This window comes from Verrucosispora sp. WMMA2044 (assembly GCF_027497155.1).
Taxonomy (GTDB): Bacteria; Actinomycetota; Actinomycetes; order Mycobacteriales; family Micromonosporaceae; genus Micromonospora; species Micromonospora palythoicola.
The window spans coordinates 2,467,464-2,523,589 of the sequence record NZ_CP114913.1; the positions used below are offsets into that span (position 1 = coordinate 2,467,464).

The window sequence follows — 56,126 nt, forward strand, 5'->3', positions numbered from 1 at the left end:
TCACCCTGGAACGGATCCTGCGCACCTGCCCGCCCCCAGCGCGGCGCGACCGGGCGGCCACCCCCGGTGCGGACCCGCAGGGCGACACCCCGGCGGTCCGGTTGTCCAACCTGACCTTCCGGTACGGGCCCGGTGCCCGGCCGATTCTGGCCGACTTCTCGATGACCCTGCCCGAGGGGGAACACCTGGCGGTGGTGGGACCCAGCGGCACCGGCAAGTCCACCCTGGCCGGGCTGGTCGCCGGGCTGATCGAGCCGGAGCGCGGCACGGTCCACCTCGCCGGTCGGCCGGTGGCCGCCCTCGGTCGAACCGACCTGGCCGCGCTACGGGTGCTCGTGCCGCAGGAGGCGTACGTGTTCACCGGTTCCCTCGCCGACAACCTCCGCTACCTGAGTCCGGACGCCGACGACACGGCCGTCGAGACCGCGCTGGCCCGGCTCGGTGCCGACGCTCTCGCGCGGCGGCTGGGCGGCCTCGCCGCCACGGTCGACCCGACCACGCTCTCCGCCGGTGAGCGACAACTGGTCGCCGCCGTACGCGCCTATCTGGCCCCCGCCCCGCTTGTCATCCTGGACGAGGCGACCTGTCACCTGGACCCGACCCTGGAGGCCACCGTCGAGTCGGCCTTCGCCCGGCGTCCGGGCACCCTGGTCGTCATCGCCCACCGGATCAGTTCCGCCGTCCGTGCCCGACGGGTGCTGGTGTTCGACGAGGACGGACCGCTGGACGGCAGCCATCAGGAACTGCTGGTCCGCTCGCCCGGCTACCGCGATCTGGTCGGGCACTGGGACGGTGTCTCGGCGGCCGGCGGCGCCGACCGGGTCGCCGCTCCCCGCGGCTGACCTTCGACGCGGGGAGCGTGCGGGGTCGGTCAGATCCAGCCGGCGTCGCGGGCCACCTGGACCGCCTCGACTCTGGTGCGCCCGCCCGTCTTCCGGATGATCCGGCCGAGATGGTTACGGACGGTGCCAGGGGCGAGACCGAGCGAACCGGCCACCTCGGCGACCGGCGCGCCGCCGGCCGTCAGGTCGAGGATCTGCGCCTCACGCGGGGTGAGTGGGTTGTCCCGGTGCAGCGCCGCCAGCACCAGATCCGCGTCGACCACCGGCTCGCCACGGGACAGCCGGCGGATCCCGTCGACCACCCGGTGCGGCGGTACGTCGCTGCCGAGGACGCCGACGGTTCGGGACGGGGTGAGCGTCCGGTACAGGCTCCCGGCCCGACGCGGCTCGGCGAGCACCAGCAGTGGGCAGGAGCCGGTCGCCGGCAGCCCCTCGACGAGGTCGAGGTCGACCACCGCGACGTCCGGACGACGGGTGCGGATGGTCCAGGTGACCACGTCACCCCGAGCGACCTCCGCCACCACGCTGATGTCGTCCTCCGCGGCGAGCACGAGGGACAGGGCGCCCCGAACCAGGGCGCCATCGATAGCGAGCAGGGTACGGATCACCGCAGGCTCTCCGAACTCGTCGGCTGGATCACGGACCGTCAGCATTCAAACACGCCCTGGCCGGTTTCGCCCGTCGGGCTGGGGCCGCCGGGCGGCGGCCCCAGCCACGGTCACATCCAGCCGTCACGGCGAGCGAGCAGGACCGCCTCCATCCGGTTGCGGGCACCGGTCTTGCGCATGATCGCCGACAGGTGGTTACGCACCGTGCCGTGCGCCAGGAACAGCCGGTGGGCGATCTCCTTGAGCGGCAGCCCTTCGGCGGCCATCCGCAGCACCTCGGCCTCCCGAGGCGTCAGCGGGCCCGTGGCGGGCCGCAGCGCCGTCGCGGCGGCGGCCACGTCGATGACCCGCTCCCCCGCCGCGAGCGCCCGCACCGCCCGGACCAGCTCGTGCAGCGGCTCGTCCTTGCCGACCAACCCCTGCGCTCCGGCCGTCAACGCCTCCGTCACCAGGCCCCGGCTCCACCGGTCGCTGAGGGCCAGCACCGCTGTCGCGGGTGCCGCCCCGGTGATCTCGGTGATCACCGCCACCGGCTCGGGAACACCGGACGCCAGGTCCACAAGCACCACGTCCGGCAGGCGTCGACGCACCATCGCGGGCAGGTCACCGATGCCCGTCGCCGCGGCGACGACCTCGATGTCCTCCTCGCCCGCCAGTGCCGCGCACAACGCACTGCGCAGCAGACCCATACTTTCGCCAATCACAACGCGGATCACCACGTAGCTCCGATCTGAGGTACGCGCGGCGCAGCGGCTGCCGGTCCCCTGGACGGGACTACGCAGGTCGGCCACGCGCGAACGGACTGGGCCCGGCCCGTGGGACGTCGCACACGACGACCCCGGGCACCCGTACGACCACGCCGGGCGACCAGCCGGTGGAACACCGGCGGCGCGGGCGGGTCAGGGCGGACTCAGCCGGGTCGGGCGCTCACACCGGGGGAACGGCCCGCGTACCTGCGGGGCGCCGGAACATCGGTCCGGGCGTTGGTCGTCGGCGGCACCTGGCACCCGTCGAGGATCATCCCTCGCAGCGGTGCGGGGCCGCCATCGGCACCCGTGACACCGTCGCCAGCGGGCACATGAGGACGCTGCGGTGAGCCGGTCGGTGCCGGCGTCGACCCGGAACCAGCTCCAGAGGTGCCGGCGGAGGAGCGATGCCACCCGAGCGCCACCCCGGCCACGGGCATGGCCGGTGTCACCTCGGGCTGCGGTGTGGCCTCCGGTGCCGTGGCGGGTGGCGGGTCAGGCGCCAGCGACCGAGCCGGCGGCGGCACACCCGCGACCGGGTCGGTGGTCGACGTCCATGACGTCGGTCCACCCAGGGTGTACGGCCCGGCAGCGGAACCCGCCGGCAGGACGGGAAGCGTGCCGGTGACCGGGCCCGTGAGCCGCGTGACCGGCGTCGCCGCCGTTGCCACGCCGGTCCTGACCGCCGCGACGGCCGTGACCAGCACCGGTCGCAGAACAGCCTGCGACAGCACGACGACGGCTTCCGTCGCGGGCAGCGCCGTCAAAGCCGTCCCGGACAGCGCCGCCAGGCCCGTCGCGGGCAGGTTCGTCAGGTCACTCGCGGGCAGCGTCGTCAGGTCACTCGGGGCGCTGCCTGGGACGGGCCGAGACAGCAAGCCGGTCGCGGACCGGGTCACCTCCGGCAGGGGCGACAGCGCCGTGCCCACCTCCGCCACCGGAGGCCGGTCGCCGACGATCGGCACCGTCGACCGGCTCGGCGGCGTCACCGGCGTACGCCCGACCGGCCCGGAGCCCTTAGACGACCCGTCGCGCGGCATCCGGGCAGCCACCGCACGGCCACCCGGTGTGCGACTGGTCAGGGACCGGTCAGCCGGTGAACGGCTGACCGGTGACGGGTCGGCGGACGGACCGTCGGGCGTCGGCACATTCCCGGTTCGCACGGTCGCTGGTGGCTTCGCCGGGCGGCCGCTGCGCGCCCTGGCTCTCTCGGCCCGGCTGTCGTCATCCTGCCGACCGGCCTCCGGGGAACCGCGCGTCGAACTGCGGCCCGCGCCGGGATGCCGGACGTCCGGGCGTTCGACGAGACCGGTGACCAGTTCGTCGAGGGGCGAGGCGGGCCGGTCGCGTTCGGGCTCCCGCCGATCCGCGCCGACCGAGGGCACACCGGCGCTGTCCGCACTGGCCGGGTCGCTCGACAGGGCACCGATGAGCAACCCGACGCCCACGGCGGCGGCTCCCATGACGGCGAGCCGGGCGACGGCGACCGCTGGGCGCGCTGCCGGGGCGTCGGGCCCCCGCCGGGCAGCGGGCGGACGGCGGAACGTCGGACGACGCACAGAGCCTCTCTCTCCGAGAACGTCGACTTATCGTATTCAGCCCCTTACCCCGTCGCTGACCGTGAACAACCCGGTGACGGATTGCCGACTCTCCGGCTGACGGTGGCGCTGCCGTCCGGTAACCGGTGCGGCCACCCGGGAGTTCACCGCCGATCGCGGTCACCAGAAACGCGACAAGCCTTCCACCCGGGAAGGCTTGTCGCGTTCATCCGTCACACGTCGCGCGTCAGGTCACGTCGTCATACCGTCGGTCGATCGGAGCCGGCGCGGCGACAGGTGCGGGGGCGTCGATCGGGGCACTCGCGTCGACCCGCTGCCCCGCCTCGACCGGCTCCCTATCGAACTCCAGCGGGGAGACCTCGTCGTCGTCGATGCCGGCATAGATCTCCTTGCCGCGTCCCCGACGCTTGTCGTTGAGGAACGCGACGCCGACTGCGGCGAAGTAGAGCGCGCACAGGCACAACGCCAGCGCGCTCATGCCGAACGGATCCGGCGTGGGAGTGACCACCGCCGAGAAGGCGAAGAAGACGAACACGGCAACCCGCCACCAGCCGAGCAGCCGCTTCGCACTGGCGATGCCGACGAAGTTGAGCATCAGCACGATCAACGGAAACTCGAACGCCACCCCGAACATCAGAATCAGGTTGGTGATGAACGATATGTAGCGGGTGATGTCGAGCGTGGTGTTGATGTCATCGCCCGAGATCTCCAGCAGGAACTCCAGCCCCTTCGAGGCGACGAAGTACGCCAGCACGGCACCGGCCGCGAACAACGGTGCCGCCAGGGCGGTGAAGGCGTACGCGTACCGCCGCTCGTGCCGGTGCAGGCCCGGCGCGATGAAGGCCCACAACTGGTAGAGCCAGACCGGCGCGGCGAGGATCAGACCGACCCACAGACCGATCTTCAGGTTCAGCAGGAACAGATCCGCCGGACCGAGCTGGACGAAGTTGCACCGGCCGTCGGGCAGTTGACTGCCGGGCAGCTGACAGTAGGGCTGGGACAGCAACTCACGGACGGGGCCGGCCAGCCAGAGACCGAAGCCGAAGCCGATCAGGATGCCCAGCGACGCCTTGAACAGCCGGTTGCGTAGCTCGCGGATGTGCTCGACGAGGGTCATCGAGCCGTCGGCGGCCCGCTCGAAGTTGCTCGGTCCGCGCTTGCGGAGTCCGAAGGCCACGGTTACCGGACCCGGGGGTCAGTTCTCGCGGACGCGCTGCACCGGGTCGACCGGCGGCTGCACGGTGCCCTGGTAGGGCTGCTGCTGCGGCCCCGGCTGCTGCGGCGGGTACGGCTGGTAGCCGGCCTGCGCGTCGGCCTTGCTGGCGAGGTCGCGGTCGTCGTCGGCCAGGCTCTTCGTCTCGGCCTTGATGATCCGCAGCGAGCGGCCGAGGGACCGGGCGGCGTCGGGGAGCCGCTTCGCGCCGAAGAGCAGGATCAGCACGACCACGAGTACGGCGATGTGCCAGGGCTTGAGGGCATGCATGGAGGGCTCCAGTCGCACTGTGTCGATGAGGGTGGTTCCGCAGCCCATCGTACGTGCGACGAAGGCCATTGCCACCCGCCGGGGCGGTGGTGGTTCGTCCCGGCGGGTGAAGTCTCGGCCAACCGCGAGTGTCCCGTCAACCGTGCGGCTGGATCATTCTGCGCGAAGTCGCGACGCCGCGTGCAGCAGCACGCACCGTACGGGCAGGAACGCGCACCGCGCGGAAGGTGACGCCGGCGGAACGGGCCTCAGTCGCCGCGCCGCGCCTTGATCACGGTGAGCCGCTGCTGGGTGGTCTCAAGCCGACTCTGCAAGCCCTCCGCCCGCTGCTGGAGACTCTCCGCCGCCTCGCGCAGCGCGGTCGCCTCGTCGGCCCGACGCTGCAACGCCAGCGCCGCCCGGCGCAGCCGGGGCAGTCGCGCCAGCACCGGTCGTACCGCCAGCGCGAGCAGAACCAACGGCACCAGCACGAGCGCGAGCACGATCCACTTCAGCACGCCGGCCAGCCTACTGCCTGTCGCCGGTCGCCGCCGGGTCCGCGTCGGCCGACACCGGGTGGGCGTACGCCTCCAGGGCCGCCACCGCCGACTCGTGGATCTGCCCGGCCAGCTCGGCCGGTGCGACGACCTCGACGTCCGGGCCGAGACCCAGCACGAACCGACGGGCCCAGCCGAGATCGGTGACGCGCAGCGACACCACCCACCGCTCGCCGTCGGACTCGACCCGCTCACACGGGTAGTACTCGGTGATCCACCGTTCGCCCCGACCGATCCGCAACGTGATCAGGGGCAGGTCGGGCGAGGGCCGGAACGCCCCGTGACGCAGGTCGTGCGGTCGGGCCTGCGGGGGTACCACGGCGGGTTCGGCCAGCTCGGTCACCGCGTCGATCCGGTCGGCCCGGAACAGCCGCACCGCCTCGGCGCGGCGGCACCACGCCTCCACGTACGTCCGGCCACCGATCATCAGCACCCGCAGCGGGTCGATGACCCGCTCGGTGGTCTCGTCCCGGGCCGGCGTGTAATAGGTGATCCGCAGCGCGCGACCACCCTCCACCGCGGCCCGCAACTGTTCCACCCGCCCGGTGTCACCGGGCAGCCGCACCTCGACCGGCGCGGCGACCAGGTCACCGGCCGCGTCCTCGATCTTCGCGAGGGCCCGCTCGACCGCCTCCCGGTTCGCCACCCCGGGTGTCTCGGCGAGCATCCGCAACGCCACCACCAGCGCCAGTGCCTCGTCCGGGGTGAGCCGCAGCGGCCGGTCGATGCCCGCGTCGTAGGTGATGGTCACCCGGTCGCCGTCGAAGGCCATGTCGATCAGGTCGCCCGGGCCGTACCCGGGCAGCCCGCACACCCACAACAGCTCCAGGTCCTCGCGCAGCTGCCGCTCGGTGACACCCAGGTCACCGGCCGCCTCGGCGATCTCGATCCCGGGCCGGGCGAGCAGGTACGGCACCAGGTTCAGCAGCCGGGCCAGCCGGTCCGCCGAGGCCCGGGAACCGGCCCGTGGCGCCGCACCGCTCACCGGGACCACCCTCCGCGCACCACCGCGCGGCGCGCCAGCTCGTCCCGCGTGCTCACCGGAGCACCGCCAGCGAGTCGTGTCGGGCGGCGATCTCCTTCAGCCGCTGGATGACCGCCTCCCGCACCTCGGGTGGGTCGACCACCCGCACATCGGGCCCGTAGCCGACGAGGTGACCGGCCAGCGAGCAGGCGTCACCGTACGGCAGGACCAGCCGGTCCGCGTCGGGCCCGGCGGTGACCTCCACCGCCCAGCGGCGCAACCCGGCGGCCCGTCCCGGGGTGACCAGCACGGTCGCCCGACCGGGTCGCTCGACCGGGCCGGACCAGCGGGCCACGTGACTGATCAGGTCGACACCGGTCGGGGGCTGGTAGGCACCCGACTCGCCGGTGGCCCGCACCGGGCCCACCACCCGGGACAGTCGGAAGCAACGGGTGGCGTCGCGGTCCAGGTCGTGGCCGACCACGTACCACCGGCCCCGCCAGCAGACCACACCCCACGGTTGCAGACGACGCCGGGCAGGCGCGTCGCGGTCCGGCACCCGGTAGTCGAAGCGGACCTCCCGCCGGTCGCGGGCGGCGGCGGTCAGCGGCGCGAACGCCGGGTCGACCGTGACCATCGGCTCCAGCCCGAGGGTGGCCTGCGGATCCACGTCCACGCCGGCGGCGCGCAGCTTCGCCAGCCCGGACGAGGCGGCGGCGGCCAGGCCGGCGTGCTGCCACAGTCGAGCGGCGATGCCCACGGCGGCCGCCTCGTCGGGCTGGAGAGGGATGTCGGGCAGCGCGTACTCCCGGTGGGCGATCCGGTACCCGGGCTCCGCGTCGAAGGCGCTCGCCGTCCCGGTCTCCAGCGGTACGCCCAGTTCCCGCAGCTCGGCCTTGTCCCGCTCGAACTTGCGCTGGAAGGCCTCGTGCTCGCGGGCGTCGTCCGGATCGTGCTCGTAACCGGGCACGGTCGCGGCGATCTGCGCGGCGGTCAGGAACCGCCGCGTGGACAGCAGGCAGATCACCAGGTTGACCAGCCGTTCGGTGCGACTACGTGACACCCGGTAGACGCTAGCAGCCCTGACCCCCCGCACAGGCACCCCACGCCACCCACCCCCACCCCCAATTCCCCCTTCTCGTCGATCTTGCACGTGTGGTCGCCGGTATGCCGCTTTTGTTGTGCTCCGCAGGGACAGAAAGCGCAAGATCGACGGGGTGGGGTGAGGGTTACGGGATGGTGGGGGTTAGCGTGCGGGGGTGGTGCGGTGGCGGGCAGGTGCGGTGGTCAGGGTGCGTCGGCGGTGGGCCGGTGCGGTGGAGCTGGACGTCGAGGTGGACGGCGGCGGCGCGATGCGGGCGCTGGCCTATCCGGCGCTGGTCGGTGAGCCCGAGACCGGCGACCGGGTGCTGCTCAACGCCGGTGCGCTGCTGATGGGTCTGGGCACCGGCGGGTACGCCCTGGTCGTGGCGCTGCCGGAGCGGCTACCGCCGGATCCGCCGCAGGCGCTCGACTCCCGCGACGCGGGTCATCTGGTCAAGGCCCGCTACACCCCGTTGCAGCCGATCCTGCTCGGCGTCGACGAGGAGGCGTCACCGCACCGGGCGGCGCTGGCGGCCGCCGACGAGGTGGCCGGTCTACCGGTGGTGACCGCCGACCTGCACTCCGCGCTGCCGGCGATCCTGGCCGGAATCCGGGTCGACGCGCCGCGGGCGCGGGTGGCGTACCTGCTCACCGACGGCGGCGCGTTGCCCGCCTGGTTCTCCCGCACCCTCGCCGGGCTGCGCGACGAACTTGTCGGCACGATCAGCGTGGGGCAGGCGTTCGGGGGTGACCTGGAGGCCTCGACGCTGCACAGCGGCCTGCTCGCCGCCCGGCACGTGCTCGGCGCCGACGTGGCGGTGGTGGCGCAGGGCCCGGGCAATCTCGGCACCGGCACCCGCTGGGGATTCTCCGGCGTGGCCGTCGGCGAGGCGGTGAACGCCGTCGCCACGCTCGGTGGACGCCCGGTCGGCTCGCTGCGGATCTCCGCCGCCGACCCGCGTCCCCGGCACCGTGGCGTGTCGCACCACAGCCTCACCGCGTACGGCCGGGTGGCGCTGGCTCGCGCGGAGCTGGTGGTGCCCGACGGTCTGGACCCCGTGCTGGCCGCCGAGGTCGACGCCGCGGTGGAACCGCTGGCGCAGCGGCACACGCTGGTGCGGGTGGACACCGCCGGACTGGACGCGGCGCTGCGACGCAGTCCGGTGCCGTTGTCGACGATGGGACGCGGGCTGGACGCCGACCACGCCTACTTCCTGGCCGCAGCAGCGGCCGGCCGGCACGCCGCCCGCCTGACGGCGTAGCCACCTCCGGCACCGGCCGCCGCTTGACGAGGCGACCTGCGCGACCGCCCCGCGCGCCTCAGGCGAAGATGACCAGGGCGGCCCAGGCACCGACGATCAGGGCGAGAGCCAGGGCCAGCACCCAGGTGGGCACGGTGTACTCGCCACGGCGGTTACGCTCGATCTCGTCGCGGATCTTGTCGCGGCGGCGTTCGAGCCAGCTCTGCCGTTGCGCGCCCGGGGTGGGAGGTTCAGGAAAAATCATGGCCTGACCAGCGTACCCGGGGCCGGCCGGTCGGCGCGGCCCCGGTCGACCCCGTCACATGCTGGCGATCAGCCGCTCCACCCGCTCGTCGTACGCCCGGAACGGGTCCTTGCAGAGCACGGTCCGCTGCGCCTGGTCGTTGAGCTTCAGGTGCACCCAGTCGACGGTGAAGTCCCGCCGCTTCTCCTGGGCGTGCCGGATGAACTCGCCACGCAGCCGGGCCCGGGTGGTCTGCGGCGGTGTCTCCTTCGCCTCGAAGATCTCCGGATCGGTGGCCACCCGGTCCACCTCGCCGCGCCGCTCCAGCAACGCGTAGAGGCCCCGCCCCCGGCGCAGGTCGTGGTACGCCAGATCCATCTGCGCCACCCGGGGGTGCGACAGCGGCAGGTCGTGCTTGCGCTGGTACCGCTCGATCAGGCGCAGCTTGGTCACCCAGTCGATCTCCCGGGAGACCGGTTCCAGGTCGCCGGTCTCCACCGCCCGCAGCACCCGGCCCCACAACTCGACCACCCGCTTGGCGGTCTGGTCGCCGCCCCGGCGCTCGACGAACTCGGTGGCCTTGGCCAGATATTCCTGCTGGATCTCCAGGGCGCTGATCTCCTTGCCCGAGGCCAGCCGCACCTTCCGCCGGCCGGTGATGTCGTGCGACACCTCCCGGATCGCCCGGATCGGGTTCTCCAGGGTGAGGTCGCGCATCACCACGCCACCCTCGATCATCCGCAGCACGATGTCGGCGGTGCCGACCTTCAGCAGCGTGGTGACCTCGTTCATGTTGGAGTCGCCGACGATGACGTGCAGCCGGCGGTACCGTTCCGCGTCGGCGTGCGGCTCGTCCCGGGTGTTGATGATCGGGCGGCTGCGGGTGGTGGCCGAGGAGACCCCCTCCCAGATGTGCTCGGCCCGCTGGGACAGGCAGTAGACCGCCCCACGCGGCGTCTGCAACACCTTGCCGGCGCCGCAGATGAGCTGCCGGGTGACCAGGAACGGGATCAGCACGTCGGCCAGCCGGCCGAACTCACCGTGCCGGGACACCAGGTAGTTCTCGTGGCAGCCGTACGAGTTGCCGGCCGAGTCGGTGTTGTTCTTGAACAGGTAGATCTCGCCGGCGATGCCCTCGTCGTGCAGCCGCTTCTCCGCGTCGATGAGCAGCCCCTCCAGGATCCGCTCACCGGCCCGGTCGTGGGCCACCAGGTCGACCACCGAGTCGCACTCGGGGGTGGCGTACTCGGGGTGCGAGCCGACGTCCAGGTAGAGCCGTGCGCCGTTGCGCAGGAAGACGTTGCTCGACCGGCCCCAGGACACGACCCGGCGGAAGAGGTACCGGGCCACCTCGTCGGGGGACAGCCGCCGCTGTCCGCGGTAGGTACAGGTGACGCCGTACTCGGTCTCCAGACCGAAGATTCGCCGTTCCATGATGAGACATTAGCCGTACGGAGGCCCTGTTCGTCACTGTCGGGGCACCTGCCGACCTCAGCCGTCGGTGGAACCCGCCGCGGCGACGAGAGTCGCGACGTGCCGCCGGCAGGTGTCGTACTCCGGCAGCAGCCCGGCAGACCGGGCCTGCGCCAGCGTGGGCGCGGCGGCGTCGCGGGCGGACAGTTGCGGCACGGCGGCCGGCCAGTCGATGCCCAGTTCCTGGTCAAGCGGGTGCACCGCGTGCTCGGCCGACGGGTTGTAGGTGGTCGAGCAGAGGTAGGTGAGGGTCGCGTCGTCGGTCAACGCGCAGAACCCGTGGCCGAGCCCTTCGGCCAGGTAGACCGCCCGCCGGTCCACGTCGTCCAGGCGCACCCCCTCCCACCGGCCGAAGGTGGGCGAGCCGACCCGCAGGTCGACGATGACGTCGAGCACCGCTCCCCGAACGCAGGTGACGTATTTCGCCTGACCCGGCGGCACGTCGGCGAAGTGGATGCCGCGCACCACGTCGCGGGCCGAGACGGACAGGTTGCCCTGCGCCAGTCGCAGCGGATGCCCGACCGCCGCGGCCAACCGGTCGAAGCGGTACCACTCCAGGAACAACCCGCGCGGATCGCCGTGCTGCTGCGGGGTGATCTCCCAGGCGCCCTCGACGCTCAACGGTCGCAGCTTCACCGGACCGCCCCAGTTGCGCCGATCTCGCCGGTCGGCTCCTGCCGGTCGCCGGTGAGCAGGTCGAGCAGGTAGTCGCCGTAGCCGCTGCGGGTCAGCGGCTCGGCCAGGGCGCGCAACCGCGCGTCGTCGATCAGCCCGGCCCGCCAGGCGGCCTCCTCCACGCAGCCGATCTTCATGCCCTGCCGCTCCTCGATCACCCGAACAAACTCGGCGGCCTGCATCAGCGAGGTGAAGGTGCCGGTGTCCAGCCAGGCGGTCCCCCGGTCCAGCACGGTGACCGACAGCTCACCCCACTGCCGGTACGCCTCATTCACCGCGGTGATCTCCAGCTCGCCCCGGGCGCTGGGGGTCAGTCCCCGGGCGATCTCCACCACCCGGTTGTCGTAGAAGTACAGGCCGGGCACCGCGTACCGGGACCTGGGACGCTGCGGCTTCTCCTCGATCGACAGCACCCGCCCGGCGGCGTCGAAGTGCACCACACCGTACGCCTGCGGGTTGGCCACCGGGTACGCGAAGATCCGGCCACCGACCGGATCACCGGCCGCGGCCAGCTGCCGGCCCAGACCCACACCGTGGAAGATGTTGTCGCCGAGGATCAACGCCACCGACTCGTCGCCGATGAAGTCCGCGCCCAGCACGAACGCCTGCGCGATGCCCTCCGGCCGAGGCTGGGCGACGTACTCCAGCCGGAGCCCGAACTGGCTGCCGTCGCCGAGCAGCCGCTGGAACTGAGCCTGCTCCTCCGGCGTCGTGATCACCAGGATCTCGGACATCCCGGCCATCACCAGGGTGGAGAGCGGGTAGTAGATCATCGGTTTGTCGAAGACCGGCATCAGCTGTTTCGACACCGCCCGGGTGATCGGCCACAGCCGGGATCCGGTGCCACCGGCGAGCAGGATTCCACGCATCCGGGCGAGCCTACCGGCAACCGGACGGACCGCCGCGCGTCGCCTGCGCTGCGGATGTGGCCGTTTCGCGTAGACTTCCGGACCCGTGAGGATCCTGGTCACCGGCGGCGCCGGCTTCATCGGCTCGGAATACGTCCGGACGCTGCTCGGCGTCCCCGGCGGCAGCGCGGCGGGCGTACCGGCGGTGGAACCGGCCCAGGTCACCGTGCTCGACGCGCTGACCTACTCCGGCAACCTGGCCAACCTCACGCCGGTGGCCGACGACCACCGGCTGCGGTTCGTCCAGGGTGACATCCGTCACCCAGAGGTGGTCGACGAGGCCGTCGCCGGGCACGACGTGGTCGTGCACTTCGCCGCCGAGTCCCACGTCGACCGCTCCATCGCGGGCGCCGCACCCTTCGTCACCACGAACGTCCTCGGCACCCAGAACCTGCTCGACGCCGCGCTACGCCACGGCGTCGCCCGGTTCGTGCACGTCTCCACCGACGAGGTCTACGGCTCCATCGCCGACGGCTCCTGGACCGAGGACTGGCCGCTGGCCCCCAACTCCCCCTACTCGGCGTCGAAGGCCGGCTCCGACCTGCTCGCCCTGGCCTACCACCGCACTCACGGCCTCGACGTGGTGGTGACCCGCTGCTCCAACAACTACGGGCCCTACCAGTACCCGGAGAAGGTCGTCCCGCTGTTCGTCACCAACCTCCTCGACGGACACCCCGTCCCGCTCTACGGCGACGGCGGCAACGTACGCGACTGGCTGCACGTGCACGACCACTGCCGCGGCATCGCCCTCGTCCAGCACAAGGGTCGCGCCGGCGAGGTCTACCACATCGGCGGCGGCACCGAACTCACCAACAAGGAACTGACCGCCCGGCTGCTCGACGCCTGCGACGCCGGCTGGGACCGGGTGACCCCCGTCGCCGACCGCAAGGGACACGACCGCCGCTACTCCCTCGACATCACCAAAATCAGCAACGAGCTCGGGTACGCCCCCAGCATCACCCTCGACACCGGACTCGCCGACACCGTCAGGTGGTACCGGGACAACCGCGCCTGGTGGGAACCGCTGAAGGCGGCGAACGCATGAGGTTCCTGGTGACCGGGGCCGGCGGGATGCTCGGACGCGACCTGGTCGACGTCGTCGAAGCGCGGCCGGACCACCAGGTCACCCCCGCCACCCGCGCCGACCTGGACATCACCGACCCCGCCGCCGTGCACGCCGCCGTCGCCGGCCACGACGTGGTGATCAACACCGCCGCCTGGACCGACGTCGACGGCGCCGAGACACACGAGTCGTCCGCCACCGCCGTCAACGGTGACGCCGTCGTCCACCTCGCCACCGCCTGCGCCGCGCACGGCACCCGCCTGCTGCACCTGTCCACCGACTACGTCTTCGACGGCACCGCCACCACGCCGTACCCCGAGGACGCGCCGACCGCCCCGCTCAACGCGTACGGTCGCGGCAAACTGATCGGCGAACAGGCCGTCACCCGGCTACTGCCCGACACCGGATACGTGGTGCGGACCGCCTGGCTCTACGGCACCCACGGCCGCAACTTCGTCACCACCATGCTCGACCTGGCCGACCGCCGCGACACCCTCGACGTCGTCGACGACCAGCGCGGCCAGCCGACCTGGTCCCACGCCCTGGCCCGGCACCTGGTCGCGCTCGCCGAGGCCGCCCACGCCGGACGCGCCGCGCCCGGGATCTACCACGGCACCTGCGCCGGCGAGACCACCTGGTACGGCCTGGCCCGCGCCGTGTTCGCCCGGCACGGGCTCGACCCGGACCGGATCCGACCCACCACGAGTGCCCGATTCGTGCGACCCGCCCCCCGACCGACGTACAGTGTGCTAGGGCACGGCCGGTGGGCCGAGGCCGGGCTGCCGCCCCTGCCGGACTGGCACGCCGCCCTGGTCGACGCGTTCGCCCCCGCCGCTCCACCCTCCCCGTGGAAGGTCGTATGAAGCTCACCCTCGTCACCGGTCTGACCGGCCTGATCCTGCTGGCCACGATCGTCGAGCTGCTGCGCCGCCGGCAACTGCGCGAGAAGTACGGCATGCTCTGGCTCGGCCTGCTGTTCGTGGTGATCCCGCTGTCGCTGTTCCCCCGGCTGCTCGACGGCGTCGCGGACCTGCTCGGTGTCGCCTCCGGAGTCAGCCTGGTGCTCTTCCTCGGCATCGTCTTCCTCCTGCTGGTCTGCATCCACCTCAGCTGGGAGGTCAGCGCGCTGGAGGAGGAGACCCGCACCCTCGCCGAGGATTTCGCCCTGCTCCGCGCCGAAGTCGAGGCCGAACGGGCGGAACGGGCGGAGTGGACCCGACGACTGGACCGGACCGAGATGGTGTCCCACGATGGTTAACGGCAAGCGGCTGCTCATCATCATTCCGGCGCTCAACGAGGCCGCCTCCATCGGCGACGTCGTCGGCGAGATCCGCGGCGAACTGCCCGGCGTCGACGTGCTCGTTGTCGACGACGGCTCCACCGACCACACCGCCGCCGTCGCCGCCGCCGCCGGAGCCCGCGTCGCCCGACTGCCGTACAACCTCGGCGTCGGTGGCGCCATGCGACTCGGCTACCGCTACGCCCACGACCACGACTACGACGTCGCGGTGCAGGTCGACGCCGACGGGCAGCACGACCCCCGGTACGTACCCAAGCTCGTCGACCTGCTCGACGACTACGACCTGGTCATCGGGGCCCGGTTCGCCGGCGAGGGCGAATACACGGTACGCGGCCCGCGCCGCTGGGCGATGGGCATGCTGTCGCTGGTGCTGTCCGGCCTGGCCGGCACCACGCTCACCGACACCACAAGCGGTTTCCGGGCGGCCAACCGACGAATGATCGAGATGTTCGCCCGCTGGTACCCAGCCGAGTACCTCGGCGACACCGTCGAGACGCTCGTGCACGCCGCCCGTCGCGGCTACCGGATCCAGCAGGTGCCGGTCGCCATGCGCCGCCGGATGGCCGGCACGCCCAGCCACTCCCCCGCCAGGGCGATGATCTACCTCGGCCGGGCCGTGGCCGTGCTCACCCTCGCCCTCATCCGCCGGTGATGCGCCGCCTGCTCCGTCTCGTACCACCCGGCACCGTCGGCGTCGGCATCGGACTGGCCGTGGTCGGGCTGGCCTCCTACGTCCACCTCGCCCTGGCCGGGCACAACCTCGACGCCGCCGACTACTCCTCGCTGTCGGTGCTCTGGTCCGTCGTGTTCACCCTCGGCATCGGCGTGTTCTTCCCCGTGGAACAGGAGGTCGCCCGGCTCGTCGCGGCCCGGCGCACCCGTGGGCTGCCACCCGGACCGGTGCTGGCCCGTGGCGCCGCCGTCGCCGCCGCCGTACTCGGCCTGCTGCTCGTGCTCACCATCGGCGCCGCCGACCTGCTCACCGACCGGCTCTTCGACGGCGACCCCGCGATGGTGCCCGCCCTCGGCGGCGCACTGGCCGCGCTGGCGGTGGCGCACACCACCCGTGGGGTGCTCTCCGGCCTGCGCCGCTTCGGCTGGTACGGCACCCAACTCGGCCTCGACGGCGGGCTGCGCATCGGCCTGGTCGCCATCCTCGCCCTCACCGGCGTGAATTCACCCGTGGCCTACGCGCTGGTGTTGGTCGCGGCCCCGCTGGTCGCCGTCGCGCTGACCGCCGCACCGATCGTCCGGACGATCGGCCGCGGACCGGCGGTCCCCTGGCCACCCCTGCTCCGCGGCCTCACCCTGCTCACCGTCTCCAGCCTGCTCGCCCAGGTGGTCGTCAACATCGGCGTGATCAACGTACGGCTGCTCGACCCGACCGACGTCGCCACCGCCGGTGCACTGCTCTCCGCGCTGGTGCTGGTCCGCATACCCCTGTTCGTGTTCGGCTCGATGCAGGCCGCGCTGCTGCCCGGCCTGTCCACCGCCGCCGCCACCGGCGACGAACCGGCCTTCCGCACCCTGCTACGCCGTTCCCTGGCCGTCGTCACCGCCCTCGGGGCCCTCGGCGGCATCCTCGCCGCCCTGTTCGGCCCGTGGCTCGTGCGGGCCCTCTTCGACACCCCCGACGTCCTCGGTCACGGCGACTTCGCCTGGCTCTCGGTGGCCACCCTGGCCTACCTGTGGGCGATGGTGCTCGGCCAGGCGCTGCTGGCCCGCGACCGGCACCACGCCCAGGCCCTGGCCTGGACCGTCGGCGTCGCCGCGCTGGTCGTCGCGACCCTGCCCCCACTGCCCGTCGCGCTGCGCGTCGAACTCGGCTACACCGTCGGCTCCGTGGTGGCCGCCGCCGTCATGGTCGCCCTGCTGCGCCGCCGGCGGACGGCACCACAGGCACCACCGCCGGTCGCGGCCCCGGTGCCCGCCACCACCAGCGGAGGAGCACCATGAGACCGCCCCGCGTCACCGCCGTGATGCTCGCCTACGGTGCCGAACCCTGGCTGGTCGACGCCGCCCGGGCCGTACTGGCCAGCACCGGCGTCGACATCGAACTCGTCGTGGTCGACAACGGCTGCACCAACGACGGCATCGACGTGGTCAAGGGCCTGCCCGGCGTACGGGTCCTCCGGCCGGAGGCGAACACCGGCTACTCCGGCGGCTGCAACATCGGCGCCGCCGAGGCCACCGGCGACTGGCTGGCCTTCGTCAACTCCGACGCCATCGTGGCCCCCGACGCCCTCGCCAAGGTCGTCGCGGTGGCCGCCGAGCCCGGCGTCGGCGCCGCCATGGCCTCCATCCGGCTCGCCCACGACCCCGACCTGATCAACACCTCGGGCAATCCGCTGCACTTCACCGGCCTGTCCTGGGCCGGCGGCAACGGCGAACCCGCCAGCGCCCACGCCCGGCGCACCGTGGTGCCCTCACTCAGCGGCTGCTGCTTCGTCATCAGCCGCCACCGCTGGGCAGAACTCGACGGCTTCGCCGACGAGTACTTCGCCTACCACGAGGACACCGAACTCAGCCTGCGGCTCTGGCAGCGCGGCCTCCGGCTGGAGTACGTGCCCGACGCCGTGGTCCGGCACCACTACGAGTTCTCCCGCAACGACCTCAAGCTCTACCTGGTCGAACGCAACCGGCTGCTCACCCTGCTCACCGCGTACCAGGGCCGGACCCTGGCCCTGCTGGCACCGATGCTGCTGCTCACCGAGGTTGCCATGCTCGCCGCCGCGCTGGCCGGCGGCTGGGGGCGGCAGAAGACCCGAGGCTGGGCCTGGCTGTGGCGGCACCGCGGTTGGGTGCGCGCCCGTCGGCGACGCCTGCAGGCCGAGCGCACCGTCGCAGACGGCACCCTCGCCCACCTGATGACCGCCCGCGTCGCCCCGTCGAACGTGGCGGCCCCACCCGGGATGGGCGTCTTCAACGCGGTCGCCACGGCCTGGTGGGCACTCGTGCGGCCGTTGCTCGCCCGCCGCTGATCGGGTCCCCCCGGTGCCAGCGGACTCGGCTCACCGTCGGCCCGGTCGGGATCCGAAAGACGCGGCGCCCGACCGGTCGAAACCGCTCGGGCGCCGGCACCGCCGCAAATGACGATCAGGTGTCGGACTTGTCGCCCGGCTTGTCCTCCAGGTCCGCGGAGCCGGCCGAGGTGGTCGGCTTGTGCCCCTCCTCGGTCGGCGTGGTCGGGGTCTGCGCCCGGTCGCCCTCCGCCACCGCCTCGCCGGCCGCGTCGCCGTCCAGCAGCCCGGTCAGCGCGGCCCCGGTGATCCGTCGGAAGGTGCGACCCCTCCGGTTGCGGTCCAGGATCGCGACCTCCAACTGGTGACCGGCGATCGTGCGGGCGGCACCGCCCTCACCGCCGACAGTGCTTAGCGCCTGCACCGCCACCTTCACCGCGTCGCCGAGCGACATGTCCGGTCGGTGGTGCGACTTCAGCACCCCGGAGATCGCCTCGGCCTGGCCGCCCATCGCCATCCGCCCCGGCTCGTCGGTCACCGACCCGTCGTAGGTGCACCGGTACAGCGAGTCCTCGCCCGGCGTGGCACCGACCTCCGCCACGCAGATCTCCACCTCGAAAGGCTTGGACTGCTCGGTGAAGATGGCGCCGAGAATCTGCGCGTACGAGTTGGCCAGCGCCAGACCGGTCACGTCCCGACGGTCGTAGCTCAGACCGTTGAGGTCGGCCATCCGCACACCCGCCCGGCGCAGGTTCTCGAACTCGTTGTACCGCCCCACGGCGGCGAAACCGATCCGGTCGTAGATCTCGCTGACCTTGTGCAGCGTGCTGGAGAGATTCTCGGCAACGAAGAGCACCCCGCCGGCGTAGCTGACGACCACCGCGCTGCGTCCCCGAGCGATGCCCTTGCGGGCCAACTCGGAACGGTCGCGCATGATCTGCTCGGGCGAGGCGTAGAACTGCATGGCCACGGCGGCGGCTCTCCTTCGGCGGTACTCGGGGAAACGGGATCAGCTGCGGACGGACGGCTCAGCCGCCCGGATTCTCCATCCGGCCGGCGACGACGCTCTCCGCGATCGTCGAGGTCTCCGCGTCGGTCAGCCGGTGCGTGCCCTCCGCCGTCGCGGTCATCACCACCGGGTAGATCCGGCGGGTCAGGTCGGGCCCACCGGTCGCGGTGTCGTCGTCGGCCGCGTCGTAGAGCGCCTCCACCGCCAACCGCACCGCGTCGTCGACGGACAGCCCGGTCCGGAACCGCTTCTTCAACGCCGACCTGGCGAACAGCGAACCCGAGCCGATCGCGTCGTAGCCAGTCTCCTCGTACGGGCCGCCGGTGACGTCGAAACTGAAGATCCGGCCGGCCCGCGCCGGGTCGCTGGCCGCCAGGTCGATGCCGGCGAACAGCGGAATCACCGCCAGCCCCTGCATCGCCGCGCCCAGGTTGCCGCGGATCATCGAGGCGAGCCGGTTCGCCTTGCCGTCGAGCGAGAGCATCGCGCCCTCGATCTTCTCGTAGTGCTCCAGCTCCACCTGGAACAGCCGCATCAGCTCGATGCCGATGCCGGCGGTGCCGGCGATGCCCACGAGCGAGTACGCGTCGGCGGGGTGCACCTTCTCGATGTCCCGCTGGGCGATCAGATTGCCCATCGTGGCCCGCCGGTCGCCGGCCATCACGACACCACCGGCCGCGGCGATCGCCACGATCGTGGTCGCGTGCGGGGCCAGATCGGCGGCCATGCCCGGGGGCAGCGCCCGTCGGCCGGGCAGCATCTCGGGGGCCACCTTGCTCAGGAATGCCGTGAAGGAGGACGTCCCCGCGTTGGTGAACACATCTGGAAGACGCCCGGATGGATCAAAACCCGCTGCCACGTGGTTCCTCTCAGGTACGTGACGGCCCTGGCCAGCCTCGTCGGACTGTCACGGAACTGGCCAAGACCACCGTTGCAGTTGAAGCAGAGTATCCCGCGCACCCACCCGGTGCGATGATCGTGGTCCACATGTTCCGGATCGGGGTCACCGCAGACCGCGCAGAGGCCGCCCTGCTCGGCCAGCAACTCGTCGAACTCCCGTTGCCCGATGCCGTACCGCCGCCGCAGGTGATACTCGCGGTTGCCGCCGTAGAGCCGCTGTTTGGTCTCACTGGTACGGGTGTTATGGCAGGGCTTGCAGTAGGTGGCGTAGCCCGAGCTGTCCGCACGGTTGCGCGGAAAGTCGATCAAAGGTTTGACACTGCCACAGTCCGCGCAATAGCGGTGCCCCTCGGCCACCTCTCGAACTGGCTTCACCTCTCGGCCATGCTGGAGCTTCACGCGCTTGGCATAGCTGGCCTTTGACCTGGCATTGAAGCAAGGCTTGCAGTAACTGCCGCGACCGCTGGGGCGCTTGCTGTTCGCGCAGAACTCCTCAAGCGCCTTCCACTCTCCGCAGTCGCGGCATCGGCGTTGACCGTGCTGTTCGCCGAAAGAATTCGACATGTCCGATTTACCCTATATGTTCACTGACCTCCTTTTTGGACGTAACCTCTCACGAATTCCTCGGCGTTTTCTTCGAGGACGGAGTCGATCTCGTCGAGCAGGTCGTCGACGTCCTCGGTGATCTCGGCGTGCCGCTCGGCGACCTCAGGGTTCGCCTCGACGGTGACGTCCTCGACCTCTTCGCCCTGACGGGCCTTGCCCGACTGCGACTGACCGCCGCTGTCACGAGTGGCCATCGTTGCCTCCTCCACGATCTCCCTGCGATGAACTTACCTCGCGCGAGCGACGAAACGTCTCCCGCGCGCCGGTACCGGCGCGCGGGGGACGGACAGCTGACGGACGGGGACCGGTGGGTCAGCCGCCGGTCAGGGTCTCCAGCAGATCCTTGGCGCTGGCACAGCGGTCGAACAACTCTCCGACGTGCCGCCGGGTGCCCCGCTCCGGCTCCATCATCGGCACCCGCACCAGCGACTCCCGACCAACGTCGAAGATCACCGAGTCCCAGCTGGCGGCGACCACCTCCGAGGCGTACTGGGCCAGGCAGCGGCCCCGGAAGTACGCCCGGGTGTCCTCCGGCGGCTCCGTCATCGCCGTCCGGCTCTCCTCGTCGCTGAGCAGCGTCCTCATCGACCCACGGGAGACCAGCCGGTGGTAGAGGCCCTTCTCCGGGCGTACGTCGGAGTACTGCAGGTCGACCAGCTGGAGCTTGTGCGAACCCCAGCCGAGCTTCTCCCGCTCCCGGTAGCCCTCCAGCAGCCGCAGCTTCGCCACCCAGTCCAGCTCGTCGGCGCAGAGCATCACGTCGCGCCCCAGCCGGTCGAGCACGTTCTCCCACCGGTCCAGCACGTCGGCGGTCTGTTCGTCGACGTCGTTGCCGTAGCGGTCGTCGACGAACGCGCGCACCCGCTCCAGATAGGCCCACTGCACGTCCATCGCGGTGAGCCGACGGCCGTCGCGCAGCCGCATCAGATGCGACAGCGACGGGTCGTGACTGACCGCGCGCAGCTCGCCGACGGGGTCGGCGATGCCGAGGTCCGGGCCGAGCGCCTTCTCCTCGATCATCGTGAGGATCAACGCGGTGGTGCCCACCTTGAGATAGGTGGAGATCTCCGAGAGGTTCGCGTCGCCGATGATGACGTGCAGTCGGCGGTACTTGTCCGCGTCGGCGTGCGGTTCGTCGCGGGTGTTGATGATCGGCCGCTTCAGGGTGGTCTCGAGGCCCACCTCGACCTCGAAGAAGTCGGCGCGCTGGGAGATCTGGAAGCCGCTCTGGCCGCCGTCCTGGCCGATGCCGACACGACCGGCGCCGCAGACGATCTGCCGCGTGACGAAGAACGGCGTCAGGTACGCCACGATGTCGGCGAACGGCGTCTGCCGGCGCATGAGGTAGTTCTCGTGCGCGCCGTAGCTGGCGCCCTTGTTGTCGGTGTTGTTCTTGTAGAGGTGGATCGGTGCGGTGCCGGGGATCGTGGCGGCCCGCCGCGCCGCCTCCGCCATCACCCGCTCTCCCGCCTTGTCCCAGCGGACCACGTCGCGGGGGTTGGTCACCTCGGGGGTGGAGTACTCCGGGTGCGCGTGGTCGACGTAGAGCCGGGCGCCGTTGGTCAGGATCACGTTGGCCAGGCCGAGGTCCTCGTCGGCGAGCGCCTCGGCCGGGTCGTATGCCGCACCGGAGTAGGTGAAACCGCGGGCGTCCCGCAGCGGTGACTCCTCCTCGTAGTCCCACCGGGCCCGGCCACCGCGGTTCAGCTCCGGTCGGGCTCCGTAGGCGTTGACCACCTGCGAGGAGGTGACCATCGGGTTGGCGCCGGCCTGGCCGGGCACGGAGATGCCGTACTCGACCTCGGTGCCCATGATTCGTCTAACGCTCATCGACCTACCCGCTTCGTTTGCCTGACCGGTCCCCGTCATGTCGAGCGTAGTCGCCACTCGGGCAACCGGGGGCGTGGCGGTCGGTCGGCGTACCAGGTCGACTCTGCTGCTCGTCGATCCGGCGGAAGCCCGGGTGTACGGGTGGGGCCCGCGACGCGCGGCGTCGCGGGCCCCGGTGGCGCGTACCGGTCAGAGGTACTGACCGGTGTTGCTCGCGGTCTCGATGGAGCGTCCGGCCTCGGTGCCCTTGCCTCCGGAGACGAGCGTGCGGATGTAGACGATCCGCTCGCCCTTCTTGCCGGAGATGCGGGCCCAGTCGTCCGGGTTCGTGGTGTTGGGCAGGTCCTCGTTCTCGCGGAACTCGTCGACGCAGGCGTCGAGCAGGTGCTGCAGGCGCAGCCCCTTACGACCGGAGGTGAGGAACTCCTTGATGGCCATCTTCTTGCCCCGGTCGACGATGTTCTGGATCATCGCGCCGGAGTTGAAGTCCTTGAAGTACAGGACCTCCTTGTCACCGTTGGCGTAGGTGACCTCCAGGAAGCGGTTCTCCTCAGTCTCCGAGTACATCCGCAGCACCACCGCGTCGATCATGGCGGCGACGGTGGCCTGGGCATCGCTGCCGTGCTCGGCCAGGTCGTCGGCGTGCAGCGGCAGGCCGGGGAGGATGTACTTGGAGAAGATGTCCTTGGCCGCCTCGGCGTCCGGACGCTCGATCTTGATTTTCACGTCGAGTCGTCCCGGTCGCAGGATCGCCGGGTCGATCATGTCTTCCCGGTTGGAGGCGCCGATGACGATGACGTTCTCCAGCCCTTCGACGCCGTCGATCTCGCTGAGCAGCTGCGGCACGATGGTGTTCTCCACGTCGGAGGAGACACCGGAGCCGCGGGTGCGGAAGACCGAGTCCATCTCGTCGAAGAAGACGATGACCGGAGTGCCCTCACCGGCCTTCTCCCGGGCCCGCTGGAAGATCAGTCGGATGTGCCGCTCGGTCTCACCGACGTACTTGTTGAGCAGCTCGGGACCCTTGATGTTGAGGAAGAAGCTGGTGTGCTTCTCCTCGCCCCGCCGCTCGGCGATCTTCTTGGCGAGCGAGTTGGCGACCGCCTTGGCGATGAGCGTCTTGCCGCAGCCGGGCGGGCCGTAGAGCAGGATGCCCTTCGGCGGACGCAACTGGTGCTCCCGGAACAGGTCCGCGTGCAGGAACGGCAGCTCCACCGCGTCGCGGATCTGCTCGATCTGGGAGTGCAGGCCACCGATGTCGGTGTAGTCGACGTCGGGCACCTCCTCCAGCACGAGTTCCTCGACCTCGCTCTTGGGGATCCGCTCGTACGCGTACGCCGAGCGAGGTTCGATCATGAGCGAGTCGCCGGCCCGGATCGGACTTCCGATCAGGGTCTCGGCCAGGTGCACGATGCGTTCCTCGTCAGAGTGCGAGACCACCAGCGCCCGGTCGCCCGGCGCGCCTTCGGGACCGGCGAGGATCTCCTTGAGCATGACCACCTCGCCGACCCGCTCGTAGCCGAACGCGTCGACGATGTTGAGCGCGTCGTTGAGCAGGACCTCCTGGCCGCGTCGCAGCTCGTCGACGTCGAGCGAGGGCGAGACGGCCACGCGCAGTTTCCGTCCGCCGGTGAAGACGTCGACTGTGCCGTCGTCGTGCTTGGCCAGGAAGACGCCGTAGCCACTTGGGGGTTGAGCGAGCCGGTCGATCTCCTCCTTGAGCGTCACGATCTGCGCGCGAGCTTCCTTGAGGGTGCTCACGAGCCGTTCGTTGTTCTCGGTCAGCCGCGCCAACTGCGCCTGGGTGGCGGCCAGCCGCTCTTCGAGCTGCCGGACGTGTCGGGGGCTCTCGGTCAACTTGCGCCGCACCAGAGCGAGTTCCTCTTGAAGGAACGCGACCTGCGTGGAGAGATCGTGGGCCTCCTTCTCCCACCGTGCGGCGCGCGAGTCCGCGTCGTCGCTGCGTGCCACGTCCCACCTCCCCGGGGGGCTTGAACGTTCTGACCTAACACTAGCCGCTATGAGCCCGATTCGGTCCTCCGCAACGCGCCCGTCACCGAAGCTTGATCGCCAAGGGTGGGTCGACGGGCGGGTACGGGCATTCGGGTACCGTCGAGGGGTGGGACGGGAGAACATGGGGGGTGCACCGGTGGCCGAGGTCGCGACCGACCAGTTGCAGGTCTGGGTCGACCAGGATCTGTGCACGGGCGACGGGCTGTGCGTGCAGTACGCGCCGGAGGTCTTCGAGTTCGACGTCGACGGGTTGGCCTACGTCAAGGGGCCCGACGGTGAGCTGGTGCAGGCGCCGGGCGGCCGGGTCGACGTGCCGGAGCACCTGCGCCTCGAGGTGATCGACTCGGCGAAGGAGTGCCCGGGCGAGTGCATCCACGTCGTCCGCGGCGGCGACGGCGTCGAGGTCGCCGGCCCGGAGGCCGACGACTGACCCGCTGACCCCGGAATCACCCGGTCGGGCTACAGCAACGGGCGACCAACCACCGAGGCGACCAGCCGGGCGAACTCCTCCAACCGGGCGATCTGCCCGGCACCACCGTCGTCGAGGGTCTTACCGAAGCGCAGGGCGTCGTGGCGCGGCCCGCCGGCGGTTTCCTCGCTCGGCGGCGACTCGTCCAGCGAGGTCAGCAGCAGGTACACGTCGATGCTGTCGACCCGGATGTCGCCGTTGTCGTGGCGGAACAGCCGGCGCCGGCAGCCGACCTCGGTGACCGAGGAGACCGGCACCACCCGCAGCGAGGAGGTCATCGAGCCCGGCGGTCCCTCCCCGGGTGGCACGTCCTCGCCGTGCCAGAGCACCAGGCGGCTGCCGTCGCAGACGACGACCTCCTGCCACACCCCGTTCACCTCGTTGACGAAACGTTCCAGGGTGAAGCCGAGCACCGAGGCGCCGCGCAGTACGCCGCCGAGCGCCTCCATGGCGACGTCGGGGTCACGCAGGTAGGCGCGCGCCGCCGATTCCAGGTCGGTGTACGGCGACCAGTCGGGAAACACGGCCGGCAGGTCGCCGCCGCCGAAGCCGGGGCGACTCATCGGATCACCTCGTCCCACCCGGCACCGGCCCGGGCGTGGGCCGGATCACGCCGACGGTCCACCGCCCACTCACGCCGCCACGTCGGGCCACCGCCGAACCCGCCCCGGATCAGCCCGCTCACTCCCCGCCGCCCCTTCCGCCGTCACGGCCTGTCCGTCTCCCGCGTCACGTCGGGTGGTGTCTGCCCGCCCGGCGCGTCGTGCGCCACCACGGTCGCCTGCCGGGCCGCCTCCGCCTCGCGTAGCGCCTGGCGGCGTTGCGCGTACGCCTCGGTGCCCTTGCTGGGCTTGCGACGCCGTGGCGGGGCGGTGACTCCGGGGGCGAGCTTACGCGCGGAGACGAGGAACGCGGTGTGGGCGATCATCCGGTGGTCGGGGCGGACCGCCAGCCCCTCCGCGTGCCAGTCCCGGACCAGGGACTCCCAGGCCCGTGGCTCGGTCCAGCCGCCGCGCTCGCGCAACGCCTCCACCAGCTCGGACAGCTGGGGCGTGGTGGCCACGTAGCCGATGAACACGCCGCCGGGCAGCAGCGCGCGTTCGACCATGTCGAGGTTCTCCCAGGGGGTGAGCATGTCCAGGATGATCCGGTCGAAACCGGTCTCGCGGCACCCGGCGACGTCACCGACGTGCAGGTGCCAGGCCGGGTGCGGGCCCTGGAAGAACGACTCGACGTTGCGTCGGGCGATCTGGGCGAAGTCGTCGCGCAGCTCGTAGGAGTGCAGTTCACCGGAGGTGCCCACCGCGCGCAGCAGTGAGCAGCTCAGCGCGCCGGAGCCGGCACCGGCCTCGAGCACCTTGGCGCCGGGGAAGATGTCGCCCATGGCGACGATCTGCGCGGCGTCCTTGGGGTAGATCACCTGAGCGCCGCGTGGCATGGAGAGCACGTAGTCCGACAGCAGTGGGCGCAGCGCGAGGAACGCGGTGCCGCCACCGGAGGTGGTCACCACGCTGCCGTCGGGCAGGCCGATCAGCGCGTCGTGCGCCAGGATGCCCCGATGGGTGTGGAACTCCTTGCCCGGCTCCAGGGTCACCGTGTGCATCCGCCCCTTGGGGTCGGTCAGCTGCACCCGGTCACCGGGCTGGAACGGCCCCCGCCGCACGGCGGGCGGCTCCACCTTCTCCTCGGGGAGGTCGCTGGCCGGATGGGCGGAGTGGGTGACGGTCACGTGTTCATCTTCCGGTGAGGTTCGAGCAGTTGAGCCAGATCCGCGATGTGCAGAACGCCGACGACATCTTCGCCTGCGGTCACCACGTACTGTGCGCCCGGGTGGGCCTGCACGGTCTCCAGCACCCGTTCGCCGTCGGTGTGCACCGGGATGGCCGGCAGGTCGGCGAGGGTACGGGCGACCGCGTCCACGGCCAGCCAGGGCCGGCGGGCCTCCGGCACCGCCGCGGCGGCGACCGGGTCGACCAGAGCCACCGGCCGGCCGGCGGAGTCGGTCACCAGCAGCGCCGCCGGGTGCGGTGGCCCGGTGAGCGGGTGGGTCGGCGCGGCACGGCGCTGCGCCTCGGCCAGCGGGGTGCCGGTGGGCACGGTGTGCACCGGGCGGGCGAGGGTGGCCAGGTCGACAAGGGGAAGCCGACGGCCGATGCGGGACATCCGGATCGACTGTCCGGCACCGTGCCAGAGGGTGAGGGCGACAAGGGCCGTCAGCGGCAGCGCCAGCAGGCTCAGCACGTCTGCCGCGTAGAGCGCCGCCACCAGCAGCGCGGTGCCGACGGCCAGGATCCGCCCGGCCCAGCCGGCGACCTCGGTGGCCCGGTGCCGGTCCCGGGTCAGCGCCCAGACCACCGCGCGCAACGCCCGACCGCCGTCCAGCGGCAACCCGGGCAGGATGTTGAACAGCGCGACGATGACGTTGCTCGCCGCGAGTTGGAAGGCGAGCTGGTCGGCCACGGTGCGGTCGGGCAGGGCCAGCGTGGCGGCCACGGCGGCCGCGCCGAGCACGGCGGAGACGGCCGGTCCGGCCAGTGACACCAGCAGGTCCACCCGTGGGGAGGGTGCGTCGCGGTCCATCTCGGTGTACCCGCCGAGCAGTTCCAGGGTGATGCCGCGTACCCCGATGCCGAAGCGGCGGGCGGTGAGGGCATGGCCGAGTTCGTGGGCCAACACCGAGCCGAGCAACGCGAGGACGAACCCGGCGCCGACGAGGTAGCCGCCGAGCGGGGACAGTTGCAGTCGTTGACCGGCCAGTTCGCCGTACAGGACCGTGATCAGGAGGGCGAGCAGCAGGATCGAGGCGTTCAGGTACAGCGGCACTCCGAGAATCCGGCCCACCCGGATGCCGGGACGCTGGCCGGCCCGTGGTCGCCTGCGCTGTTCCATCGGGCTGATGCTACGCGGCGGGAGATCACGTACCGGAGCGGCGGCGGTCGGCCTGTCGTACCGGTGGCCTAACCTTCCGGGGCATGACGGCGGATCCGGTGATCACTCAGCAGGCCCCGACTCCGACGCGGCTGCCGGCGACGGTGCGGGCCTCGCTGTCGCCGTCGCGGGCGGCGGATTTCAAGACCTGCCCGCTGCTCTACCGGTTCCGCAGCATCGACCGGCTGCCGGAGCGGCCCAGCGTGGAGCAGGCTCGGGGCACGCTGGTGCACGCGGTGCTGGAGCGGTTGTTCGACCTGCCGCCGGCCGCCCGCACTCCGGCGGCCGCCGGTGACCTGGTGCCCGGCCAGTGGGAGCACCTGGTCGCCGAGCAGCCCGAGCTGGCCGGGCTGTTCGCCGATGACGACCCGTCGGCCGTGACGGAGTTCCTCCGCTCGGCGTCGGCCCTGCTCGGCGGCTACTTCGCGGTGGAGGATCCGCGCCGGCTGGAGCCGGCCGAGCGGGAGAGTCTGATCTCCGCGGTGGTCGACGACGAGCTGCTGATCCGCGGCTACCTCGACCGGCTCGACGTGGCTCCCGACGGCGCGCTGCGGGTGGTGGACTACAAGACCGGCGGCGCCCCACGGGAGGCGTTCGAGGCGCGGGCCCTGTTCCAGCTGAAGTTCTACGCCCTGGTGCTGTGGCGCACCCGTGGCGTGGTCCCCCGGGTGCTGCGCCTGCTCTACCTCAAGGACGCCGAGGTGTGCGACTACGCCCCCGACGCCGAGGAACTGGTGCGCTTCGAGCGGACGGTGGTGGCGCTGTGGCGGGCGATCGAGCAGGCCACCGCCGCCCGGGACTTCCGGCCTCGGCCGAGCCGGCTGTGCGACTGGTGCAGTCACCAGGCCCGCTGTCCCAGCTTCGGGGGGACTCCGCCGCCGTTCCCGGAGCCGACGGCGACGCCTGATCCGATGCGCGACGCCCGCTCCTCCCCCGCGCCACCCGGTGCCGACGAGTAGCCGCTCTCCTTCCCGGGGATGAGGAACGAGTCACCACACAAGACGATCTTTCGGCGGCCTGGGCGGTTAGCGTCGGGGCGTGGGTAGCGCGCTGAGGGAGTGGCTGCGTCGCAGTCCGGCGGCCGGTGACTCGCTGCTGGCCGTTGGTCTGGTGCTGGGCGAGGTCGTGTTCACCCTGCTCACTCCCCGGGAGTTCTGGCCACGACCGTTGCCGACGGCACTGGGCTGGAGTGTGTTGTGCGCGGCGCCGGTCGTGCTGCGCCGGGTGGCGCCGTGGCCAGCACTGCTGGCCGCGTTGGCCACGCTGCTGCTGCCGGTCGTCATCGAGGTGGCGCCGACCACCCAGAGCCTCACCTTCGTGGTGCTCACGTACACGATGGCGGCCTACCGTCCGGTACGTCCGGCACTGGTGGCGGCGGTGGGGCTGTGGCTTCCGGTGGCGGTGGTGAACGCACTGGTGCCGCCGGTGGGCATTCCGCAGGTCGGTTCGGCGTTCCTGATCGCGAACAACATCCTGGTGGGGATCGTGTCGTTCTCGGTCGGCCGGACGGTGCACGCGCGCCGCTCCTCCACCGAGGCGCTGCGGGAACGGGCCCGGGTCGCCGAGGCCAACCAGCGGGCGCTGGCCGAGCAGGCGGTCGCGGACGAGCGGCGCCGGATCGCGCGGGAACTGCACGACGTGGTGGCCCACCACGTGAGCGTGATGGGGGTGCTGGCGACCGGGGTGCGCCGGGTGCTGCGCCGCGACCCGGACAGCGCCGACGAGGCGATGGCCACCATCGAGGAGACCAGCCGGGCGACCCTGCGGGAGCTGCGCCGGCTGCTGGACGTGCTGCGTACCGAGGCCGAGCCGGCGGCGGAGTTGGCACCGCAGCCGGGCATCGCCGGTATCGAGGCCCTCACCGACCAGGTCCGCGAGGCCGGGTTGCCGGTGACGTTGACGGTGACCGGCACGCCGGGACAGCTGGAGGAGGGGGTGGCGCTGACCGTGTACCGGATCGTGCAGGAGGCGCTGACCAACGCGCTCAAGCATGCCGGGACGGCGACCGCGCGGGTGCGGGTGGGTTTCGGTGGCGACGCGGTGGAGGTCGAGGTCACCGACACCGGTCGGGGGCCGTCACCGGACACCGACCGGATCGGGCACGGCCTGGTCGGGATGCGGGAACGGGTCGGCCTCTACGGTGGGATCCTGCGCACCGGCGCGCGAAGCGGTGGCGGCTACCGGGTGTACGCCCGGATTCCGGTCGAACCGCTACCGGAGTCGAGCCGACGGTGAGGTGGGCCTGGTGAGCGGTGCGATCGACAGGGAGGACCAGATGGCCGATGCGACGGGACGCGCCCGACCGGTGCGGATCCTGCTCGCCGACGACCAGCCGCTGCTGCGTACGGGCTTCCGGATGGTCCTCGGCGCGGAGGCCGACCTGGACATCGTCGCGGAGGCCGGTGACGGGGTGGAGGCGGTGGAGCTGTCCCGTCGCTTGTTGCCGGACGTGGTGCTGATGGACATCAGGATGCCCCGGATGGACGGGGTGAGTGCCACCCGGGCGATCGTGGACGCCCGGTTGCCGGTGCGGGTGCTCATCCTGACCACCTTCGACCTGGACGAGTACGTGGTGGGGGCGCTGCGGGCCGGGGCGAGCGGCTTCCTGGCCAAGGACGTGCCGGCGGAGGACCTGGTCACCGCGATCCACACGGTGGCCGCCGGTGACGCGGTGGTGGCGCCGCGGATCCTCCGTCGGCTGCTGGACCGTTTCGCCGACGTACTGCCGGACCCGTCCGCGACCCCGTCGAAGGCGTTGGGCGCGCTCACCGAACGGGAGCGGGAGGTGCTCGTGCAGGTCGCCCGCGGCCTGTCGAACGCCGAGATCGCCCGGGCGCTGTCGGTGAGCGAGACCACCATCAAGACCCACGTCGGGCACGTGTTGACCAAGCTGGGACTGCGAGACCGGGTGCAGGCCGTGGTGTTGGCGTACGAGTCGGGCCTGGTCCGACCTGGCGGTTAACGCCGGCGTTGCATCGCTCACCTACCGTGACGGCCTGCGGTGGAAATCGGTTGACCCTCACGCGACGGCAACGTCCAGGATGACCGTGACCACCATCTGCTGATGGCGACAGTTGCCGGAGTCGGGGACAACCCTGACATCGGTTGGGGGGTACCCGCAGCCGGAAATCCGTTCCGGCTCCGCCCGGAGTCGGACGGATCGGCGGCGGGCAGCACAGATGATTGTTTCGCACCGGTCCAGCGGGGGCGGTGCGAGCTGACGCGACGGAGAGGTACGTGACGTGACCGCTACCACAGGCCAGTCGGCATCGGCCGCAGCCCGGGCGAGCGACGTGTGGAAGGTGTACGGCAGCGGCGAGGCACAGGTCATCGCCCTGCGGGGGGTCAGCGCGGAGTTCGAGCGCGGACGGTTCACGGCGATCATGGGCCCGTCGGGCTCAGGTAAGTCGACGTTGATGCACTGCCTGGCCGGGTTGGACTCGGTGACCAGGGGGACCGTGGAGATCGGCGAGACCACCGTCACCGGGCTCGGTGACGCGGGTCTGACGAAGCTGCGCCGCGACAAGGTCGGCTTCATCTTCCAGCAGTTCAACCTGCTGCCGACGTTGACCGCCAAGGAGAACATCCTGCTTCCGTTGTCGATCGCCGGCCGGAAGCCGGACCAGGCCTGGTTCGACGTCGTGATCGACACGGTTGGCCTGCGGGACCGGTTGGGTCACCGGCCGGCGCAGTTGTCCGGCGGCCAGCAGCAGCGGGTGGCCTGCGCCCGGGCCCTGGTGGCCCGCCCCGAGGTGATCTTCGCGGACGAGCCGACCGGCAACCTCGACTCGCGCTCCGGCGCGGAGGTGCTGAACTTCCTGCGCAACTCGGTACGCCAGCACGGGCAGACGATCGTGATGGTGACCCACGATCCGACGGCGGCCGCGTACGCCGACCGGGTGGTGTTCCTCGCCGACGGGCAGATCGTCTCGGAGTTGATCGAGCCGACCGCGGACACGGTGCTGGACACGATGAAGAAGCTGGACACCCCCGCCGAGGTGGCCGGCTGATGTTCCGGGCAACTGTGAAGAGTCTGCTGGCCCGCAAGGTCCGGCTGATCCTGTCCGGCCTGGCCGTGGTGCTCGGCGTCATGTTCGTCTCCGGCGCCTTCGTCCTCACCGACACCCTGGGCCGTTCCTTCGACTCGCTGTTCGCCGACGCGTACGCCGAGGTCGACGTCAACGTGGCCGCCAAGCCGAAGCTGGAGCTCGGCGAGCTGGAGGGCGAGCAGCTCGCCACCCCGTTCCCGGCGGCCACCGTGGAGACGGTGCGCGCGGTGGACGGGGTGGCCGAGGCGACCGGAGTGGTCGCCGCCGACGGGGCCCGGTTGATCGGCAGCAACGGCAAGGTCGTCACCTCGTTCGGGCCGCCGCAGTTGGGCGGGAACTGGACCGGCGAGAGCGACCTGGTGCGGTTGCGCGAGGGCCGGGAGCCGCAGGCCGACGACGAGATCGTGATCAACAAGGGGTTGGCGGACGCCGGTCGGGTGGCGGTCGGCGACCGGGTGGGCGTGCTCACCCTCCAGCCGCGCAAGGATTTCACGATCGTCGGCATCTTCGGTTACAGCGGTGACCGGGACTCCCTCGGCGGCGCGAACGAGGTCATGTTCACCACTCCCGTGGCGCAGCAACTGATGCTCGGCGAGTCGGACGTGTTCAGCAACGTCGTGGCCACCGCCGCCGACGGGGTCTCCGACGAGCAGCTGCGTGACGCGGTGGCCGCGGCGGTCGGCGACGGCTACGTGGTCAAGACCGGCGAGCAGCTCTCCGCCGACGCCGCCGCCGGTCTGAAGGAGGGACTGTCCTTCTTCAACCGGATCCTGCTCGGCTTCGCCGCGGTGGCCCTGCTGGTCGGGACGTTCCTGATCCTCAACACCTTCTCGATCATCGTGGCGCAGCGCACCCGGGAACTGGCGTTGCTGCGCGCGGTCGGAGCCAGCGGCAAGCAGATCATCGGCTCGGTGGTGCTGGAGGCGATCGCCGTCGGGTTGATCGCCTCGGTGTTCGGTCTGGCCGCCGGCATCGGCATCGGCGCGTTGCTGGCGTACCTGTTCGGCAACCTCGCCGGCGGGCTGGCCCTGGCCGGGGTCGGGGTGCCGGCGTCGGCGGTGATCGGCGCGTTCGGTGTCGGCCTGGTGATCACGGTGTTGGCGGCGCTGCTGCCGGCGCTGCGGGCCGCCCGGATCCCACCGATCGCGGCGATGCAGGACGTGGCGACGCCGGATCGGCCGTTGACCAAGGTGACCGTCGGCGGTGCGCTGGTCACCGCGATCGGCGCCACCCTGCTCTTCCTCGGTCTGGGCGGGCACGCCGGTGACAGCACGCTGGCCACCATCCTCGGTGGCGTGCTGTTCTCCTTCATCGGAGTGGCCCTGCTGACGCCCCTGATCAGTCGTCCGGTGGTGGCGGCGCTGGGATCGGTCTTCTCCGGCTGGGTGCCGGGCAAGCTGGGCCGGCTCAACTCCGGTCGCAACCCGCGCCGCACCGCAATCACCGCGGCCGCGCTGATGGTGGGCATCGCCCTGGTCACCGGCATCACGGTGATCCTGGACTCGGCCAAGAGCAGCATCAGCGGGCTGGCGCAGGACAGCATCAGCGCCGAGTTGGTGATCGCCGGGGCACAGTCCGGTCCGCGCCCGCCGACGTTCGACCCGGCGGTGCTGGACGAGGCGAAGGCGATCCCCGGGGTCCGCCTCGTCGACGGCGAGTACGGCGACATGGCGCTGGTCGGCGGCGAGCGCACCTGGGTCGGTGCCAGCAGCGAACCGAGCGCGCTCGTGGAGATGTTCGGCCTCACCGCGACCGCCGGGGACATCGGGCGGCTGGGACCGGGCCAGATGCTGATCAGCTCGGACGCGGCGGAGTCGCGTGGCCTGTCGGTCGGCTCGACCGTGCCGGTGCAGTTGGCCCGGGGCGACGAACGCAGCTACACGGTCACCGGCATCTACGAGAGCACCCCGCTGTTCGGCGGCGTGACGTTGCCCGCCGAGGCGGCGCGTGACTTCTCCATCCCGCAGCCCATCCAGGGTTACATCCAGCTGGAGTCGGGGGTCCGGGCGGCCGACGTGCTGCCCCGGGTGGAGGCGCTGCTGGCGGACAGCCCGGAGGTCTCGGTGGCCGACCGCGACGCGTTCATCGAACAGCAGGCCGGGCAGCTCGACGGGCTGCTGCAGATGATCCAGATCCTGCTGGCGCTGGCCATCGTGATCGCGGTGCTCGGCATCGTCAACACCCTCGCCCTGTCGGTGCTGGAGCGGACCCGGGAGCTGGGTCTGCTGCGTGCCATCGGCCTGCGCCGGTCGCAGACCATGGGGATGATCACCGTGGAGGCGGTGGTGATCTCGGTGTTCGGCGCGCTGCTCGGCGTGGTGGTCGGCGCCGGCCTGGGTGCCGCGGTGGTGGAGGCCCTGCGCGACGAGGGCATCACCAGACTGGTGCTGCCGTGGGGCCAGATGGGTGTCTTCCTCGGCCTGGCCGCGATCATCGGCGTGGTCGCGGCGGCGCTGCCGGCGATCCGGGCCGCCCGGATCAACGTGCTGGGCGCCATCGCGCACGACTGACCGGTGAGGCGGGCCCCCGGTGCGACGCGACGCGCGTTGCGCCGGGGGCCTGCTCGGTCAGCCCGGGGTGGAGGCTGGACGCAGCAGCCCCGCCAGCAGTTCCAGGTCGGCCAGCAGCAGGCTCTCCAGCTGGTGTACGCCGTCGGTGGGTGCCAGCGGTACCTCGGCGGGCACGGCCAGCACCGCGGCCCCGGCGGCGACCGCGCTGGCCACCCCGGTCGCCGAGTCCTCGATCGCCACGCACCTGTCGATGGGCACCCCGAGCAGCCGGGCGGCCGTCAGGTACGGCTCGGGATGCGGCTTGGTCGCGTCGACCTCGTCGCCGCAGACCACCACGTCGAAGCTGTCGCGGCCGAGGGTGTCCAGGGCGATCTCGACCAGGGCCCGCCCGCTGGAGGTGACCAGGGCCGTCGGGATCCGCGCCTGGCGGACCGCGCCGAGCAGCGCCAGCGCCCCGGGGCGCCACCGCAACCCGGTGCGGAACAGCTCAAGGATCCGCGCGTTGATCCATTCCGCGCTGGTCCGCGGATCCCGGTGCGGCTGCCCCAGGTCGTCGTGCAGGATCCGCATCGAGTCGGCCATGCCCGTGCCGATGATCGCGCGCCGGGCGTCGGCGGACAGGGTGCCGCCGTACTGCTGCGCCAGTTCGGCCAGAGCGACGTCCCACAACCGCTCGCTGTCGACCAGGGTGCCGTCCATGTCGAAGAGCACGGCGGCTGGACGGGTGCTGTTCACCGGATCCTCCTCGGGCTCGGTTGACCGGTGAATCCTGTCAGCCGACGGTGGTCCGGCGCTCGGCGCAGTGAACTTTCTCAACCGAGGTCGCAGGCGGTCAGGGACCGTTCGTAGCCCCGGAAGAACGCCTCCGAGCGCTGCTCGGGGGTGCCGTGGGAACCCTCGGCGAACCACGGTTGACCCGGGTCGTCGCCGACGGCGAGCAGTCCGTCGTTGAACTCGTCGAGGTCACCCTCTTCCAGGGTGAGCCGGTCGGACCGGACCGAGTCGCCGAGGAACGCCCCGGCCATGCAGTCGGCCTGTAGTTCCTGCTGGATGGTGAAGTTGTACCGGATGCCCAGCCGGGTCTGGATGCCGTGCGCGTACTCGTGCCCGAGCAGGTAGAACACGAATGCGTCGCCGATCTGCCGGAAGGCGCCGAACGACCAGTTGATGTCGTACGCGATGTAGTCGTCGATGGTGCAGTAGACCGCGTTGTTGCGGGGCACCTCCTGACCGCCGCAGGAGACCTCACCGTCACGCTGGTACGGCAGGACCTGCCTGATCGGCCGGAAGGACTGTCCCGAGGCCTCGAACTGGTCGGCCCAGTACAGCTCGGCGAGCCGCTGCGCGTCGGCCACGTCCTGGTGGAACTCTTCCACCGTGTCGGTGCCGTCGGCGCGGGTCACCTCCGCCGTCGGCTCGGCCGGTTGCGGCTGCCCGTTCGGGTCCGCGGGCCCGCCCACCGGCTCCACCATGCAGGCGGCCGCCGCCACCAGCGCCACCGCCAGGCCGGCGAGTCTGCCCCGGCGTAACCCTCGCCCACCTGCCGCCACCGCACGCCTCCCGCCTCGACGTCGCCGGTCCTGTACCCCGACGGTACGACCGTCACGCCCGTTGCCGTCAGGTACGCCTTACCGCCCCGTCCGGTTCAGTCGCGCGTGTTCCATCCGCTCTCCCGGCCGGTCGCGGAGAGACGGCCTATGGTGCGGTGGTCGGTGTCCGGTACGCACACCCGGCTCCGACGTCCCCGATGAACCGGCACCGCGATGGTGGCGGGCGGGAGAGGGAGACGCCGTGAAATACATGATCATGCTGTACGGCTCGCAGCGGGACTACGACGCGATGGCCGGGCACGGCTCCGACCGGCCGGCGATGTCGGCCGAGCAGGTGGCCGCGATGCACGCGCACATGGGCAGGGTGCACCAGGACCTCGCCGACGCCGGTGAACTGGTGGACGCCCAGGGGCTGACCGCGCCGGTGCACGCCCGTCGGGTCCAGGTGCGCGACGGCGCGACGATGGTCACCGATGGTCCGTACCCGGAGACGCAGGAGGTCCTCGCCGGGTACACGGTGGTCGAGTGCGCCAGCTTCGACCGGGCCGCCGAGATCGCCGCCATGCTGGTCAACCCGGACAACCCCGGCGAGTACGTCGACGTCCGTCCGATCGCCGAGGGCATCGACGACCTCGTCTGATGGGTGGACCGACCGTCGAGGAGCTGCTGCGCCGGCTGGCGCCGCAGGTCCTCGGCGCGCTCGTCCGCCGCTACGGGCACTTCGACACCGCCGAGGACGCCACCCAGGAGGCGCTCATCGCGGCGGCCACCGGCTGGCCCCGGGACGGTCTACCGGCGAACCCTCGGGGCTGGCTGATCACGGTGGCGTCGCGGCGGCTCACCGACCTGCTCCGGGCCGAGCAGGCGCGACGGCGGCGGGAGGACGTCGTCGGCCGGCGCGTGGTGGCCGAATGGCGGCTGGCACCGTCGGGTCATCGGAGCCCGGACTCCGACGACAGCCTGATCCTGCTGTTCCTGTGCTGCCATCCCTCGCTGTCCCCGGCCGCGCAGGTCGCGTTGACCCTGCGGGCGGTCGGCGGGTTGAGCACGGCGGAGGTGGCGCGGGCGTTCCTGGTGCCGGAGCAGACCATGATCCGGCGGATCAGCCGGGGCAAGCAGCGCATCCGCGACAGCGGCCTGCCCTTCGCGATGCCCGACCCGGCCGAGCTTCCGGGGCGGCTGGCGGCCGTGCTCCGGGTGCTCTACCTGGTCTTCAACGAGGGGTACGCGAGCACATCCGGGCCCGGGTTGCTCCGCGCCGACCTGTGCGCCGAGGCGATCCGGCTGACCCGGCTGCTGCGCCGGAGCATGCCCGACACCGCCGAGGTGACCGGTCTGCTGGCGTTGCTGCTGCTCACCGATGCCCGCGCACCGGCGCGCACCGGTCCGCACGGCGAACTGATCCCGATGGCCGAACAGGACCGCTCCCGCTGGCGTGCCGATCAGATTGCCGAGGGCACGGCGCTGGTGGTCGAGGCGCTACGCCGCGGGCCTCCCGGGCCCTACCAGGTGCAGGCCGCCATCGCCGCCCTGCACGACGAGGCGTCCGGCCCGGAGCAGACCGACTGGCCGCAGATCGCGATGCTGTACGAGGTGCTGACGACGATGGACGCCAGTCCCGTGGTCGCGCTGAACCGTGCCGTCGCGGTGGCCATGGCGGACGGCCCCGACGCGGGGCTGGCGCTTGTCGAGAAGGTGGCCGCCGACGGTCGGCTGGCCCGGGACGCGAGGCTGCCCGCCGTACGCGCACATCTGCTGGAACGCCGCGGCGACCCGGCGGCGGCCCGCGCCGAGTACCGGACGGCGGCCGCGCGGGCCACGAATCTGGCGCAGCAGCGGTACCTGAACGCTCGCGCCGACCGCCTCACCGACGGCTGAGCGAAACGTTTGGCAGTCAGCTGAAGAGCGTGTGGTAGGCGTTCAGGGCCGGCTGCCCGCCAAGATGGGCGTAGAGGACGTTGGCGTCGGCGGGGATGTCCCGGGTACGGACGAGGTCGATCAACGCCGCCATCGACTTGCCCTCGTACACCGGGTCGATGATCATGCCTTCCAGTCGGCCGGTGAGCCGGATCGCGTCCAGGGTGGACTGGATCGGGATGCCGTAGCGGTCTCCGGCCCAGCCCGGCAGCACGGTGATCTCGTCGTCGCGCAGGTCGCGCCCGAGACCGATCCGTCCGGCGGTGTCACGGGCGATCTTCTCCACCTGGGCCCGGGTCTCGTCGAGCTTGGCCGAGGCGTCGATGCCGAGCACCCGGCGGGCCCGGTCCTGGCCGGCGAAACCGGCGATCATCCCCGCCTGGGTGCTGCCGGTGACGCTGCACACGACGACGGTGTCGAAGAAGATCCCCAACTCCCGCTCCTGTTGCTGGACCTCGTAGGCCCAGTTGGCGAAGCCGAGCCCACCCAACGGGTGGTCGGACGCCCCGGCGGGGATGGCGTACGGCACGCCACCGCCGGCCCGGACCTCCTCCAGCGCCCGCTGCCAACTCTCCTTGACGCCGATGCCGAATCCGTCCGGCGCGAGGCGCACGTCGGCGCCCATGACCCGCGACAGCAGAATGTTGCCGACCTTGTCGTTGACCGGATCCGGCCAGTCCACCCAGCTCTCCTGCACCAGCACGGCCTTCAGGCCGGCCCGGGCGGCGACGGCGGCTACCTGACGGGTGTGGTTGGACTGCACGCCACCGATGCTGACCAGAGTGTCCGCGCCGCGGGCCAGGGCGTCGGCCAACAGATACTCCAGCTTGCGGGTCTTGTTGCCGCCGAAGGCCAGCCCGCTGTTGCAGTCTTCCCGCTTGGCCCAGATCCGGGCGCCGCCCAGGTGGCGACTCAGCCGGTCCAAGGGGTGGATCGGGCTCGGACCGAAGAGCAACGGGTAACGGTCGAACTCGTCGAGAGACATGCAACATATTGCACGTTGCATGATGTCGACTGTCAAGCCTTCGTCCGGTCCTCCGACAACGAGCGGCCGACTTCGACGGGTACGGCGACAGCGACGGGGGCGTGACGTCGACGACGTCACGCCCCCGGGTCACCGGTGCCGGCTCAGCAGGTGTTGAGCATGGTGGTCAGCGCCGACTTCTCCGCGCTGTTCACGGTGAGGCCGTAGTACCACTTCACCTGGATCCACGCCCGGGCGTAGGTGCAGTGGAAGGCCGCGCGCGGCGGCTTCCACGCGGCCGGGTCCTTGTCGCCCTTCGACGAGTTCACGGTGCCGGTGACCGCCCACAGTTCCGGTCCACCCAGGTCGTTGGCGTAGGTCTGGCGCCGCGCGGTGGTCCAGGCCCAGGCGCCCGACCGCCAGGCCTCGGCGAGCGGCACCACGTGGTCGATGGAGATGTCGGCGGGGTTCGTGCGGGTCACTCCGTCGTACGGGCTGTACCAGGAGCCGGACGTCGGATAGCAGCTGGAGTTCACCACCACGTTGCTGCCGTCCCGCTTGAGCACCTGCTCGCGGGTGTTGCAGGCACCGGTGATCGTGATCCAGTGCGGGAACAGGTCACGGCTGTAGCTGGATTGGTGAGACTCGGCCGCGACGGTGAGGGAGTTCAGCCGGCTCACCGCCGTGCTGTACGAGGGGATGTTGGGCGGGGTGGCCTGGGCGGTCGACGGCACGAGCACGACCGACAGGACGACGGTGATCACCGAGACGACGGCGAACCTGCGTAGGTGAGCCACGGGGCGACTCCTGACTGTCTCCTGCGACGGCGGGTGGGGGAACCCGACTTGGGGGCGCGGCAGGCGACATCAGGATTCTCGCAAACATCTCGATCAATAAATGTCATCGCGCCACAAGCCCCGTGAACGCCACGTGAAGACCGCCCCCGGCCCTCGGCCACGAAGCCCTTCGTGGGCGAGGCGCTACCCCGAGCGGCCCGGGCGGACGCGGTCGGTGTGGTACGCCCACATCGCGATCTCCACCCGGTTACGGACACCGATCTTGACCATCAGGCTGGCGATGTGGGTCTTCACGGTGCTGAGGCTGATGTGCAGTTCCTCGGCGATCTCGGTGTTGGTGCGACCACGCGCCACGGCGAGCAGCACCTCCTCCTCCCGCAGGGTGAGCGCGTCCACCGGCTGTGGTGGCGGCGCGGCCGGACCCGCGTCGGCGAAGGCCCGCAGCAGCCGCGTGGTGATGTTCGGCGCGATGAGCGCGTCACCGGCGGCGGCAGCCCGCACGGCCTGGGTGAGCAGGGCCGTGCCGGCGTCCTTGAGCAGGAAACCACGCGCTCCCGCGCGCAGCGCGGCGTAGACGTACTCGTCGAGGTCGAACGTGGTGATCACGACCACCGCCAAGGGGTCGAGCACGGCCGGCCCGGCGAGGCGGCGGGTGGCCTCGATGCCGTCCACACCGGGCATCCGGATGTCGAACAGGCACACCTCGGGACGGAGCCGCCGGGCGAGGTCGACGGCCCGGTGACCGTCACCCGCCTCGCCCACCACCTCGATGTCCGGCTGGGCGTTGAGGATCATCGTCAGTCCGGTACGGACGATCTCCTGGTCGTCGGCGACGATCACGCGGATGGCCACCCCACGATTGAACACCGCCGGCGTCCCGACCCAAAGTACGGCCGGCCGTCCCGTCCTTCGGCCGAGTCCTCGTCGGCCCGCACTCCGATGAGTCTCGCCCGGCCCTTCGCCAGGATCGACGGAGCAGGAGCGACCGGGTCCCCTCCCGACCGAACCGCGTTCCGCGTCCGCGCAGCGCCGGGCGGGCCTGGGACGGGGACGTGGTCACGGTCCTGTCCTCAGCAGAAGGGACGCACCGCTGTGACGCCTTCCGCCAGATCGAACTGGCTCATCCCCGCCGGCCTGCTGGCGCTCGCCGCCGTACCGGTTCTCGCCGGGGGCCTCCGCCTGGCCGAGTTCGCCGGCGGCGCCCAGGTGCTGCCCGACGGTGACCGGATCACCTCGGCCCCGCTGCCCGTGGTCGCCCACATCGTCGCGGTGACCGTGTTCAGCGTGCTAGGCGCCTTCCAGTTCGCGCCCCGGTTCCGCCGGCGCCATCGCCGCTGGCACCGGGTCGCCGGTCGGCTGCTGATTCCGTGCGGGCTGCTCACCGCGCTGAGCGGCCTGTGGCTGACCTTGTTCCTGCCGCCAGGGCCCTTCGACAGTGACGCGTTGGTCGCCGTCCGGGTGGTGGTCAGCGTCGCCATGGCCGGGTCGATCGTCCTCGGCCTCGTGGCGGTCCGACGCCGTGACTTCGGCCGACACCGCGCGTGGATGATCCGTGGCTACGCCATCGGGATGGGCGCGGGCACCCAGTTCTTCACCCAGATGGCCTGGCTCGCCGCCGTCGGTCCACTCACGACGTCCGGCCGGACCGGGACGATGACCGCCGCCTGGCTGATCAACGTGCTGCTTGCGGAATGGATCATCCGGCGGCGTGGCGGTACCGCCGGAACGCGCCCGGCGGTGCGCGGACGCCGCGCCCGAGAGGACACGGCGCTTGCCGTGTGAGAACCGCCGGTCAGGGTGGCGGCCCGGCCGGAACCGCGCCCGCCCGCAGGTCCACGCGGATCCCCTCCAGGATCACCCCGGAGGCCTGCTCGACGACGACGGGCGACCGCGGACGCCGCGCCTCGCCGGACCCGGCCGTGGCGAGCGGCAACGGCACGAACGTGCAGTCCCGGACCACCACGTCCCGATAGTCGAGTACCCGGAACGAGTGGTCGATCTCGCTGCGTCCCCAGCCCGCGATCCGAACCGCGTACAACGGACCGTTCCAGGCCACGTACGCACCGTCGACGCGGATCCGCGCGCCGACCGGGTTGTCGCCGCCGGAGTGGAACCGGTCCGTGTTGTCGCCCGGCAGCAGCCGGAAGCCGATCTCGACCTCGCTCAGGTGGACCCGGTCCACCGTCACGTCGTGCACCGAGCTGAGGTAGAACCCCTCGAACGCGTCGGACACGCGTAGGTCACGGATGTCCAGGTGGTGCGGGTGGTAGGAGGGGCCGACGATGGAGTCGACACCATCGCCGACCGCACCCCAGTGCACGGCGACGCCGGTGCAGCCGCCGACGATGGACACGTCGCTGATGGTGATGTCGCGTACCGCGCCCATGACGGCGACACAGTTGGCGGCGCGCTCGTCGTGGCGCTCGACCTGGACATGTCGGATCTGGATGTCCTCGATCCACTGCGTCTCGGCCGGGTAGAGGTAGTTCCCGACGGTGATGGCGGTGCCCCGGTCGCCGCCGTGCTCGCCGGGCGCGCACGGCGGCGGGCGGAAGCCGATGTCCTGGACCGTCACCTGGGAACCCAGCACGTGGACGATGGGCTCGCCGGCCGACGAGGACGACGTCAGCCACGTGGTCACCGGCCCGGGTCCGGGCGCGGCGCCGGTCAGCGTCCAGCCCGGACCGAGCACCACTCCCCGGTCCAGGGTGAAGGTGCCCGCCGGCAGCCGCAGGGTGCCCCCGGTCCCGGACGCCAGGACCTGTTCGAGGGCCCGCCGGTTGGCCGCTGGATCATCGCTGAGCGTCAGGTCGTGGTGGTGGTGCCCGGTCACCGGTGGCACTCCAGCTCGACGAGCTGACAGACGGTCTCCGCGACCCGCCGCCGTACCGCCGGGGTGTCCCGCTCGGCGAGCCCGACCAGCACCGGTCCGGGAGCCGTACGCTCGACCACCACGTCGAGGGCGTCCTCGCCCTGCGGGACGGCGCTCACCCGGCATCCGGTGCCGTCGACCAGATGGACGCCCCGGACGACCAGCCGGTCCGGGTGCGGCGGCCGGGTGAACGGCGACGCCTCGAACAGCGCGTATCCCGCCCCACGCTGCGCCACCCGGAACGCCTTCAGCACGGTCTGGCCCTGGTGGCGGCGCAGCCACTTCTGGCTCGGCTGACGCACCGCGGCCGGTGGGGCCGTGCCGGCCGAGATCCGCAGCCGGCACCGTACGGTGGGGTCGGCGGCGTTGACCACGACGAACCTCGACCGGGGGTGTCCCTGTCCACGACCTCGCGCCCCGACCAGGCCGCCGGCACTGACGAGCCCGGCCCACTGCGCGGCGGCACCGGCGAGTCGAGCGGCGCCCTCGCGCTGGTCGGCCGCGTCGATCGCGACGATCTCGACCTGGTTGATCCGGACGCCGATCGCCGCCAACGGGCTGAGCTCGGTCGCCGCCCAGGGCGGCAAGGCACCGTCCACCACCTCGACGATCAGCAGGCCGTCGTCGCCCACCTCGCCGGCCCGCAGATCGAACTCCACCCAGGCGTGGGCCTCCACCATCCGCAACCGTCCCCGTTGGCGGCTGATCAGGGCGGCGGCCCGGTCCGCGCCCTGGGCTCGGACCATGACCAGCCGTGGCAGCTCGCGCATGCCCCGGGTCGGTGCCGCCGCCCGCGACCAGGCGGTCTGCGAGGCACCGTCGACGTGCAGGTCGACCCGGACGCGGACCGGGCGGCCGTCGGTGCGAATCTTGAGCACGACCGCGCCGGACCCACTCTGGACCCGGCCCACGATCGCGACGCCCCGGGCGACCTGGTCGGCGAGCAACACGTCGCGATCTCCACCCGAGGTGAAGGTCGCGGGTAGTTCCCGGGCCGGGATCGGCTCGTCGAACTCGGTGGCGAACCAGGTACCGATCGCCACTACCGGACACCTCCCGGCACCTGGAGATCGGTCCGGGTCAGCACCGGCTCGCGCCGGGTCCACATACGCTCGACGGCCTCGAAGACCGGGTCCGCGTCGCTCTCGATGTGCCGGAAGGAGGTCCGCACCGCGCGCAGCAGGTAGTCGGCCGGCCATACCTCCCAGTGCGGCACCTGAGGGGTGAACAGGTCGGTGGCGCTGCGGTAGAACCACAGCCACAGGCGGGCCCGCTCGACCTGCTCGGCGGAGATGATCTCCTCGCCGTTGAGCATGGCGCTGATCGCGGCGTCGAGTGCCTTCCAGTACGTCTCCGGGTCGTTCACCACCGTGGACAGACCGCACTCACTCCACTCGGACCAGCCGGCCTGGATCACCGGGATGCCGTACGCCGGCAGCTCGTTGCTGACGCTGCCGCGTACGGTCACGCCCAGGTCGACGAGGCTCCACAGACCGTTCTTGCTCAGGTCCTTGCTGGGCTGGAACACCATGTGCCGGTGCCGGGCGTACCGTCGGGCGACCGAGTCGAAGAAGTCGGTGCTGTCGTAGCGGAACTGGCTCGGATGGTCCTGGAACAGCCACTGCACCTCGCTGGCGGTACTGGCGAACTGGGCGGTCTCGGCGAACCAGTCGGCAAGCGTCGGGAACGACTGGTGGTTCGTGCCGGGCGCGTCGGACACGGCGTGGTTGAACACCGCCACCACCGGACGGGCCGGGTCGAACCCCAGCCGGGCGGCGAAGTGCGTACGTAGCCGGGCCCGCTCACTGCTGTTGGTGATGTCGACGGAGGCGCTGGCACCGCCCCGCCACCAGCTGGGCCGACCCAGGTTGACTTTCGAGCGCCAGGCGACGAGTTCGGCGTTGCGCCGCACCTCGTTGCGTCGCGACCACACCCGCTGTTCGAAGAAGGCGCCGATCTGGAGGGTGAGTTCACCACGGAAGGTGTGTTCACCGGTGTCGTTCTCCGGGAACAGCGCGTACGCCTTGAGGCACCCGGTCTGCTGGGTGTGCACGACCGGCACCCCGGCCCGGCGCGCGGAGTCCACCGCGAGCCCCCAGTGGTCGTAGTCGACATGACTGGTGACCAACGCGACCACCGAGCCGCTGCCGAGCAGGGCGTCGTAGGCCGAGGAGATGGCTCGCGCCAGCGCCTGCCGTCGGCGGTAGCGCGGGTCGGCGTCGGGGTTCTCCGGCGGCCGGGGCCGCTTGGTCACCCGGCAGTAGGTGGCGCTGACGAACTCGGCGAGGGTCTCCTCACTGACCGGCGTGCCGGGGGGCAGTGTCCGTCCGAACAGCTCCACCGGCACGGCACCCGCAGTGGCGGAGCTGGCCGGCCCCTCCACGAGGCGGTACAGGTCGATGACCTGGCTGGCACCGTAGGCGGCGGCGATCCGCTCGACCAGCTTCACGTCGAACTCGGTCCACAGCGCCTCGTGCCACATCTGCTCCACCCCGGTCACGACGACCAGTTGGGCGGGGACGATGCGGCGGATCGCGTTGGCGACGGACAGATTGCGCATCGCCACCCTGATGTCCTGGTGGAACACCTCGACGACGAGGTAGTTCTGGGACGTCGTGGAGCCGAGGTTCTTGCGCCAGTAAACGTCAGCGGATTCGAGGAAGGCCTCGAACTCCTTCTTGTCAGCCCCGAGCCACACCCGAAGAACCGCCTTCCCCCGCATACCCGTCTGAGCGTGTGTCCGAATTCGTTGGCGCACCGTGACGCGCCCACCGGGCAGGCCCGGCACGACTCACGGAGACCGCAAGGTACCGGTGCTGAGCGGAGTTCAGGTTGACATCGCATGGACAACAGGTGGCCGGGACGACATCCGGAATGAACCTTCTTCAGGTCGACGGGCGGGTGCGCCGCGTGCCACGGTCCGGCGACCGGGTGCCGCCACCCGGGTTCGCGCCCGGTCGCAGCAGTTGGCGCAGGAGGCCGCCGCCTCCGGCCAGCCCGACGGCGACGGGGATGGCCAGGCTGGTCAGCACCAGGGCCGCGACCGACCAGGCGGGCAGTCCCACGGCCGCCGCGACGAGACTCAGACCGCTGAAGACGGCAAACTTGCACCGGACCCGCGACAGCGCGACGGGGTCCGTCGTCGAGTACGACATGGCATGCTCCTTCGGCCGGTTCACCAGAACACGAGCAGCGCCCCACCGACGACGACCGCGGGGACGGTGGTGATGGCGGTCGCCATGACCGCGCAGTGGCGGCGCAGCGCGGCGAGCGGGATCAGGGCATCCCCGTCCTGGCTGATCGCGTTGGCGACCAGAGTGGGTAGCGGCAGACCGCCACTGACGTAGAGGCCCGTGAAGACGATCTGCAGGGCACAGCCGGGTACCAGGCCGACCAGAGCACCGACCAGCACACCGACGAGGCCGGTCACGACGAGCTGCGAACCGTCGAAGCCGGTCGTGGTGCTCAGCACCTGCCAGCCGAGGTAGGCCACCGCCACCCAGACCGTGACGAACGAGGCCTCGTGCGCGCTGTGCCGCAGCGTCGCAGCCCGGGTACTGGCGTGCGCGGTCTCCAGGGTGTCGTCGGCCAGCCGTCCCCGCCCGGCGGCGAAGATGAGCGCCGCGACCAGCGTGCCGAGCACCCCGAGCGCCAGGTACGGGTCGATCCCACCGATCACGGTCAACGCCGCCGGGTCGACGATCTGGAACACCACCGGTACGGACACCGCGAAGGCTGGCGTCGTCAGCCCCCAGAACGCGGTCGACGCGGGCACCCGGGGCAGCAGTGCCCCGAACAGGCGACGGGACACGGTGAGATCGGGCCCGACGTCGGCGGCGAGGTTCACCGGTGCCGCGACGGGCACCGGCCGCCGCCGGGTGGCGGACCGGGCGGGATCGATGCCGAGGGCGTCCACGGCGTACCCGGTGGCCAGGCCGGCCACGAACAGCAGCGCGTGCAGTTGCAGCGCGAAGAGCGGGTTCCAGGCCAGCACCACCCAGGACGAGTCACCCATGGTCGCGACCAGCGCACCCACCACGGTGCCGAAGGAGACCTTGCCGCGGGCGTACAGCGGCATGAGGATGATCGCGCCACCGCAGCCCGGTGTCACCCCCAGCAGCGCGCCGACCAGCGGGCCCACCCGGCGGCGACGGGTCAGCCCGTCGGTGACCCGGTCCCCGTACCGCCAGCGCAGCCAGCCGAACAGCGCCACCATCACGGCGACGTACACACCCACCTGCATGAACGCGTCCGCGAGCGGGCGCAGCACGAGTTCGGTCACGGCTCACCTCCTCGGGCGGGCGTCACCCGCCGGGCCACCCGGTCAGGTGGGCGGCCCGGCAGGAAGACGTCAACTGATCTTGCTCTTGACGGTGTTGACCACGCCCTGTGCCATGCCCGGGTTGGTGCCGTACAGGCGCGGGTCACCCGGCGGCAGGACGGGTTCGGGCGCGTGCGCGCGAGGGCTGTGGTCGTAGCGGAACTCGCCCTTGCCATCCGGCGTGGGTCCGGAGGCCCAGCGTCCCTGCGCGGCGTCCTGGCCCGGGGAGAAGTCGAGGTAGGTGTAGCTGAACTGCTCGGTGAAGTCCGGTGAGTCGGGGAAGGCGTCCGGCACGGGCATCTCCTCCAGGCCGTCCTCCCTGAGCTGCTCGATGGCGGCCATCCACATGTTCTGGTGCATGGTGTCGCGGGCCAGCAGGAAGCGGAGCATCTGCTTCACGCCGGGGTCGTCGGTCATGTTGAACAGACGCGACACCTGAAGGCGGCCCTGGGCCTCGGCGGTGACGTTGAGCTGGAAGTCGGCCATCAGGTTGCCGCTGGCGGTGACGAAGCTGCCGCTCCACGGCACTCCCACACTGTCGACCGGCATCGCCCCGCCGCCGCCGTGGATGAAGTGTGCGGGATTGGAACCGCCGTAGATCGCCCCGACCATCGGGTTGTCCTCGGCAGCCTCCTGCAACGACAACGGCGCGTTGTCGAGCAGCCGGGTGATCATGGTGGCGATCATCTCGACGTGGCCCATCTCCTCGGTGCCCACGTCGAGCAGCAGATCCTTGTACTTGCCCGGCAGCCGGCAGTTCCAGCCCTGGTAGAGGTACTGGTTGGCGACGGTCATCTCGCCCCACTTGCCGCCCAGGATCTCCTGGAGCCGGCGGGCGAACGCCGCGTCGGGACCGTCCGGCTTCGCCTCGAACTGCAGGTCCTTGATATGGGTGAACACGCGCCCTCCTCGATGAGCTGAGCTGTCACCGAGGTCACTTCCCCGATCGCGGGCCCGTACGGGCCAACCGGCGGCCCGGACGGGTCAACCTGCCTGGCGGGCCGGCAGCAGCACCTCCACCGCCACCCCGGTCGGGCGCAGCCGGTGCAGGCGTACCTGGCCGCCGTCGACGGCGACGAGTTGCCGGACGATCCACAGGCCCAGGCCGGACATGCCGACGGCCGGGGCGGGCCGGCGCAGCGCCTCGATCAGGGGCTCCGCCACGCGCCCCTCATCCAGCACGCTGATGCTCAGGTGGGCACCACGGCACATCGCGTGGATGCCCACCCGCCCCGCAGCCGGTCCGTGGCGCAGCGCGTTCTCGACCAGGTTGCCCACCATCTGCCTGGTGCGATGGGCCGACACCCGACACCGCGCGGCTTCCCAGGTGACCCGGATGTGGCGCCGTTCGGCCGGTACGAGCATCGCGACGATGGGCAGGATCTCCGCGAGCGGCACCGTCGGCTCGCTGCGCCCGACCGCCAGGGTCAGGGCCCCCACGCTCGTCGCCGCCTCGGTGAGCAGGGTTTGCAGGTGGGCCGCCTGGTCACGGGCGAGTGCGGAGACCAGGCGACGGTCCTCGACAGTCAATGGCCGTGCCTCGTCGGCGAGCGCCCGGGTCAGGGAGGTCAACGTCGTGACCGGCGTTCGGAGTTCGTGACAGAGCACGCGCAGCAACAGCTCGGAGGGGCGACTCGCGGCCGTGGCACCGCCAGCGGGAGAGCCGGTACGGCGTAGCACTTCCAACAGTCGTCCGATCCCGTACCGTCCGCGCATCCGTTCCCCACTCCCCCGAGGTGGCACCGACCGCATGATCGGTACCCGCTCGGGAAGGGAACAGGCATGTCCGAGTCCCCGGCCATCCGGGTGGCCGTCGTCGACGACCACCCGCTGTTCGCCCGTGGACTCGAACTGCTGCTGCCGTCGGCCACCGCTGGTCGGGTACGGGTGGTGGGCGCCACCGGTGACGCCGCCGCGGCGGCCTCGCTGATGTGCCGGTGCCTACCGGACGTGGCCCTCGTCGACCTGCACATGCCGGCCCCGGGCGGCATCCGCGCCGTGGCGGCCATCCGCCGCACGACCCCGCGGGTGCGAGTGGTGGCGATGTCCGGCGACAGCGATCCGACGCCGGCGCTGGAGGCCCTGCGTGCCGGCGCCGAGGCGTTCCTGCCGAAGAGTGCCGAACCCGAGGCGCTGCTGCCGCCACTGCTGGCGGTTCTCGACGGGTGGGCGGTGTTGCCGGCGCAACTGCTGCGCGAGCTGCTGCACTCCGGCCCGGGCTTCCGGGTCGATCTCGACCCCGACGAACGCGCCCTGCTCCGGTCGATCGCCGCCGGCCGCAGCACCCTGACCATCGCGGATCAGCTGCACGTGTCGGAACGCACGGTGAAACGGATGACCGCCGCGCTGCTGCGCAAGTTGCGGGTCGGCACCCGCGCCGAGGCCGCGGCGCTCGCTGGGCACGCGGGCCTGCTGGGCGACTGACCGGCCGTCGAGCCGGAACCGGCAGAAACCCCGGCGGCGCGCCACCCGACGGCTCCACCACCCACCGCTGGTCGTGGCTCGACCCACGCCGGCCGAGACGCCCTGCCGAGCGGCGGGCCGATCAGTTCTGGAGCGTGTGCTTGTCGATCCGCTGTCGCAGGGTGTCGGCGAAGCCCTCGGCGGTGGCCAGTTGTTCGCGGAGGGCGTCGACCCGGGTGGCGGCGAGGGTGTGGAACATGGCGAGCCGGTCGAGCAGGGCGGCACGTTCCGCACCGTCGGCGGCGGGCAGCGCGTCGAGGATGCCGAGCAGGTCACGCATCTCGTCGAGGGTGAACCCGAGGGGTTTCATCCGTTTGACCACCCCGAGGCGGTCCAGGTCGGGTTCGGTGTAGAGGCGGAAGCCGCCGTCGGTACGCGCCGACGGGACGATGAGCCCGACCTGTTCGTAGTGCCGGATGGTGCGGATGCTCAGGCCGACCCGCTCGGCGGCCTCGCCGATCTGCATGAGTCGGCCCGGTGCCGGGCCACTTGTGGTCTGCGGCCCGGCGTCGCGCCCGGTGCGGGGCATCAGTGGCCCGCACCGAGGGTGCCGGCGAGGCTGCCGTGGATGGCGGCGCTCGGCTGGTTAAGTTCGACGATCTCGACGGTCTTGCCCCGTGCTGCGTACTTCGTGGTGATGGCGTCGAGGGCGGCGACGGAGGAGGCGTCCCAGACGTGTGCCCGGCTCATGTCGATGATGACCTTGTCCGGGTCGCCGGCGTAGTCGAACTGGTAGACCAGGTCGTTGCTGGAGGCGAAGAAGAGTTCGCCGTGCACGGAGTAGATCCGAGAGCCGCCATCAGGGTCGAGCACGCTGGTGACCTCGACGAGGTGGGCGACCCGGCGGGCGAAGATGACCATGGCGGTGAGCACACCCGCGACCACCCCGATGGCCAGGTTGTGAGTGGCCAGGGTGGTGGCGACGGTGGTGACCATGACCAGGGTCTCGCCCAGTGGCATGCGTTTGAGGGTGGCGGGGGCGACGGAGTGCCAGTCGAAGGTGGAGACCGCGACGATGATCATGACGGCGACGAGGGCGGCCATCGGGATGGTGGCGACCACGTCGCCGAGCGCCACGACGAGGATGAGCAGGAAGACGCCGGAGAGGAACGTCGACAGTCGGGTGCGGGCGCCGGACGCCTTCACGTTGATCATCGTCTGGCCGATCATGGCGCAGCCGCCCATGCCACCGAAGAAGCCGGTGACGATGTTGGCCACGCCCTGGCCCCAGGACTCGCGGGTCTTGTTGGAGTGGGTGTCGGTGATGTCGTCGACCAGCTTGGCGGTCATCAGTGACTCCATCAGCCCGACCAGCGCGATCCCCACCGCGTAGGGGGCGATCAACGCCAGGGTGTCCATCGTCCAGGGGATCTGCGGCAGGCCGAGAGTCGGCAGGCTGTTGGGCAGTTCGCCCTGGTCGCCGACGGTCGGCACGGTCACCGCGGCGGCCACGGTGAGTACCGTGAGCACGACGATCGCGACCAGCGGGGCCGGCACGGCCCGGGTGAGTCGGGGCAGCCCGACCATGATCACCAGGGCGAGGGCGACCAGTGGGTAGACCAGCCACGGCACCCCGAGCAGGTACGGCACCTGCGCGGCGAAGATCAGGATGGCCAGGGCGTTGACGAACCCGACCATCACACTGCGTGGGATGAACCGCATCAGCCGCGCCACCCCGAGGGCGGCCAGCAGCACCTGGATCAGCCCACCCAGGATCACCGCCGCGACCAGGTAGTCCAGGCCGTGCTCCTTGGCCAAAGGTGCGACGACCAGGGCGATCGCGCCGGTCGCCGCGCTGATCATCGCCGGCCGGCCACCGCAGATCGAGATGACCACGGCCATCGTGAACGAGGCGAACAACCCGACCCGCGGATCCACCCCGGCCAGGATCGAGAAGCTGATCGCCTCCGGGATCAGGGCCAGAGCCACCACCAGCCCGGCGAGGACCTCGGTCCGGAACACCTTGGGCGACAACCAGGACGGGCGGGACAGACGCGGCCGGGCGACCGCGGACAGCATCGAAGACATACAGCCGTTTCCACTCAGGGTGCACGCGCCAGGCGCACACGTGATGCCGCTCCCCACGGGGACCGACATGATCTGCACATACCAGTACCGGTCGGACGTTTCCGGACCATTTCCGAGCATCGTCGCCCGGAAGAAGAAGACCGCTCAGGAAGGACCGCGAGGGGCCGTAGCCGCGCCTCGACGACCAGCACGAAACCTACCCTCCAGCGAGGGTAGGTTTCACCCCACGGTGATGATCATCACCGTGGGGTGCGGAACGAGCGGGATCTCAGCCGCCCACGTAGGCGGCGAGGTGCTCGCCGGTAAGGGTGGACCGGGCAGCGACAAGATCGGCGGGAGTGCCCTCGAAGACGACCCGGCCGCCGTCGTGACCGGCACCCGGACCCAGGTCGATGATCCAGTCCGCGTGGGCCATGACCGCCTGGTGGTGTTCGATGACGATCACCGACTTGCCGGAGTCGACGAGCCGGTCGAGCAGGCCGAGCAGGTGCTCGACGTCGGCGAGGTGCAACCCGGTGGTCGGCTCGTCGAGCACGTAGACCCCGCCCTGCTCGGCCATGTGGGTGGCCAGCTTGAGCCGCTGCCGCTCGCCGCCGGAGAGCGTGGTCAGCGGCTGGCCGAGGCTGAGGTAGCCGAGGCCCACCTCGGCGAGCCGGTTGAGGATGCGGTGCGCGGCCGGCGTACGGGCCTCGCCGGAACCGAAGAACTCCTCCGCCTCGGTGACCGGCATCGCGAGCACCTCGGCGATGTCCCGGCCGCCGAAGCGGTATTCCAGGACGGAGGCCTGGAACCGCTTGCCCTCGCACTCCTCGCACACGGTGGCGACGCCGGCCATCATCGCCAGGTCGGTGTAGATCACGCCGGCGCCGTTGCAGGTGGGGCAGGCGCCCTCGGAGTTGGCACTGAACAGCGCCGGCTTCACCCCGTTGGCCTTCGCGAACGCCTTGCGGATCGGGTCGAGCAGCCCGGTGTACGTCGCCGGGTTACTGCGCCGTGAGCCACGGATCGCGCCCTGGTCGATCGACACCACTCCGGTGCCGGGCGGGATCGACCCGTGCACCAGGGAACTCTTGCCCGACCCGGCGACGCCGGTGACCACGACCAGCACCCCGAGCGGGATGTCGACGTCGACATTCCGGAGATTGTGCGTCGAGGCCTTCCGGATCGGCAGCTGCCCGGTGGGCGTACGCACCGACTTCTTGAGCGTGGCCCGGTCGTCGAGGTGGCGGCCGGTGAGCGTACCGCTGGTCCGTAGCTCCTCGACGGTGCCCTCGAAACAGACGGTGCCGCCCGCCGTGCCGGCCCCGGGGCCCAGGTCGACCACGTGGTCGGCGATGGCGATCGTCTCCGGCTTGTGCTCCACGACGAGCACGGTGTTGCCCTTGTCGCGCAGCCGCAGCAGCAGGCGGTTCATCTGCTGGATGTCGTGCGGGTGCAACCCGATGGTGGGCTCGTCGAACACGTAGGTGACGTCGGTGAGCGAGGAGCCGAGGTGGCGGATCATCTTGGTGCGTTGCGCCTCCCCGCCGGAGAGCGTCCCGGAGGGCCGGTCCAGGCTGAGGTAGCCGAGCCCGATCTCGACGAAGGAGTCGAGGGTGTGCTGCAACGACGCCAGCAGCGGTGCCAAGGAGGGCTCGCGCAGCCCGCGCACCCACTCGGCGAGATCGCTGATCTGCATCGCGCAGGCGTCGGCGATGTTGACGCCCTTGATCTTCGACGACCGGGCCGCCTCACTCAGCCGGGTGCCACCGCAGTCGGGGCAGGTCGTGAAGGTGACCGCCCGTTCCACGAAGGCGCGGATGTGCGGCTGCATCGCCTCGACGTCCTTGGACAGGAACGACTTCTGGATCTGCGGGATCAGACCCGCGTAGGTCAGGTTGATCCCGTCAACCTTGATCTTGGTGGGCTCCTTGTGGAGCAGGTCGTGCAGCTCCTTCTTGGTGTACTTCCGGATTGGTTTGTCCGGGTCGAAGAAGCCGCTGCCCCGGTAGATCCGGCCGTACCACCCGTCCATGCTGTAACCGGGCACGGTGATCGCGCCCTCGTTGAGGGATTTGCTGTCGTCGTACAGCGCGGTCAGGTCGATGTCCGTGACCCGCCCGGTGCCCTCACAGCGCGGGCACATGCCACCGGTGATGCTGAAGCTGCGCCGTTCCTTCGTCGTGGTGCCGCCACGTTCGATGGTCACCGCGCCGGCGCCACTGATCGAGGCGACGTTGAAGGAGAATGCCTGAGCAGAGCCGATGTGCGGCTTGCCGAGCCGGCTGAACAGGATCCGCAGCATGGCGTTGGCGTCGGTGGCGGTGCCGACGGTGGAGCGCGGGTTGGCGGCCATCCGCTCCTGGTCGACGATGATCGCGGTGGTCAACCCGTCGAGGACGTCGACCTCCGGCCGGGCCAGGGTCGGCATGAAGCCCTGGATGAACGCGCTGTAGGTCTCGTTGATCAGCCGCTGCGACTCCGCCGCGATGGTGCTGAACACCAGCGAGCTCTTACCCGAACCGGAGACGCCGGTGAACACCGTCAGCCGGCGCTTCGGCAGCTCGACGGTGACGTCCTTGAGGTTGTTCTCCCGGGCACCCTGCACCCGGATCAGATCGTGGCTGTCGGCGGCGGGTGGCGCCGACCGGTTGGCACTGCTCATCGCACTTCCTGGATACGGATCATGTTGCCGGCGGCGTCCCGGACGGCGCAGTCACGAACCCCGTACGGCTGCTCGGTCGGCTCCTGCACGATCTCGGTGTCGCTGGCCTGCAACCGCTCGAACACGCCGTCGAGGTCGGGCGTGGCCAGCAGGATCGAGGCGTAGGTGCCCTTGGCCATCATCTCGGTGATGGTGCGGCGCTCCTCCTCGGTCACCCCCGGGTCGGCGGCCGGCGGATGCAGCACGATCGACGTACCGGGCTGACCGGGTGGGCCGACGGTGATCCACCGCATGCCCTGGTAGCCGACGTCGTTGCGGACCTCGAAGCCGAGGAGGTCCCGGTAGAAGGCCAGGGCGGCGTCCGCGTCGGTGTGCGGCAGGAAGCTGGCGTTGATCGTGATGTCCATGGCGGTCACGCTAACTGCGGCGCGGGGGCCGCTGCTTCTCGATTCCTGATCGGTCTGGTCACCTGTTTCACCACGCAGGAGGGCATCCCCTGCGTCGCGCGGGCCGCGTCGCGGCGGTAGACGCTCGGCGGCACGCCGACGAGTTCGGTAAACCGGGTGCTGAAGGTGCCCAACGACGAACAGCCGACCGCGAAGCAGACATCGGTGACGCTGAGGTCACCACGGCGCAGCAGTGCCATGGCCCGCTCGATGCGTCGGGTCATCAGGTAGCCGTACGGGGACTCGCCGTAGGCCTGCCGGAACTGGCGGCTGAGGTGCCCGGCCGACATGTTGACCCCACGGGCGAGTGCCTCGACGTCCAGCGGCTGCGCGTACTCCCGGTCGATGCGGTCCCGCACGCGGCGCAGCCGCGCCAGGTCGCCGAGGCGCTGTTCGGTGGTGGATCTGCTGGTCACCTGTGCGATCGTGCCACGGCGGTCCGACAGACGGCGAGTGCGTCGGCCGCGACGCGCCACCGGGATCAGCGGTGGCGGGGCGCCACCAGGCCGGACTCGTAGGCGATGACCACGAGCTGGGCTCGGTCACGGGCGTGAAGTTTGGTCATCGCCCGGTTGATGTGGGTCTTGGCGGTCAGCGGGCTGATCACCAGGCGTTCGGCGATCTGGTCGTTGGACAGGCCCTGCGCGAGCAGGACGACCGTCTCCCGTTCGCGACTGGTCAACTCCTTGAGCCGCGCACCGGTCCGCGTCCGCAGCGGCTCGGTGACGTACCGGTCGATCAGCTTGCGGGTGATCGACGGCGCGAGCAGAGCGTCGCCACGGGCGGCCACCCGGACGGCGTGCACGAGATCGGCCGGCTCGATGTCCTTGACCAGGAAGCCGGCGGCACCGGCGCGCAGCGCGTGGAAGACATGTTCGTCCAGACCGTAGTTGGTCAGGATGACCACGTGCACGCCGGTCAGAGCCGGATCCGCGGCGATGTGCCGGGTCGTCTCGATGCCGTCCAGGACCGGCATCTGGATGTCGACGAGCGCGACGTCGGGCAGGTGTTCCCGGGCCAGGGTCAACGCCTGCTCGCCGTCGGCGGCCTCGGCCACCACCTCGATGTCGTCCTCGATGTCGAGCAGTGCCCGGAATCCGCTGCGCAGCAGCGGTTGGTCGTCGACCAGCAGGACGCGGATCACGCCGCGCCCACCGGAAGCTCGGCGTGCACGGTGAACCCGCCCTCGTCGCGGGCCTCGGCCCGCAGCAGTCCGCCCAGAGCGACGACGCGTTCCCGCATTCCGAGCAGTCCGACGCCGGGCACCGCCGCCCGGCCCGGCGTGCCGTCGCCGTCGTCGTCCACACGGATCGCGAGGATGCCCGGCCGGTAGTCGAGCCGCACCGACGCCGAGGCGGTGGAGGCGTGACGGGCGATGTTGGTGAGGGATTCCTGCACGATGCGGTAGGCGGTGCGGCCCACCGCTACCGGCACGTCGGGCCGTTGTCCGTCGATCGTCAACGTCGCGTCCAGGCCGGCCATCCGGGCCCGTCGCACCAGTTCCGGGAGTTCGTCGAGCCCGGGTGCGGTGGCGGTGCCGTCGGCGCGCAGTGTCTCCAGGGTCGCGCGCAGTTCCCGGGTCGCCTCACGGCTGGCCTCGCGGATGGCCGCGAGCGCCTCCGGCACCGGCTCGCCGCGCCGGCTGGCCAGGTGCACGGCGACCTCTGCCTGCACCTTGATGATCGATATCTGGTGGGTGAGGGAATCGTGCAGTTCCCGAGCGATGTGCAACCGCTCCTCGTCGGCGCGGCGCCGTGCCGTCTCCTCCCGGGTGCGCTCGGCCTCCTCCGCACGCCGCTCGGCCTGCCGGAGCGCCTCCCCCGCCGCCCCGGCGGCGACCAGCCAGGCCACTTCGAGGGCGTCACGGGCCCGCGCCAGGGCCTCGCCGACGGGCAGTCCCGGCGGCAGAGTCAGGGCCGCGAGCGGAAGAGCGACAAGCATCGCGACCCCCGCGACGACCGTGACCGTGCGGTGCCCCGCGCGTACGGCCGCGTAGACCGCGAACAGAAACGCGACGGCGGGCACCTCGATATCGGTCGCCTGGTGGCTCACCGCGCACACCCCGGTGACGACCAGCACCGCGACCGGTGCCCGTCGACGCGCGACCAGGGCCAGGCCGCCGGTC

Annotated in this window: 58 protein-coding genes and 1 pseudogene (2 of these 59 cut by a window edge); 18 read left to right on the top strand and 41 right to left on the bottom strand. The window is 71.3% G+C overall.

What is annotated here, in order from left to right:
* Nucleotides 1–842, top strand: partial view of an ABC transporter ATP-binding protein gene (locus O3597_RS11080; RefSeq protein WP_281604093.1) — the final stretch only. It extends 919 nt beyond the left edge of the window; only the last 842 of its 1,761 coding nucleotides appear in the window; its start codon lies off the left edge, out of view; the stop codon is at nt 840–842.
* 29 nt (nt 843–871) lie between these two features.
* Here the strand turns inward: O3597_RS11080 and O3597_RS11085 are convergent, their stop codons facing one another.
* The 8 genes from O3597_RS11085 to O3597_RS11120 all read right to left on the bottom strand — a co-directional run bounded on the left by O3597_RS11085 (nt 872) and on the right by O3597_RS11120 (nt 7,801).
* Complete coding sequence (locus O3597_RS11085; protein WP_166458392.1) at nt 872–1,495, bottom strand: response regulator transcription factor; 624 nt, start codon at nt 1,493–1,495, stop codon at nt 872–874.
* A 65-nt stretch (nt 1,496–1,560) separates the two neighbouring features.
* A complete protein-coding gene (locus O3597_RS11090; RefSeq protein ID WP_281604094.1) occupies nt 1,561–2,154 on the bottom strand; it encodes a response regulator transcription factor in 594 nt (197 codons plus the stop codon).
* Between the two features lie 206 nt (nt 2,155–2,360).
* Nucleotides 2,361–3,659, bottom strand: coding sequence for a hypothetical protein (locus tag O3597_RS11095; protein ID WP_281604095.1), 1,299 nt, complete (start codon nt 3,657–3,659; stop codon nt 2,361–2,363).
* Between the two features lie 322 nt (nt 3,660–3,981).
* A complete protein-coding gene (tatC, locus tag O3597_RS11100) occupies nt 3,982–4,932 on the bottom strand; it encodes a twin-arginine translocase subunit TatC (RefSeq protein ID WP_164446952.1) in 951 nt (316 codons plus the stop codon).
* A gap of 18 nt (nt 4,933–4,950) precedes the next feature.
* Nucleotides 4,951–5,238 (bottom strand): Sec-independent protein translocase subunit TatA, encoded by a 288-nt coding sequence (tatA, locus tag O3597_RS11105; RefSeq protein WP_281604096.1) that lies wholly within the window; start codon nt 5,236–5,238, stop codon nt 4,951–4,953.
* Nucleotides 5,239–5,486: 248 nt separating this feature from the next.
* Nucleotides 5,487–5,735, bottom strand: a complete 249-nt coding sequence (locus O3597_RS11110; RefSeq protein WP_093405953.1) for a hypothetical protein — start codon at nt 5,733–5,735, stop codon at nt 5,487–5,489.
* Between the two features lie 10 nt (nt 5,736–5,745).
* A complete protein-coding gene (locus tag O3597_RS11115; RefSeq protein ID WP_164446954.1) occupies nt 5,746–6,759 on the bottom strand; it encodes a YafY family protein in 1,014 nt (337 codons plus the stop codon).
* A 52-nt stretch (nt 6,760–6,811) separates the two neighbouring features.
* Nucleotides 6,812–7,801 carry a WYL domain-containing protein gene (locus O3597_RS11120; RefSeq protein WP_281604097.1) on the bottom strand — a complete coding sequence of 330 codons (990 nt, stop codon included), beginning with the start codon at nt 7,799–7,801 and terminating at the stop codon, nt 6,812–6,814.
* A 196-nt stretch (nt 7,802–7,997) separates the two neighbouring features.
* Here O3597_RS11120 and O3597_RS11125 point away from each other — a divergent pair, with 196 nt between their 5' ends.
* Complete coding sequence (locus tag O3597_RS11125; protein WP_164446956.1) at nt 7,998–9,083, top strand: DUF3866 family protein; 1,086 nt, start codon at nt 7,998–8,000, stop codon at nt 9,081–9,083.
* Nucleotides 9,084–9,141: 58 nt separating this feature from the next.
* Here O3597_RS11125 and O3597_RS11130 read toward each other — a convergent pair whose 3' ends face one another.
* Genes O3597_RS11130 through rfbA form a run of 4 tightly spaced genes read right to left on the bottom strand, consistent with a single transcriptional unit; the run spans nt 9,142 to nt 12,323 of the window.
* A complete protein-coding gene (locus tag O3597_RS11130) occupies nt 9,142–9,327 on the bottom strand; it encodes a hypothetical protein (RefSeq protein ID WP_164446957.1) in 186 nt (61 codons plus the stop codon).
* Between the two features lie 54 nt (nt 9,328–9,381).
* Nucleotides 9,382–10,740, bottom strand: a complete 1,359-nt coding sequence (gene pafA / locus O3597_RS11135; RefSeq protein WP_164446958.1) for a Pup--protein ligase — start codon at nt 10,738–10,740, stop codon at nt 9,382–9,384.
* A 57-nt stretch (nt 10,741–10,797) separates the two neighbouring features.
* Nucleotides 10,798–11,415 (bottom strand): dTDP-4-dehydrorhamnose 3,5-epimerase, encoded by a 618-nt coding sequence (gene rfbC / locus O3597_RS11140; protein ID WP_281604098.1) that lies wholly within the window; start codon nt 11,413–11,415, stop codon nt 10,798–10,800.
* Nucleotides 11,412–12,323, bottom strand: a complete 912-nt coding sequence (rfbA, locus tag O3597_RS11145; protein ID WP_164446960.1) for a glucose-1-phosphate thymidylyltransferase RfbA — start codon at nt 12,321–12,323, stop codon at nt 11,412–11,414. Before rfbA ends, rfbC begins: the two co-directional genes overlap by 4 nt.
* Before the next feature lie 85 nt (nt 12,324–12,408).
* Between rfbA and rfbB the strand changes: the two genes are divergently transcribed.
* From rfbB to O3597_RS11175, 6 genes are read left to right on the top strand one after another with little or no spacing between them, the layout of a single operon-like run.
* Nucleotides 12,409–13,407: a dTDP-glucose 4,6-dehydratase gene (gene rfbB / locus O3597_RS11150; protein WP_281604099.1), complete on the top strand. Its 999-nt coding sequence runs from the start codon at nt 12,409–12,411 to the stop codon at nt 13,405–13,407.
* Entirely contained in the window at nt 13,404–14,288 is an 885-nt protein-coding gene (rfbD, locus tag O3597_RS11155; RefSeq protein WP_281604100.1) for a dTDP-4-dehydrorhamnose reductase, read from the top strand. The genes rfbB and rfbD overlap by 4 nt, the downstream gene beginning before the upstream one ends.
* The gene (locus O3597_RS11160; protein WP_164446963.1) at nt 14,285–14,683 is read left to right on the top strand and encodes a DUF2304 domain-containing protein; all 399 of its coding nucleotides are present in this window, start codon (nt 14,285–14,287) and stop codon (nt 14,681–14,683) included. The genes rfbD and O3597_RS11160 overlap by 4 nt, the downstream gene beginning before the upstream one ends.
* Nucleotides 14,676–15,377, top strand: coding sequence for a glycosyltransferase family 2 protein (locus tag O3597_RS11165; RefSeq protein ID WP_164446964.1), 702 nt, complete (start codon nt 14,676–14,678; stop codon nt 15,375–15,377). The genes O3597_RS11160 and O3597_RS11165 overlap by 8 nt, the downstream gene beginning before the upstream one ends.
* Nucleotides 15,377–16,681 (top strand): polysaccharide biosynthesis protein, encoded by a 1,305-nt coding sequence (locus O3597_RS11170; protein ID WP_166458393.1) that lies wholly within the window; start codon nt 15,377–15,379, stop codon nt 16,679–16,681. The genes O3597_RS11165 and O3597_RS11170 overlap by 1 nt, the downstream gene beginning before the upstream one ends.
* Nucleotides 16,678–17,706 carry a glycosyltransferase family 2 protein gene (locus O3597_RS11175; protein ID WP_281604101.1) on the top strand — a complete coding sequence of 343 codons (1,029 nt, stop codon included), beginning with the start codon at nt 16,678–16,680 and terminating at the stop codon, nt 17,704–17,706. The genes O3597_RS11170 and O3597_RS11175 overlap by 4 nt, the downstream gene beginning before the upstream one ends.
* Before the next feature lie 115 nt (nt 17,707–17,821).
* Here O3597_RS11175 and prcA read toward each other — a convergent pair whose 3' ends face one another.
* The 6 genes from prcA to arc all read right to left on the bottom strand — a co-directional run bounded on the left by prcA (nt 17,822) and on the right by arc (nt 24,001).
* Complete coding sequence (gene prcA / locus O3597_RS11180; RefSeq protein ID WP_164446967.1) at nt 17,822–18,655, bottom strand: proteasome subunit alpha; 834 nt, start codon at nt 18,653–18,655, stop codon at nt 17,822–17,824.
* Nucleotides 18,656–18,713: 58 nt separating this feature from the next.
* Entirely contained in the window at nt 18,714–19,553 is an 840-nt protein-coding gene (prcB, locus tag O3597_RS11185) for a proteasome subunit beta (RefSeq protein ID WP_281604102.1), read from the bottom strand.
* A complete protein-coding gene (locus O3597_RS11190; protein WP_164446969.1) occupies nt 19,472–20,158 on the bottom strand; it encodes an endonuclease VII domain-containing protein in 687 nt (228 codons plus the stop codon). Before O3597_RS11190 ends, prcB begins: the two co-directional genes overlap by 82 nt.
* A gap of 20 nt (nt 20,159–20,178) precedes the next feature.
* Nucleotides 20,179–20,394 (bottom strand): ubiquitin-like protein Pup, encoded by a 216-nt coding sequence (locus tag O3597_RS11195; protein ID WP_164446970.1) that lies wholly within the window; start codon nt 20,392–20,394, stop codon nt 20,179–20,181.
* A 118-nt stretch (nt 20,395–20,512) separates the two neighbouring features.
* A complete protein-coding gene (dop, locus tag O3597_RS11200) occupies nt 20,513–22,030 on the bottom strand; it encodes a depupylase/deamidase Dop (RefSeq protein ID WP_164446971.1) in 1,518 nt (505 codons plus the stop codon).
* A gap of 189 nt (nt 22,031–22,219) precedes the next feature.
* Nucleotides 22,220–24,001 carry a proteasome ATPase gene (arc, locus tag O3597_RS11205; RefSeq protein ID WP_164446972.1) on the bottom strand — a complete coding sequence of 594 codons (1,782 nt, stop codon included), beginning with the start codon at nt 23,999–24,001 and terminating at the stop codon, nt 22,220–22,222.
* Between the two features lie 178 nt (nt 24,002–24,179).
* On the opposite strand from arc, the gene O3597_RS11210 reads away from it, so the two are divergent.
* A complete protein-coding gene (locus O3597_RS11210; protein WP_164447366.1) occupies nt 24,180–24,473 on the top strand; it encodes a ferredoxin in 294 nt (97 codons plus the stop codon).
* Nucleotides 24,474–24,502: 29 nt separating this feature from the next.
* Here O3597_RS11210 and O3597_RS11215 read toward each other — a convergent pair whose 3' ends face one another.
* The 4 genes from O3597_RS11215 to O3597_RS11230 are packed head-to-tail and all read right to left on the bottom strand — an operon-like array spanning nt 24,503 to nt 27,401.
* Nucleotides 24,503–25,075, bottom strand: coding sequence for a hypothetical protein (locus tag O3597_RS11215; RefSeq protein WP_164446973.1), 573 nt, complete (start codon nt 25,073–25,075; stop codon nt 24,503–24,505).
* On the bottom strand, nt 25,072–25,197 hold the full coding sequence (locus O3597_RS11220; RefSeq protein ID WP_268968007.1) for a hypothetical protein: 126 nt from the start codon (nt 25,195–25,197) through the stop codon (nt 25,072–25,074). The genes O3597_RS11215 and O3597_RS11220 overlap by 4 nt, the downstream gene beginning before the upstream one ends.
* Nucleotides 25,198–25,218: 21 nt before the next feature.
* Nucleotides 25,219–26,241, bottom strand: coding sequence for a tRNA (adenine-N1)-methyltransferase (locus O3597_RS11225; RefSeq protein ID WP_164446974.1), 1,023 nt, complete (start codon nt 26,239–26,241; stop codon nt 25,219–25,221).
* Nucleotides 26,238–27,401: a M50 family metallopeptidase gene (locus O3597_RS11230; RefSeq protein WP_164446975.1), complete on the bottom strand. Its 1,164-nt coding sequence runs from the start codon at nt 27,399–27,401 to the stop codon at nt 26,238–26,240. Before O3597_RS11230 ends, O3597_RS11225 begins: the two co-directional genes overlap by 4 nt.
* Nucleotides 27,402–27,484: 83 nt before the next feature.
* On the opposite strand from O3597_RS11230, the gene O3597_RS11235 reads away from it, so the two are divergent.
* The 5 genes from O3597_RS11235 to O3597_RS11255 all read left to right on the top strand — a co-directional run bounded on the left by O3597_RS11235 (nt 27,485) and on the right by O3597_RS11255 (nt 33,999).
* On the top strand, nt 27,485–28,399 hold the full coding sequence (locus O3597_RS11235) for a PD-(D/E)XK nuclease family protein (RefSeq protein ID WP_164446976.1): 915 nt from the start codon (nt 27,485–27,487) through the stop codon (nt 28,397–28,399).
* Nucleotides 28,400–28,478: 79 nt separating this feature from the next.
* Nucleotides 28,479–29,675: a sensor histidine kinase gene (locus tag O3597_RS11240; RefSeq protein ID WP_164446977.1), complete on the top strand. Its 1,197-nt coding sequence runs from the start codon at nt 28,479–28,481 to the stop codon at nt 29,673–29,675.
* A 40-nt stretch (nt 29,676–29,715) separates the two neighbouring features.
* Nucleotides 29,716–30,402: a response regulator transcription factor gene (locus O3597_RS11245; protein WP_164446978.1), complete on the top strand. Its 687-nt coding sequence runs from the start codon at nt 29,716–29,718 to the stop codon at nt 30,400–30,402.
* A 280-nt stretch (nt 30,403–30,682) separates the two neighbouring features.
* Nucleotides 30,683–31,450 carry an ABC transporter ATP-binding protein gene (locus O3597_RS11250; protein WP_164446979.1) on the top strand — a complete coding sequence of 256 codons (768 nt, stop codon included), beginning with the start codon at nt 30,683–30,685 and terminating at the stop codon, nt 31,448–31,450.
* Nucleotides 31,450–33,999 (top strand): ABC transporter permease, encoded by a 2,550-nt coding sequence (locus O3597_RS11255; RefSeq protein WP_164446980.1) that lies wholly within the window; start codon nt 31,450–31,452, stop codon nt 33,997–33,999. Before O3597_RS11250 ends, O3597_RS11255 begins: the two co-directional genes overlap by 1 nt.
* Nucleotides 34,000–34,056: 57 nt before the next feature.
* Here O3597_RS11255 and O3597_RS11260 read toward each other — a convergent pair whose 3' ends face one another.
* Both O3597_RS11260 and O3597_RS11265 read right to left on the bottom strand, forming a co-directional pair.
* Entirely contained in the window at nt 34,057–34,710 is a 654-nt protein-coding gene (locus tag O3597_RS11260) for an HAD family phosphatase (protein WP_164447367.1), read from the bottom strand.
* 101 nt (nt 34,711–34,811) lie between these two features.
* Nucleotides 34,812–35,576 (bottom strand): annotated as a pseudogene (locus O3597_RS11265) (neutral zinc metallopeptidase); the annotation flags it as partial.
* Between the two features lie 223 nt (nt 35,577–35,799).
* Between O3597_RS11265 and O3597_RS11270 the strand changes: the two are divergent.
* Both O3597_RS11270 and O3597_RS11275 read left to right on the top strand, forming a co-directional pair.
* A complete protein-coding gene (locus tag O3597_RS11270; RefSeq protein WP_166458457.1) occupies nt 35,800–36,189 on the top strand; it encodes a YciI family protein in 390 nt (129 codons plus the stop codon).
* Nucleotides 36,189–37,427 (top strand): sigma-70 family RNA polymerase sigma factor, encoded by a 1,239-nt coding sequence (locus O3597_RS11275; RefSeq protein WP_281604103.1) that lies wholly within the window; start codon nt 36,189–36,191, stop codon nt 37,425–37,427. Before O3597_RS11270 ends, O3597_RS11275 begins: the two co-directional genes overlap by 1 nt.
* 16 nt (nt 37,428–37,443) lie before the next feature.
* Here the strand turns inward: O3597_RS11275 and O3597_RS11280 are convergent, their stop codons facing one another.
* From O3597_RS11280 to O3597_RS11290, 3 genes are all read right to left on the bottom strand, one after another.
* Nucleotides 37,444–38,451 carry a 1-aminocyclopropane-1-carboxylate deaminase gene (locus O3597_RS11280; protein WP_281604104.1) on the bottom strand — a complete coding sequence of 336 codons (1,008 nt, stop codon included), beginning with the start codon at nt 38,449–38,451 and terminating at the stop codon, nt 37,444–37,446.
* Nucleotides 38,452–38,594: 143 nt separating this feature from the next.
* Nucleotides 38,595–39,227, bottom strand: coding sequence for an HNH endonuclease family protein (locus tag O3597_RS11285; protein ID WP_281604105.1), 633 nt, complete (start codon nt 39,225–39,227; stop codon nt 38,595–38,597).
* 183 nt (nt 39,228–39,410) lie between these two features.
* Complete coding sequence (locus O3597_RS11290) at nt 39,411–40,079, bottom strand: response regulator transcription factor (RefSeq protein WP_281604106.1); 669 nt, start codon at nt 40,077–40,079, stop codon at nt 39,411–39,413.
* 240 nt (nt 40,080–40,319) lie between these two features.
* Between O3597_RS11290 and O3597_RS11295 the strand changes: the two genes are divergently transcribed.
* The gene (locus O3597_RS11295) at nt 40,320–41,009 is read left to right on the top strand and encodes a DUF2306 domain-containing protein (RefSeq protein WP_281604107.1); all 690 of its coding nucleotides are present in this window, start codon (nt 40,320–40,322) and stop codon (nt 41,007–41,009) included.
* Nucleotides 41,010–41,019: 10 nt separating this feature from the next.
* Here the strand turns inward: O3597_RS11295 and O3597_RS11300 are convergent, their stop codons facing one another.
* From O3597_RS11300 to O3597_RS11330, 7 genes are all read right to left on the bottom strand, one after another.
* Nucleotides 41,020–42,060, bottom strand: coding sequence for a hypothetical protein (locus O3597_RS11300; RefSeq protein WP_281604108.1), 1,041 nt, complete (start codon nt 42,058–42,060; stop codon nt 41,020–41,022).
* On the bottom strand, nt 42,057–43,142 hold the full coding sequence (locus O3597_RS11305; protein WP_281604109.1) for a hypothetical protein: 1,086 nt from the start codon (nt 43,140–43,142) through the stop codon (nt 42,057–42,059). The genes O3597_RS11300 and O3597_RS11305 overlap by 4 nt, the downstream gene beginning before the upstream one ends.
* On the bottom strand, nt 43,142–44,797 hold the full coding sequence (locus tag O3597_RS11310; RefSeq protein WP_281604110.1) for a hypothetical protein: 1,656 nt from the start codon (nt 44,795–44,797) through the stop codon (nt 43,142–43,144). Before O3597_RS11310 ends, O3597_RS11305 begins: the two co-directional genes overlap by 1 nt.
* 187 nt (nt 44,798–44,984) lie before the next feature.
* The gene (locus O3597_RS11315) at nt 44,985–45,254 is read right to left on the bottom strand and encodes a hypothetical protein (RefSeq protein WP_281604111.1); all 270 of its coding nucleotides are present in this window, start codon (nt 45,252–45,254) and stop codon (nt 44,985–44,987) included.
* A 20-nt stretch (nt 45,255–45,274) separates the two neighbouring features.
* A complete protein-coding gene (locus O3597_RS11320; RefSeq protein ID WP_164446992.1) occupies nt 45,275–46,381 on the bottom strand; it encodes a putative manganese transporter in 1,107 nt (368 codons plus the stop codon).
* Between the two features lie 69 nt (nt 46,382–46,450).
* Nucleotides 46,451–47,320, bottom strand: a complete 870-nt coding sequence (locus O3597_RS11325; protein ID WP_281604112.1) for a manganese catalase family protein — start codon at nt 47,318–47,320, stop codon at nt 46,451–46,453.
* A gap of 84 nt (nt 47,321–47,404) precedes the next feature.
* A complete protein-coding gene (locus O3597_RS11330; protein WP_281604113.1) occupies nt 47,405–48,136 on the bottom strand; it encodes a HAMP domain-containing sensor histidine kinase in 732 nt (243 codons plus the stop codon).
* Nucleotides 48,137–48,202: 66 nt separating this feature from the next.
* Here O3597_RS11330 and O3597_RS11335 point away from each other — a divergent pair, with 66 nt between their 5' ends.
* Nucleotides 48,203–48,844: a response regulator transcription factor gene (locus O3597_RS11335; RefSeq protein WP_164446995.1), complete on the top strand. Its 642-nt coding sequence runs from the start codon at nt 48,203–48,205 to the stop codon at nt 48,842–48,844.
* Nucleotides 48,845–48,965: 121 nt separating this feature from the next.
* Here O3597_RS11335 and O3597_RS11340 read toward each other — a convergent pair whose 3' ends face one another.
* The 7 genes from O3597_RS11340 to O3597_RS11370 all read right to left on the bottom strand — a co-directional run.
* Nucleotides 48,966–49,412 (bottom strand): MerR family transcriptional regulator, encoded by a 447-nt coding sequence (locus O3597_RS11340; RefSeq protein WP_164446996.1) that lies wholly within the window; start codon nt 49,410–49,412, stop codon nt 48,966–48,968.
* Complete coding sequence (locus tag O3597_RS11345) at nt 49,412–50,911, bottom strand: SulP family inorganic anion transporter (protein WP_281604114.1); 1,500 nt, start codon at nt 50,909–50,911, stop codon at nt 49,412–49,414. The genes O3597_RS11340 and O3597_RS11345 overlap by 1 nt, the downstream gene beginning before the upstream one ends.
* Before the next feature lie 268 nt (nt 50,912–51,179).
* Nucleotides 51,180–53,555: an excinuclease ABC subunit UvrA gene (locus tag O3597_RS11350; RefSeq protein ID WP_281604115.1), complete on the bottom strand. Its 2,376-nt coding sequence runs from the start codon at nt 53,553–53,555 to the stop codon at nt 51,180–51,182.
* Nucleotides 53,552–53,962: a VOC family protein gene (locus O3597_RS11355; RefSeq protein WP_164446999.1), complete on the bottom strand. Its 411-nt coding sequence runs from the start codon at nt 53,960–53,962 to the stop codon at nt 53,552–53,554. Before O3597_RS11355 ends, O3597_RS11350 begins: the two co-directional genes overlap by 4 nt.
* Before the next feature lie 5 nt (nt 53,963–53,967).
* A complete protein-coding gene (locus O3597_RS11360; RefSeq protein WP_164447000.1) occupies nt 53,968–54,417 on the bottom strand; it encodes a helix-turn-helix transcriptional regulator in 450 nt (149 codons plus the stop codon).
* 65 nt (nt 54,418–54,482) lie between these two features.
* On the bottom strand, nt 54,483–55,145 hold the full coding sequence (locus tag O3597_RS11365; protein ID WP_164447001.1) for a response regulator transcription factor: 663 nt from the start codon (nt 55,143–55,145) through the stop codon (nt 54,483–54,485).
* Nucleotides 55,142–56,126 carry the 3' portion of a histidine kinase gene (locus O3597_RS11370; RefSeq protein ID WP_281604116.1) on the bottom strand. The gene runs 149 nt beyond the window's last position, so only the last 985 of its 1,134 coding nucleotides appear in the window; the start codon falls outside the window, past its right edge; it ends in the stop codon at nt 55,142–55,144. Before O3597_RS11370 ends, O3597_RS11365 begins: the two co-directional genes overlap by 4 nt.

Excerpts from the sequence above, each read along its gene's own strand:
- O3597_RS11215 (WP_164446973.1), bottom strand. The coding sequence starts at position 25,075 with ATGAGTCGCCCCGGCTTCGGCGGCGGCGACCTGCCGGCCGTGTTTCCC.
- O3597_RS11355 (WP_164446999.1), bottom strand. The coding sequence starts at position 53,962 with ATGGACATCACGATCAACGCCAGCTTCCTGCCGCACACCGACGCGGAC.
- O3597_RS11245 (WP_164446978.1), top strand. The coding sequence starts at position 29,716 with ATGGCCGATGCGACGGGACGCGCCCGACCGGTGCGGATCCTGCTCGCC.
- O3597_RS11175 (WP_281604101.1), top strand. The coding sequence starts at position 16,678 with ATGAGACCGCCCCGCGTCACCGCCGTGATGCTCGCCTACGGTGCCGAA.
- rfbD (WP_281604100.1), top strand. The coding sequence starts at position 13,404 with ATGAGGTTCCTGGTGACCGGGGCCGGCGGGATGCTCGGACGCGACCTG.
- O3597_RS11335 (WP_164446995.1), top strand. The coding sequence starts at position 48,203 with ATGTCCGAGTCCCCGGCCATCCGGGTGGCCGTCGTCGACGACCACCCG.
- O3597_RS11190 (WP_164446969.1), bottom strand. The coding sequence starts at position 20,158 with ATGTCGAATTCTTTCGGCGAACAGCACGGTCAACGCCGATGCCGCGAC.
- O3597_RS11130 (WP_164446957.1), bottom strand. The coding sequence starts at position 9,327 with ATGATTTTTCCTGAACCTCCCACCCCGGGCGCGCAACGGCAGAGCTGG.
- O3597_RS11165 (WP_164446964.1), top strand. The coding sequence starts at position 14,676 with ATGGTTAACGGCAAGCGGCTGCTCATCATCATTCCGGCGCTCAACGAG.
- O3597_RS11270 (WP_166458457.1), top strand. The coding sequence starts at position 35,800 with ATGATCATGCTGTACGGCTCGCAGCGGGACTACGACGCGATGGCCGGG.
- O3597_RS11315 (WP_281604111.1), bottom strand. The coding sequence starts at position 45,254 with ATGTCGTACTCGACGACGGACCCCGTCGCGCTGTCGCGGGTCCGGTGC.
- O3597_RS11345 (WP_281604114.1), bottom strand. The coding sequence starts at position 50,911 with ATGTCTTCGATGCTGTCCGCGGTCGCCCGGCCGCGTCTGTCCCGCCCG.
- O3597_RS11280 (WP_281604104.1), bottom strand. The coding sequence starts at position 38,451 with ATGTCTCTCGACGAGTTCGACCGTTACCCGTTGCTCTTCGGTCCGAGC.
- O3597_RS11255 (WP_164446980.1), top strand. The coding sequence starts at position 31,450 with ATGTTCCGGGCAACTGTGAAGAGTCTGCTGGCCCGCAAGGTCCGGCTG.
- rfbA (WP_164446960.1), bottom strand. The coding sequence starts at position 12,323 with ATGCGTGGAATCCTGCTCGCCGGTGGCACCGGATCCCGGCTGTGGCCG.
- O3597_RS11235 (WP_164446976.1), top strand. The coding sequence starts at position 27,485 with ATGACGGCGGATCCGGTGATCACTCAGCAGGCCCCGACTCCGACGCGG.
- dop (WP_164446971.1), bottom strand. The coding sequence starts at position 22,030 with ATGAGCGTTAGACGAATCATGGGCACCGAGGTCGAGTACGGCATCTCC.
- tatA (WP_281604096.1), bottom strand. The coding sequence starts at position 5,238 with ATGCATGCCCTCAAGCCCTGGCACATCGCCGTACTCGTGGTCGTGCTG.
- O3597_RS11230 (WP_164446975.1), bottom strand. The coding sequence starts at position 27,401 with ATGGAACAGCGCAGGCGACCACGGGCCGGCCAGCGTCCCGGCATCCGG.
- O3597_RS11160 (WP_164446963.1), top strand. The coding sequence starts at position 14,285 with ATGAAGCTCACCCTCGTCACCGGTCTGACCGGCCTGATCCTGCTGGCC.
- pafA (WP_164446958.1), bottom strand. The coding sequence starts at position 10,740 with ATGGAACGGCGAATCTTCGGTCTGGAGACCGAGTACGGCGTCACCTGT.
- O3597_RS11350 (WP_281604115.1), bottom strand. The coding sequence starts at position 53,555 with ATGAGCAGTGCCAACCGGTCGGCGCCACCCGCCGCCGACAGCCACGAT.
- O3597_RS11340 (WP_164446996.1), bottom strand. The coding sequence starts at position 49,412 with ATGCCCCGCACCGGGCGCGACGCCGGGCCGCAGACCACAAGTGGCCCG.
- O3597_RS11170 (WP_166458393.1), top strand. The coding sequence starts at position 15,377 with ATGCGCCGCCTGCTCCGTCTCGTACCACCCGGCACCGTCGGCGTCGGC.
- O3597_RS11195 (WP_164446970.1), bottom strand. The coding sequence starts at position 20,394 with ATGGCCACTCGTGACAGCGGCGGTCAGTCGCAGTCGGGCAAGGCCCGT.
- O3597_RS11330 (WP_281604113.1), bottom strand. The coding sequence starts at position 48,136 with ATGCGCGGACGGTACGGGATCGGACGACTGTTGGAAGTGCTACGCCGT.
- O3597_RS11095 (WP_281604095.1), bottom strand. The coding sequence starts at position 3,659 with ATGGGAGCCGCCGCCGTGGGCGTCGGGTTGCTCATCGGTGCCCTGTCG.
- O3597_RS11275 (WP_281604103.1), top strand. The coding sequence starts at position 36,189 with ATGGGTGGACCGACCGTCGAGGAGCTGCTGCGCCGGCTGGCGCCGCAG.
- O3597_RS11085 (WP_166458392.1), bottom strand. The coding sequence starts at position 1,495 with ATGCTGACGGTCCGTGATCCAGCCGACGAGTTCGGAGAGCCTGCGGTG.